The organism is Dyella sp. EPa41, from assembly GCF_016586165.1.
Classification (GTDB): domain Bacteria; phylum Pseudomonadota; class Gammaproteobacteria; order Xanthomonadales; family Rhodanobacteraceae; genus Dyella.
In genome coordinates this window covers 1-57,671 of the sequence record NZ_BCPR01000014.1, presented here as the reverse complement: position 1 = coordinate 57,671, position 57,671 = coordinate 1, and the positions used below count along the sequence as shown (strand labels likewise).

Here is a 57,671-nt window from a genome sequence, read left to right as displayed (position 1 = left end):
CCTCGGTGATCTATGCGCGAAGCGAGGCCATCAAGCGCAACGCGCAGATCGACATAACAGCCAATACAGGCGGGTGGGGCAACGGTTGGCGAGTGCTGAGCGGGGGCAAAAGCCTGCGTAGCTACGACGCTTATACAAACCTCGATATCGCGGCAAAAAACGGCAGTGCGACGCTCTCGTTCGGTGGCGATGGGCGAATGGTGACCAGCGCGGATTCGTTCCAGGTGAAGCCGACCGAAGCCAATACGAAACAACAGCCGCTCTGCGTCGCGGTCGGTACAAGCGGGCGGGTTACGACCGCTGGAGGGCCGTGCTAATGAACCGTCAACGCGGCATGCTGTTGATCGAGGTGCTCGTATCCATCTTCATCGCGGCCATTGCGCTGTTGGGCACGGTCACCATGATGGCCAAGTCCACGCGCACCGAGATGGAGTCCTACCAGCGCGTGCAGGCGCTCACGCTGGTGCAGGACATGGTCTCGCGAATCAACGCCAACCGGCAGGTGGCCGACTGCTATTCCAATGGCACGACCGGCCTCACCGCGGGCAACGTGGCCACCGCCTTGCCGGTATGTGCATCAGGCACGACGGCGCAATCGGCTACGGCAAACAACGATCTCACCGCCTGGCAGAACAGCTTGCGTGGCGCCGCCGAAGTCAGCAGCGGCTCCAAGGTTGGCGCAATGATCGGCGCGGTGGGCTGTGTGGAGCGCGTCGGCACGATCGTGCAGGTCTATCGCGTCACTGTCGCATGGCAAGGGCTGGTGGCGACCGCGGCGCCCTCGGGCCTGTCGTGCGGGAAGGATCAGTTCGGTACCGACACTTTTCGGCGCGCCGTCAGCGTCGAGATCCAGATAGCGAATCTTTCCACATGACCGCCCTTCAGTGCTCTGTCGTTTCACGGCGCCGCCAGGCGGGCCTCTCGCTCATCGAACTGATGGTCGGCATGGCCATTGGCCTGGTACTGCTTGCGGCGCTGGGTTCGCTCTATGTGTCGAGCAGCAAGGCGCGTGCTGAATTCAACAAGACGTCGGAACAGGTCGAGAACGGTCGCTATGCGCTCGATTCCATCGTGCGCGATGTCGAGATGGCCGGCTTCTGGGGACAGGCGAACCTGGGCAGTTCGCTCAACTACATCGTTCCCGATCCGTGCGCTACCGCCAAGGCCTCCATGGGCTTTGACACCACGGCTGGCCTGACGGTGCCGGTGGGCGTGGCGGGCCTGCCCACGACGGCGGCGGCGCCGGCCTGTCTTCCCAATATCGTGGCCAATTCCGAAGTGCTCACCGTGCGCTATGCGTCGAGCATCTCGGCAAGCGCCGTGTCCGGCAACGACTACTTCATCCAGCTGTCGCGCTGCCGCCTCGATGCGGTGCCGCTGGTGTACGACAACGCGGACACGAGCTTCACCCTGCAGACGCGCACGTGCAGCGGCACGTACACGGAGATCCGCAAGTACGTCAAGCGTATCTATTACCTCGCATCATGCGACGACTGCACCAAGAACGACGGCATACCGACGCTCAAGGTGGCCGAATTCAATGGTGGCACGACCGCCGTGACGTCTCTGGTCACCGGCATCCAGGACGTGCACTACAGCTACGGCGTGGATACCGACAAGAACGGTGGCCCGGACTGTTATGTCGACGATCCCTCGGTCGACAACTCCGCCGGCGGTACCAACCAATGTCCCAATGGCGGCGCCTACAGCTGGGCATCGTCGGCGGCCAACTGGGCCAATGTCACCGCGGTAAGGGTAAGCGTGCTGTCGCGCAACCTGGCCAACAGCGTGGGTTGGACCGACAAGCGCACTTATGACCTTGGCCGCGCCGCTGCGAGTGGCCCTTACAACGACAGCTACAAACGCCACGTCTACAACAGCACGGCGCGCTTGTGGAACACCGGCGGCCAGCGGGAGATCCAGTGATGAGCAGCCTTCGATTCATGCAGCGTCAGCGCGGCTTCACGCTGGTCACGACCTTGGTGTTCCTGGCCATCTTTCTCATCTTCGCGATCTCCATGGTGGGTTCCAGCCTGGTGAACACCAAGGTCGCCAGCAACCAGCAGTTCCGCCTGGAAGCCAAGACCGTCGCCCAGCAAGGCATCGAACAGGTGCTCAGCCAGCCGTTCACCTCGGTGCCCATCACCGCGGTCACCTCCTGGCCCGTGGACGTGAACGGGGACGGCACCAACGACTTCACCGCACAAGTGGATCCGCCGGTCTGCACCGGTACCAAGCCGGTACTGAACCAGGACCTCGATCCCACCAATCCCAACGATGTCGGCTGCATGTTCAGTGGCTCGGGCCAGAACACCGGCATCCTGCTGCCGAACGCCGGCGCGGTACCCGCGCCGCCCTGCCAGGCAACGCAGTGGGATGTGAAATCCAGCGTTACCGATCCCAACAACACCGCTGCTTCGGTCACCGTACACCAGGGTGTGGCAGTGCGCGCGCTCAACGGCGCCAGTTGCCCCTGACATTTCATTACGCATCCACGGACACGCCGCCATGACCCTTAAGCGTTCACCGCTGAGCCGCCTGCTCTCCGCGCTGGCCTGCAGCACGCTAATGCTCACGCTGCCAGGGCTGGCGCTGGGTGACGACATCGACCTGTACACCGGTGCGCCCGCAAACGGCGGCAAGCCCAATGTGCTGCTGGCCATCGACAATGCCGCGGCGTGGGACGCCACCGTGTCGATCCCGGCCGCTGCCAACTGCCCCAGCTGGATCACGGGCACCAAAGACGCCGACTTCATCCGCTGCGGCCTGTACAAGGCGGTGACTGGCCTGGGCACGAACCCGCTGCTCGCGGGCAAGATCAACATGGGCCTCATGATGTTCGCCCTGAGCCCGTTGAATGGCGGCCAGTTCTACTACCCGGCGAACACCCCGCCGTCACCGCCGGGCGCGCTTCCGCTGATGGACAGTGCCGGCGTCGCCGGATTCCAGAGCGCCATCCAGAACAACCTGAGCGTCGCCAACAAGTCGAACAGCAACAAGGTCGACGAGGAGATGCAGGAGGTCTGGGCATACTTCGCCGGCAAGAAGGGCCTGTCCGGCACCAATTACACGTCGCCGTTGCAGCCGTGCCAAAAGAGCTTCGTGATCTATATCGCGAACGCCGTCAACAACAACGATCCCAAGACGCCGAACGGCACGCCGCCTTCGTACACGGCGCTCCAGAATGCGGGCGCCACCAGCGCGCAGCTGACCACCATCACCATTCCCCCGCCGTACAAGAATGCCAACAAGGGCAACGCCGATCAGGGCAACTGGGCCGACGAGTGGACCCGGTACATGTACCAGACCGACCTGTCCAACGGCACCAACGTCAACAAGCAGAACATCGTCACCTACACCATCGCGATGTCCGATGGCAGCAATCCTGACTACGTGCAGTTCGTGGGCAGCATGGCATCCAACGGTGGCGGCAAGGCCTTCGTGATCGACGTTACCAACCCCGGTGCGCTCGACCAGCTCGTGGCCGACCTCACGCAGATCTTCAACGAAGTGCAGGCGGTCAACAGCGTGTTCGCCTCGGTGAGCTTGCCGGTCAGCGTGAACGGCCAGGGCAGCTACCTCAACCAGATCTACGTCGGCATGTTCCGCCCCGACGCCAACGGCCTGCCGCGCTGGATGGGCAACCTCAAGCAGTACCAGCTGGGTTTCGTGGACAGCACCAATACCAGCGTCCAGATGGAGGACGCTGCGGGCCAGCCGGCCATCAGCAGCGCGGGCACCGGATTCGTTTCGCCCAATGCGACCAGTTTCTGGACGTCGGATACATCCGCTTCCGGCGACGGCCCGTACCAGTTCGCCAACAACGCCATGACGACCAATGCGGTGCCGAACTGGCCGGCCGCGGGCTTCTGGAGTGCCCCAGCGAGCGCCAATGCGCCGGCGCCTGCTTCGGGCGTGGGTGGTGCCTACGATGCACCTGACGGCGAGGTCGTGGAAAAGGGCGGCGTGGGTGAGTCGATGCGCATCGACTACCTGGTCGACCAATCCAAGCGCACGGTCTACACCTGCAGCACGGTCAGCAACTGCGTCACCACCTTTCCCATGGAGTCGTTCGCCACCTCCAACACCTCGTTGAGCGGTACGGCACTGGGCAGCAGCACCACCACGCCCACCGCCGCCAACCTGATCAATTGGGTGCGTGGCACCGACAACGCAGGCAACGAGACCGAGCCGGGACCGGGCGGTCTGGTGACCGTGCGCCCGTCCATCCACGGCGATGTGCTGCACTCGCGCCCGGCGGTGGTCAACTACGGCGGCAGCACCGGTGTGGTGGTGTATTACGGGTCGAATGACGGCATGTTCCACGCCATCAACGGCAACAAGCCCTCCAGCGATCCCACTGCGCCGGAAGGCATCGGCAGCGTACGGCCCGGCGGCGAGCTGTGGTCGTTCGTGGCCCCGGAGTTCTTCGGCAAGTTCCAGCGCCTATACAACAACAACCCGAAGATCAAGCTCTACGGCACCACCGATCCCACGGCCACGCCCAAGGACTACTTCTTCGACGGTACCGCGACGGTCTATCAGGATCTGCGTGTCGCCAATAACCCCAAGGTCTATATCTTCCTGTCCGCGCGCCGCGGCGGCCGCTTCGTCTACGCCTTCGACGTGACGGACCCGACCAAGCCCAAGTTCGTATGGAAGATCACCAACACGGATATCCCGGAGCTGGGCCAGACCTGGTCGCAACCCAAGGTGGCCATGGTCAAGGGAAGCACCGATCCCGTGATCATCATGGGCGGCGGTTATGACCCCGCCGAAGACAGCGATCCCGCGCCCGCCTCGGACACCCAGGGCCGGGCGATCGTGGTGTTGGATGCGCTCAACGGCAGCGTCGTGTGGATGACCGCGCCGACGTGCCCGACAGGATCGACCACCTGCAAAACCACGGCTGGCCTGACGCGCTCCATTCCGGCCGACATCACCCTGCTCGACCGCAATTCGGACGGCTATGTCGATCGCCTGTACGCGGCGGACGTGGGCGGCAACATCTGGCGCGTCGACCTGGAGCCCAACGGTGCATCCACGCCGTCGGGCTGGGCGGTCAGCCAGATCGCGAGCCTGGGCGGCACCGGCAACAACGCGCGCAAATTCTTCTATCCGCCGGACGTGACGCCGACCAGTACCTTCGATGCGGTGACCGCCGCGAGCGGCGATCGCGAGCATCCGCTGTATTCGTCCTCGACCACCGCAGGCACGGCCTACAACGTGGTGAACCGTTTCTACATGCTCAGGGACACCAACACCGGCAACACGGTGGCGAACAACTGGACGCCGATCACCGAGGCGAGCCTTACCGATGAAACGGGCGCATCGGCGGGTACGACGACCCCCTATTCGCTCACCAGCACGACCTCGGGCTTCTATGTCACGCTGAACCATACCGGCGAGAAGGCAGTGAACGCACCGCTGACGGTGGCCGGCTACACCTACTTCGGCACCAATACCCCCGATGTGATTGGCGCCGATTCCACCAAGTGCTATCCAAACCTCGGCATTGCGCGTGGCTACGCCATCAACTTCCTCACGGGCGTGGGCCTCAATTCCGATGGCTTCGTGGTGTTCTCCGGTGGCGGCTTCCCGCCCTCACCCGTGTTTGGCCTGATTTCGATCGGCTCGGGTACCTCGTCGGTCATCACGCCGGTGCTGATCGGCGGCGGCAACCAGACGTCGCCCAGCGGCGGCAACAACACCTCGGTTCTCGGTGCCCAGAAAATCTCGCCGCCCCAGCTGGGCAAGCGCAAGCGCACCTACTGGTTCATCGAAGGCGTGAAGTAATCGCCCTATCCTTGGACAGGGACGTCCAAGGGGAGGGGTGGCATGTTTCGACCTCGACGCATCGAGCATCTGCCGATCGACACCGATACGGACGGCGTGAAGCTGTACACGATCACGCCGGGCAACGAGGCGGTGAGCGCAAGTGTCTACCTGCCGCGCCTGGAGTTGATGAAACAGGCAAGGCCGGTGTCGTGGAGCGACATGCCGGCGTTTGCCATCTTCCACGACGGCGCCAGCGCCCGGTACCTCACCCTCGGCTGGTGGGGCAACGACAATGAAATGTTCATCGCCGTGGCGACGCAGGCGGCCTTGGGCTGGGTCGAAGACCTGGGCCGCTACTCGTTCTGCCTGTGGGACATGGAAGTGATGTGGCATGAGCGCCAGGCGTTCGTGAAGCACATGTACGGCATGCGGGCGGATCTTGCCGCCTATCGCGGCGACTTCCTCGCGCAAGCCTGGCCGCCGGAGGCGCCTGAGACGATCGGGCAATAGAACGAGCCGCCCGGGCATTCAGTCCGGGTGCGTGCCGGCGCAACATGCGCGCCAGGTTCCGGCAACGGCCGGAGCACCCCGTCCCTTGAGGAGGCACGTCATGTTGAACTGGACCGAATACCGCAAAGAGCTCGTTGGCCGCATCGGTGAGCTGGGCAAACTCAGCCCCGACACGCTCGCGGGTTACCAGACCTTGTCCAACGCCGGCAAGAAGACCGACGTACTCGATGCGAAGACGCGCGAGTTGATCGCCCTGGCCGTTTCGGTCACCACGCGATGCGATGGCTGTATCACCGTGCACAGTGCCGAGGCGTTGAAGCAGGGTGCGAGCCGCGAAGAAATCGCCGAGGCCCTCGGTGTGGCAGTAGCGTTGAACGCTGGCGCTGCGATGGTGTACTCGGCTCGCGTGCTGGACGCGGTGAAGGCACACGACGCCGTCACCGCATGAACACCGCCAGCGGCTCGTTGAAAAGCGTGTCGTATGGCGAGGTATCGCCGCCGCCCGGCGAGGCGGTGGCGATATCGCCGGTGGATTTCGACGCCACGCTTGCGTGCCTCAAGCATGCCTTCAAGGCGCTGGACCTGTGGCTCATCCATGAGATCGATCCGCAGATGCTGCTGGCTCGTGATGGGTATCCCATCGGCAAGGCGCGACAATGGCTGTTCTTTCATCCGCGCTATGCGGCACGCCTGTTGGAAGCCAATCCTGCGGCGCTGATCGAGATTCCGCTGAAGATCGCCGTGCTGCAGATGCCGGATGGCCGCGTGCTCGTGCGGCACATGGACATCGAGGCGCAGCTTTTGCGCTATCCCGGGATGGCGGCGCTCGCGTCCGAGCTGGCCGATGTGATGCGCCGCGTCCTGGCTCGCCTGGCGTAGGCGCGATCGAAAAAAGCGCTTGAGCTAAGCTGCGTCTTTCCACCGAAGCGATGGCCATGGACACGCTCAGCGAATTGCTCGACGCCTATCCGGCACGCGGCAACCTCGACGTGCATTGCCAATGGTCGGGCCATTGGGCCTATCCGCATCGCGCGGAAGCGCCGGGTTCGGTGCGCTTCCACGTGATCCTGCAAGGGCAGGTGCATCTGAAGATGGACGATGCGCCGGTGCTCGCGCTGTCAGCGGGCGACATCGCGGTATTGCCCGCGGGTAGTCGGCATCTGCTTTCTTCGCGCGGCGATGACGGGAGGGCGCCTGCGCCACGCGCGACGATACAGCCGCACGGCCTGCTCGAATGGCGAACCGACGGCAGTTCGTCGCCCGAGGTGGACATGCTCTGTGGTCGCATCGACTTCGGTGCCGGCGCCACCACCTTGTTGTCGGCGCTGCCGCGGCAGATGCACCTGCCTGGTGAGGCCGGTGTGCCCATGGCGGCATTGGCGCCGCTGGTGGCGCTGATGCGCAGCGAAGTGCAGGGCGGCGCACCGGGCGCGCGCAGCGTGGTGGGCCAACTGTCCTCGATGCTGTTCGTGCTGGCCGTTCGCCATTGGTGGCAGCAGGCGGGCGCGCCTGACGGTGTGCTTGGATTGTTGCGCGAACCCCGTCTGCGCCCCGCGGCCATCGCGATGCTGTCGCACCAGCACGAGCCCTTGACGATCGACGAGCTGGCAGCGGGCTGCCATATGTCGCGTGCAAGTTTTCTGCGCCTGTTCGAGCGCACCAGCGGTACGCCACCCGCGCAACTCCTGGCCAAGCTGCGCATGGATACCGCCGCCGTGCGACTGGAACGCGGCGGCGAAAGCGTGGGCGCCATTGGCGAAGCCGTGGGTTTTCAATCGGAATCGGCGTTCATCCGTGCCTTCGAGCGGCACAAGGGCATGAGTCCGGCCGCTTACCGCCGTTTGATGAAGCGCGACGCGTCCGTCTCCTAGCGTCCGGAAGCCTGCCTGCTGGCGGCGGCACGCTGCAGCAGCAGATCGCGTTCGCGCGTGTTGCGGGTGAGCGAGGCGGCACGCTCGAATTCTTCGCGGGCTTCGTCATGGCGGCCCAGCTTGCCCAGCAAATCGCCGCGCGCGCTGGGCAGCAGGTGATAGTGGCGCAGCAACGGCTCGTCGCGAAGCGCATCGACCAGCGCCAGCCCAGCGGCAGGCCCGAAAGCCATGGCGTGCGCGACGGCGCGATTGAGCGAGACCACCGGCGAGGGCATGCGCTGCGCGAGGGTGTCGTAGAGCGAGGCGATGCGGGCCCAGTCCGTTTCCTGCACGGTGCGTGCGCGTGCATGGCAAGCCGCAATCGCAGCCTGCAATGCATAAGGGCCGTTCCTGCCGCCCAACGCCTCCACGCGTTGCAGCGCCGTGAGGCCGCGGCGGATCAGCAGTGGGTCCCAGCGCCCGCGATTCTGTTCGCTGAGCAGGATGGGCTCGCCGTTCGGGCCCACACGCGCAGCCATGCGCGAGGCCTGGATTTCCATCAGCGCCACCAGCCCGTGCACTTCCGGCTCCCCGGGAGCGAGCCCGGCCAGCACGCGGCCCAGGCGCAGCGCCTCGCCGCACAGGTCCGGGCGCATCCAGGCGTCGCCGGTGGTGGCGGTGTAGCCCTCGTTGAAGATCAGGTAGACCACTTCGAGCACGGATGCGAGTCGTTCGGACAAAGCCTCGCCGCGCGGCACCTCGAACGGCACGTTCGCCTCGCTGAGCGTGCGCTTGGCGCGCACGATGCGCTGGGCCACCGTCGGCTCAGGCACCATGAAGGCGCGTGCGATCTCCGGCGTGGTCAGCCCGCCGAGCAGGCGCAGCGTCAGCGCCACGCGCGCCTCGGTGGACAGCACCGGATGGCAGGCCGTGAATACCAGGCCCAGCAAGTCGTCGCCGATCGGATCGTCCAGCATGGCGTCCGGGTCCCCCACGGTCTGTTCGAGCTGGTCCTCGATTTCGCGGGTGAGTTCGTCTTCCTTGCGGCGATGCAGGGCATGGCGGCGCATCTGGTCGATCGCGCGGTGCTTGGCCGTGGTCATCAGCCATGCGCCGGGATTGCGCGGGACGCCCGTGGCCGGCCACTGCTCCAGTGCCGTCACCAGGGCATCCTGCGCCAGCTCCTCGGCGAGGCCGACGTCGCGCACGATGCGGGCCAGGCCGGCGATCAGCCGGGGCGATTCCATGCGCCACAGCGCGTCGATGGTGCGGTGGATGTCGGTGGCCGTCATGGTCACCGATCACAGCACCGCGCCTCCCGCGACGCAACCCTGCGGTTGCGCATGGTTATGCCGGTGGCGACATCACCATCCAGTTCACGCCGAAGCGGTCGCGCAGCATGCCGAAGCTGGAGGCGAAGAACGTCGCCGACAACGGCATGGTCGCCTCGCCGCCATCTTGCAGCAATGCATCGAAGCGGCGCTTGGCCTCGTCCTCGTCCTTCACGTTCAGTACGAGCGAGAAGCCGCGGAAATCCGGCTGTCCTCCGCATTCGCCATCGGAAAAGTTGACCAGCGATTCGCCGATCTTCATCGACGCATGCATGACCTTCTCGCCGTTGGGTTCGTTTGGCCCGCAACCTTCGGTGGGCTGCGGGCTTTCCTTGAAGCGGACCAGGTTCTGCACCTGTCCGCCCACGGCCTTGCCGTAGAAGGCGAGGGCTTCCTCGCAGCGGCCGTCGAAGAACAGATAGGGTTGCACCTGCATGTCACTCTCCCGGTGGTCAGTGCTTGTCGGCCATTTGCGCGCGCTGGCGCGCTTCCTGTTCGCGCAGCTCGGGCGTGAATTCGGCGCCGAAGTCCTCGGCTTCGAACACCCGGCGGATCTCCACTTCCGACGCGCCGTCCTCGAACGGGTTGGGTGCGCGCTTGAGCCATTCCACGGCTTCCTCCAGCGAGGCGCACTCCAGCAGCCAGAAGCCGGCGATCAGCTCTTTGGTTTCGGTGAACGGGCCGTCGATGACGGTACGCTTGTCGCCCTCGTAACGGATGCGCGCGCCGTTCCTGCTCGGGTGAAGTCCTTCGCCGGCCAGCATCACGCCGGCCTTCACCAGTTCCTCGTTGAAGTTGCCCATCTCGGTCAGCAGCTTCTCGCTCGGCATCTCGCCGGCTTCGGACGCGCGGGTGGCGCGCACCATGGCTATGAATCGCATTGTCGTTGCTCCTGGTTGGTCAGCCGGGCCACTGAAGCGCGGCTCTCATCCAGACGACGAACGATACCCGTCGAAATCGACAGGGGAAGTGAAGCCAGGTTTCAGGGAGGCGCCGCAACGCCATCCGCAGCAGCGCACCCGGTGCGTGATCGCAGGGTTTCATCCCTTGCTGCTGCTGCGCAGGGTTTTCGTGCACGGGGTGCGCTCCTGCAGCGGCGGAAGGGTGCCTCAGCGCACCGCCAGCGCCAGCACGATACCGATCCACAGCGCCATGCCGAGCCAATTGTTGTTGCGGAAGGCCCACAGGCAGGCGTCGCGCTCGCGGCCCTGGATACGCCACATCTGCCAGCCGAACAGGCCGGCGGCGACCAGCAGGCTCAGCCAATACGGCCAACCCAGCGTGGCGCGCTGCCCCACGAACAGCATGGCCAGCAGGAACGTGGCCATCAGGATGCCCAGGATGGGCAGGTCCGCATCGCCAAACAGGATGGCCGTGGACTTGGCACCGGCCTTGAGGTCGTCGTCGCGATCCACCATCGCGTACTGCGTGTCATAGACCACCGACCAGATGATGTTGGCGATGAACAGCAGCCAGCCCACCGCCGGCACGGTGTTGGACACGGCGGCGAAGGCCATCGGGATCGACCAGCCGAACGCCGCGCCCAGCACCACCTGCGGCAGGTGCGTGTAGCGCTTGGTGAACGGGTACAGGGCGGCCAGCGCCGCGCCGGCAAACGAAAGTTCGATGGTGAGCTTGTTGGTGAACAGCACCAGGATGAAGGAGAACACCAGCAGGCTGGAGAACACGATCAGCGCTTCGCGCGGCGTCACGCGCCCGGCTGCGATGGGGCGACCGGCGGTGCGCGCGACCTGCGGATCCAGCTTCCGGTCGGCAAAATCGTTGATGGCACAACCTGCCGCGCGCATGGAGAACACGCCCAGCGTGAAGATCACCAGCAGCTTCACCGGCGGAAAGTCCGCCGCGGCCAGCCACAGCGCCCACCACGTGGGCCACAGCAGCAGCAGTGCGCCGATCGGGCGATCCATGCGCGTGAGCACCAGGTAGTCGCGCGCCTTGCTGCGATAGGGCGCCGGCAACTGCTGCAGCAGCCAGTCCAGCACGCGCGTGGCGCGAGTGGAGCTGTCCGCGGGCTGCGCGGTACCGCGCGCCGTGCGTGGTGCCGCGCCTGGGCGAGGGCGGGGAGCGCCGGTGGTCGGCAGGTTGCGCCGCTGGCGCTTGCGTGAAGTCGGAGCCATCCCCGAAGTGTAGCGTGCCCTGCCAGCCCGGGTGGCGTGACGCAGCACCGGTTTGCATGGCGCGCGCCGTCGCAACACGGTCACAAAGCTGACTACACTGCGGATCTCCGGACCGGACCACCGCCATGCCCAACGCCTTGAGCCACATCGCCCTGATCGTCGCCCATCCCACGCGGACGGCGCACCTCCTCACCGGCGTGTTCGAGGACGCGCGCATCCTGCGCGAGGAGGACCCGGGCGATTCGCACCAGGAAGTGATCGTTGCACTGGCCGGGCTGGAGTTCGCGTTGATTCGCGGGCAGGGGCCCGCATCGCGCCACGGTGATCACATCGCGTTCGCGGTGAGCAAGGAAGAGCAGCTGGCGTGCGCGCGTCGCATGGACGCGCTGGCGCTGGACTACCAGATGGCGCGAGGAGATACGGCGCTGTATTTCAGCGATTACGACAACCACGTGTTCGAGCTGGAGGTTGTTGAGGGCTGAGGCTTCCCGGTCGTGCACAGGGTGCGCCCCTGTGGGAGCGCACCCCGTGCGCGACAGATCCCGCCTCACTCCCTCAACAACAACCGATACGCCGGATTGGCACTCTCGTCGCGAAACGGATAGCCCAGCGTCTGCAGGAACGCCTGGAACAACGCCCGCTCATTTTCCGGCACCTGGATGCCGACCAGAATGCGCCCATAGTCCGCGCCCTGGTTGCGGTAATGGAACAGGCTGATGTTCCAGTCCGGATGCATATGGCCGAGGAAACGCGTCAATGCGCCGGGTCGTTCGGGAAACTCGAAGCGATACAGCAATTCATCGCGCGCCAGCGGCGAGCTTCCGCCGACCATGTGGCGAAGGTGCAGCTTGGCCAGCTCGTCGTCGGTGAGATCGAGCACGCCGAAGCCGTGCGTGCGGAACGCATCGATCAAGGTATGCCGCTCATCGCGATGCGTGGTCTGCACGCCAACGAAGATATGCGCCTCGGCGGTGCTGCCGATGCGATAGTTGAACTCGGTGATGTTGCGCTGGTCCAGCGCCGCGCAGAAGCGGCGGAAACTGCCGCGCTCCTCCGGGATGGTCACCGCGAACACCGCTTCGCGCTGCTCGCCCACCTCGGCGCGCTCCGCGACAAAGCGCAGGCGATCGAAGTTGAGATTGGCGCCGGAGACGATGGCGACCATCGGGTGTTCCGACGCTCCATGCGTGGCCACGTAGTGCTTGAGGCCAGCCAACGCGAGCGCGCCCGCCGGTTCCGGCACGCTGCGCGTCTCCTGGAACACGTCGCGGATCGCGGCACAGATGGCGTCGGTATCCACGCGGACCATCGCGTCCACGTGCTGCCGGCACAGTTCGAAGGTGAGGTCGCCCACGCGCTTCACCGCGGTGCCGTCGGCGAACAGACCGACTTCCGGCAGCGTCACCGGCGCACCGCGTTCCAGCGACTGCGCCATCGCATCGGAATCGCAGGTCTGCACGCCGATCACCTTCACCTCGGGGCGCAGCGCCTTGATGTAGCCGGCAACACCCGCCAGCAGTCCGCCGCCACCGACCGGAACGAACACCGCATGCAGCGGGCCGGCGTGCTGGCGAAGGATCTCCATGCCCACCGTGGCCTGCCCGGCGATCACGGCGGGGTCGTCGAACGGATGCACGAAGGTGTAACCGTGCCCGGCCTGCAGCTGCGCGGCGGCGGCCTGCGCATCGCTGTACGAGTCGCCCGCCAGCACCACCTCCACCCGCGTGCCGCCGAAACGGCGCACGGCATCCACCTTCACCTGCGGCGCCGTCACCGGCATCACGATCACGGCGTGGATGCCGAGGCGCGCGGCGGCCAGCGCCACGCCCTGCGCATGATTGCCGGCGGAGGCGGCGATCACGCCGCGCGCGCGCTGTGCCGGCTCCAATGAGGCCATGCGGTTGTAGGCGCCACGCAGCTTGAACGAGAACACCGGCTGCTGGTCTTCGCGCTTGAGCAATACGCGCTGGCCCAGCCGCGCCGAAAGCAGCGGCGCCTCGTCGAGACTCGTCTCGCGCGCCACGTCATAGACGCGGGCACCCACGGTCTGCCGCAGCAGTTCGTGCTCGCTGAGGCGGGCGGTGGTCGACACGGGCTTGGCGAGTGCATTCACGGCGCGGCAACGGTCGGATGGCTGACGTCGATCACGTCGACCAGCTTGCGCGTCTGCTTGATGATCTGCTCCACCGTGTCGTCCGCGCCATCCATCACCAGGGTGAGCTGGGATACGGCGGGGTCGCGCGTGGCGGCGACGGTGAGCGAATCGATGTTGCAATGACGCGCGGCAAACAGGCCGGCGACGCGCATCAGCGCGCCGGATTCGTTTTGCAACAGGATGGACAAGGTGTGTTTCATGGCCGCGCCTACGTTGGGTTATCCGTCATCCCGGCCCTTGCCCCCTCTTGCGGAGTGCGCCGGGACGACGGGTGTTAGAACATGTCGCTCTTCGAATCCCTCGACACCGCCGGCGGCACCCGCGAAGGGATGAAGTCGCCGGTGATCATCTGCGCATAGGTCGCGCCCGGGCCCACCATCGGATAGACGCCCGCATCGGGATCGATCATCACTTCGAGGAAGGCCGGGCCATCGAAGGCAAGAAACTCGCCAATGGTCTGCGCCAGGTCTTCCTTGCGCTCCAGCCGGCGCGCCCATTCGAAGCCATCGGCCTGCGCGGCCTTGATGAAGTCCTTCTTGTGCAGGCTCTTGTCGGAGGAGGCGAAGCGGCCGCGGAAGAACAGCTTCTGCCACTGCCTCACCATGCCGTCGCCGATGTTGTTGAGCACCACCACCTTCACCGGCAGGCCGTAGGTGGTGACGGTTTCCAGCTCGCCGAGGTTCATGCGGATGCTGGCGTCACCATCGATGTCGATCACCACCGCATCGCGCCGCGCGAATTGCGCGCCGATGGCGGCGGGCAGGCCGAAGCCCATGGTGCCCATCGAACCGGACGTGAGCCAATGGCGCGGCTCGCGGAAATCGAAGTACTGCGCTGCCCACATCTGGTGCTGGCCGACGCCGGTGCTGATCACCGCGCGACCCTGCATCTGGCGGTTGATCGCCTCGATCACCGCCTGCGGCTGGATCAGTTCGCTTTCATGGTCGTAATTCAGTGCGTGGGTGGCCTTCAGCGCGGCGACGTGCGCATGCCAGTCCGCGTAGCGGCCATCGCTGGCGAAATGGAAGCCGTGGCGCACACCGTACTGCTGCAGGCGCGACAGCGTGCGATCGAGGTCGCCCTGGTGATGCCAGTCCACCGACTTCACCTTGCCGATCTCGGCCGGGTCGATGTCGATCTGCGCGACGAAGCGCGCGTTCGGCGCAAACTTGTCCGGCACGCTGGCGACGCGGTCGTCGAAGCGCGCGCCCAGCGCGAGCAGGAAGTCGCAGTCTTCCACGGCGTAGTTCGCATACGCCGTGCCGTGCATGCCCAGCATGTGCAGCGCCAGCGGATCGGTGGTGTCCATCACGCCCAGCGCCATCAGCGTGGTGGTGACGGGCAGGCCGAACTGCTGCACGAAGGCGCGCAGCGTCGCGGAGGCCTCGCCGGCGATGAGGCCGCCCCCGGCGTAGATGAGCGGGCGCTTCGCTTTCGCCAGCGCCGCGAAAAAGGCTTCGCACTGCGCGTCATCCACGCGTGCGCTGTGGATCGCATGCTGGCGCGCGCGATAGCCGGGAATGGGCAGCGTGCCTTCACCCGCAAAGGTCAGCGGCGTGTTCTGCACGTCCTTGGGAATATCCACCACCACCGGGCCGGGGCGCCCGCTGCGCGCGATCTCGAACGCGGTGCGCAGCGTGGCTTCCAGTCGCGAGGGATCGGTGAGCAGGAACACGTGCTTCGCGCACGGGCTCATGATGTTGCTGACGGGCGCTTCCTGGAAAGCATCGCTGCCCAGCGCACCGGTCGGCACCTGGCCGCAGATCACCACCATCGGCACGGAATCGGACATGGCGTCGCGCACCGGCGTCACCATGTTGGTGGCGCCCGGGCCGGAGGTGACGATGGCCACGCCCACCTTGCCAGACGCGCGTGCATAACCGGCCGCCATGAAGCCCGCACCCTGCTCGTTGGCAGGCACGATCAGCGGCATGGGCTCGCCGCCCAGCGGCGAAAGATGCGTGGTGTTGTAACGGAATACCGCGTCGTAAACCGGCAGGATCGCGCCACCCGAATAGCCGAACAGCACGCTGACGCCTTCGTCGGCGAGTACCTGTACCACCACTTCCGCGCCGCTCATGGTCTGGCCGGCGAGCGGATGGGCGGTGGCCGGGGTGGGCATCTCCATTTGCAATGGCAGGTTCACGGTCGTCGGGTTTCCTTGGGAATATCGTCTTCGGTGAAGAAGCTCCCCCGCCCGCGCAAGCCCGACAGGGGTGGCTTGCGCGGGCGGGGGTAGGAAGGGGTGAAGGCCAGCGGGAGGGCTCCCCTTCCGATCTCCCCGCGCAGGGCGCGGGGAGACGCCAAACCTCAACCCACTTTCTTGAGCGGCTCGGTGGCCGGCTTCGGCGCATTCGCCTGCAGCCACGGCATGCGCGCACGCAGCTTCGCGCCCACCTGTTCCACCGGATGCTCCAGGTCCGCCTGCTTGAACTTCTTGTAGTTCGGCAGGCCGGCGTTGTACTCGGCGATCCAGTTCTTCGCGAACGTGCCGTCCTGGATGTCCTTCAGCACCTCCTTCATGCGCGCCTTGGTGCCGGCGTCGATCACGCGCGGGCCGCTCACGTAGTCGCCGTACTGCGCGGTCTCGGAGACGAACTCCAGCATGCGGGTGATGCCGCCTTCGTAGAACAGGTCCACGATCAGCTTCAGTTCGTGCAGCACTTCGTAGTACGCGATCTCCGGCTGGTAGCCGGCTTCCACCAGCGTCTCGAAGCCGGCCTGCACCAGCGAGCTGGCGCCGCCGCAGAGCACGGCCTGTTCGCCGAACAGATCCGTCTCGGTCTCTTCCTTGAAGTCTGTCTTGATCAGCAGCGCGCGACCGCCGCCGATGCCGTCGGCATAGGCCTTGGCTTTCGCCTCGGCCTGGCCGCTGACGTCCTGGTGGATGGCCCAGATGCTCGGCACGCCGCGGCCGATCTCGTACTCCCGGCGCACCAGCGCGCCCGGGCCCTTCGGCGCGACCAGGATCACGTCGATGTCCTTGCGCGGATCGATCTGCTTGAAGTGCACGTTGAAGCCATGCGCGAACAGCAGGGCGGCACCCGGCTTGATGTTCGGCTCGATGCTTTCGGTGTACAGCTTCGGCTGCACCATGTCCGGCGTGAGCACGGCGACGAGGTCGGCGTCCTTCACCGCATCGCCCGGCTCGGCGACGCTGAAGCCTTCGGCGCGGGCCTTCTCCCACGAGGGGCCGTTCTTGCGCAGGCCAACCACCACGTCGAGACCGGAGTCACGCAGGTTGAGGGCGTGGGCGCGGCCCTGGCTGCCGTAGCCGAGGACGGCGATGCGGGCCTTGGCCAGCGTGTCGTTGGTGTTGTTGCTCATGCGGTGACTCCTGCGGTCGTGTCTTCGTTGACTTGTTGGGAAACGGAAGAGGCGGATGTACTGCGTGCGGCGATGGGTTGCGTGGTGGCGCCTTCGGACGCCGAGCCCACCAGCGAGACGTACTTGGCCAGCGCGCCGCGCGTGACCTTGGGCGCGGGCGGCTGCCAGCTGGCGCGGCGCGCGGCAAGGTCGGCGGTGGTGCTGATCTCGCGCGTGTCGGCGTCGATGCGGATGCGGTCGCCATCGCGCAGCAGCGCGATGGGGCCCCCGCGCGCGGCTTCCGGTGCGATGTGGCCGACCATGTAACCGTGCGTGGCGCCGGAGAAGCGGCCATCGGTGATCAGCGCGACGTCGTCGCCCAGGCCGCGGCCGATCAAGGCCGCGGTGACGCCCAGCATTTCGCGCATGCCGGGGCCGCCGGCGGGACCTTCGTTGCGGATGACGATCACGTCGCCCTTCTCGATGGTGCCGCCCTGCACGGCGGCGAAGGCCTGCTCCTCGCTCTCGAAAACGCGCGCGCGGCCTTCGAAATGATTGGCGCCCTTGCCGGCCAGCTTGAGGATGCAGCCTTCCGGCGCGAGGTTGCCGTAGAGGATCGAATAGCCACCGCGCGGCTTCAGCGGCTGCGTGACCGGATGCACCACATCCTGCGCTTCGGCGCGCGGCGCGGCGGCCGCTTCGTCGAACAGGCTGCGGCCGGTGACGGTCGGTGCATCGTCCAGCATGCCGGCGGCGATCAGCTCCTGCGCGACGCGCGCGCTGCCGCCGGCGCCGAACATCTCGACGGCGGTGTAGCGCCCGCCCGGCAGCAGGTCGGCGATCACCGGCGTGTGCCTGGAGGCCGGTTCGAAATCTTCCAGCGTCCAGCGCGTGCCGGCTTCGCGCGCGATGGCGAGCAGGTGCAGCACGGCGTTGGTGGAGCCGGCGGTGGCCGCGACCATGCGGGTGGCATTGCGGAACGCCGTTTCGGTGAGGAATTCGCGCGGCGTGCGGTTCTCCCGCAGGCAATCCATCACCAGCTCGCCGCAGCGACGCGCGGCGGCGGCCTTGGCCGGATGCGTGGCGGGAATATCGTTGAAGCCCATCGGTGACAGGCCCAGCGTGGTCAGCACCATGGCCATGGTGTTGGCGGTGAACTGGCCGCCGCAGGCGCCGGCGCCGGGGCAGGCGTCGCGTTCCACCGAGGTCAGCTCGGCGTCGCCGATCTTGCCCGCGCCGTGCGCGCCGACCGCTTCGAACACCTGCTGGATGGTGATGGGATGGTTGTCGTGCGTGCCGTGCGCGATGGTGCCGCCGTACAGCGCGACGCTGGGAATGTCGAGGCGCGCCATTGCCATTGCCGCGGCGGGGATGGTCTTGTCGCAACCACACAGCACCACCATCGCGTCCAGGCAGTGGCCGTCGACGGCCAGCTCGATCGAGTCGGTGATCACCTCGCGGCTGATCAGCGAGGCTCGCATGCCCGGCGTGCCCATGGCGATGCCGTCGGTCACCGCGATGGTGTTGAACTCGATCGGCGTGCCGCCGGCGGCACGGATGCCTTCGGCCACGTGTTCGGCGAGTTCGCGCAGGTTGAGGTTGCAGGGGCTCACGTTGGACCACGTGTGCACCACGGCCACCAGCGGCTTGGCGATGGCGGCATCGTCCAGGCCGGTGGCGCGCAACATGGCGCGCGCGGGGGCGCGGTCGGGGCCGGTCTTGATCAGATCGCTACGCATAGGAGTCTTCGTGCTCATCCGCAGGCCCGTCCCCAGCGCAGGAACGCCGCCGCGTTGCAGGCGTGTTCGTCGATGGCGGCGAGCACGGCTTCGAGCACGTCCTTGGTACCGGCGCTGCCGCCGATGTCGCGCGTGCGCGGACCGTGTTCGACCACGTCGGCCACGGCGGCTTCCACCGTGCTGGCTTCCTGTTCCAGGCCCAGCGAATGGCGCAGCAGCATCGCGGCGGAAAGGATGGCGCCCACCGGATTGGCCACGCCCTGGCCGGCGATGTCCGGCGCGGAACCGTGGATCGGCTCATACAGGCCGGCCTTGCCTTCTCCGAGCGAAGCGGACGGCAGCAGGCCCAGCGAACCGGCCAATGCCGCGGCTTCGTCGGTGAGGATGTCGCCGAACAGGTTCTCGGTAACCACCACGTCGTACTTGCCCGGCTGGGTGAGCAACAGCATCGCCATGGAGTCGACCAGCTGGTGTTCCAGCTTCACGTCGGGGAATTCGGCGGCGATGCGAGTCACCGTGCTGCGCCACAGGCGCGAGGTTTCCAGCACGTTGGCCTTGTCCACCGAGGTGACGTGCTTGCGGCGCTCGCGCGCGAGCTGGAAGGCGCGGCGCGTCACGCGTTCCACTTCGGCCACGGTGTACTTGCACTCGTCGGTGGCGGTATCGATGGTGCGCGTCTTGGCGCCGAAATACGCGCCGCCGGTGAGTTCGCGCACGAACAGCACGTCGACGTTCTTGAGCTTCTCGTTCTTCAGCGGCGACAGCGAGGCCAGCGCCGGATGCACCTGCAAGGGGCGCAGATTGGCGTACACGCCCAGCGCGGCACGCAGCGCCAGCAGGCCCTGCTCGGGACGCACCGGCGCATTGGGGTCGGACCACTTCGGTCCGCCCACCGCGCCGAGCAGCACGGCATCGGCGGCCTTGCAGGCGTCCAGCGACGCGGCCGGCAGCGGTTCGCCGGTGGCATCGATGGCGCAGCCGCCGATCAGCTGTTCCTCGAAATGGAAGTGATGGTCGAAATGCGCGGCGACCGCGTCGAGCACGGCGACCGCGGCGGCCGTGACTTCGGGGCCGACGCCATCGCCGGGCAGGGTGACGATTTGCGCTCTCATGCGTTAACTCCGGCTGATGCTGATCGAAGCGTGTCTTGTGGAGGAGTGCGGCCGTGGATGGCCGCTTCTTCACCTTCGCGTTCACGAATGAACGCATCGATGAGGTCACTGTGTTGCTGCAGGTAACCCAGCTGGTCGACGCCGTTGAGCAGGCAGTGGCGTGCGAACGGTTCGAGCTGGAAGCGGATGTGGCCGCCATCGGGCAGCGCGATGACCTGCTCGCGCACGTCGATGGTCAGTTCGATGCCGGGGTTGGCGAGCAGCCAGCGATGCTCGGCTTCGTCGAGGACGATGGCGAGCAGGCCGTTCTTCAGCGCGTTGTTGCGGAAGATGTCCGCAATCTCGCTGCACAGCACGGCGTGGATGCCGTAGTCCAGCAATGCCCACGGCGCATGCTCGCGCGAGGAACCGCAACCGAAGTTGCGGCCGGCGACGAGGATGGCGCAGCCCTTCGCCTTCGGCTGGTTCAGGGGAAACGCCGGGTTGTCGCTGCCGTCGGCCTGGTAGCGCCAGTCGTTGAAGCACAGCTTGCCCAGGCCCGCGCGCTCGGTGGTGGTGAGGAAGCGCGCCGGGATGATGCGGTCGGTGTCGATGTTTTCGTCCGGCAGGACGGCGGTGCGGGAGTGGAGACGGGTGACGGGGCGCATTAGAAAACCTCCGAGGGGCAAAGTCCCTGCTCCCCTCCGGGGAGAAGGTGCCCCGAAGGGGCGGATGAGGGGCGGGTGCTCGCGACGGCGCTGAACGAAGCGCGCTCTTGGGAAGCGGTGAGGCAAGATCGGCCCCTCACCCCAACCCTCTCCCCGGAGGGGAGAGGGAGCAAACGGCGTGCGCTCATGCCGCCACCTCCGCCACGTACTCACGCGGATCGGCAATACGCCCCGCGACAGCGGACGCAGCGGCCGTCGCCGGGCTCGCCAGCACCGTGCGTGCGCCCTTGCCCTGGCGGCCTTCGAAATTGCGGTTGGACGTGCTGACCACCAGCTGCCCCGGCTGCGCCAGGTCACCGTTCATGGCGATGCACATCGAGCAGCCCGGCACGCGCCACTCGGCGCCGGCGGCGGTGAACACGTGGTGCAGGCCCTCGTTTTCGGCGTCGCGGCGCACCGCTTCGGAGCCCGGCACCACCAGCATGCGCACGCCGTCGGCGACGCGGCGGCCGCGCAGCACCTGCGCCGCTTCGCGCAGGTCGGACAGGCGCGAGTTGGTGCAGCTGCCGACGAACACCACGTCCACCGGCGTGCCCTGCATCGGTTTGCCGGCTTCGGCCTTCATGTAGTCGAGCGCGCGCTTCTCCACCGCGTTGCGCGCGGCGGGCACGGGCTTGTCCATGGCGATCGCCATGCCAGGATGCGTGCCGTAGGTGACGGTGGGTCGTACCTTGCTGGCGTCAATATGCACTTCGCGGTCGTAGGCGGCGCCGGCATCGGTGCGCAGCGAACGCCAGCGCGTCACGGCCGCGTCCCACGCGGCGCCCTGCGGCGCGCGCGGACGGCCCTTCAGCCAGGCGAAGGTGGTCTCGTCCGGCGCGATCAGGCCGGCGCGTGCGCCTGCCTCGATCGACATGTTGCACACCGTCATACGCTCTTCCATCGACAGCGCCTCGATGGCGTCGCCGCGATACTCGATGACGTAGCCGGTGCCGCCGTCCACGCCGATCTCGCCGATGATGTGCAGGATCAGGTCCTTGGCGCCCACGCCAGCCGGCAGCTTGCCGTCGACGTGGATGGCCAGCGTCTTCGGCTTGCGCTGCAGCAGGCACTGGGTCGCCATCACGTGGCCGACTTCGGTGGTGCCGATGCCGAACGCCAGCGCACCGAAGGCGCCGTGCGTGGAGGTGTGGCTGTCGCCGCACACGATGGTCATGCCCGGCTGCGTCGCGCCCAGCTCGGGGCCGATCACGTGCACGATGCCGCGGTCGGCGCTGTCCCAGCCATGCAGCTCGACGCCGAACTCGCGGCAGTTGGTTTCCAGCTGCGCGACCTGCGCCTTCGCTTCGGCGTTCGCATACGGACGCTCGCCGGTCGCGTCGGCGGGCAGGGTGGGCGTGGAGTGGTCCAGCGTGGCCAGTGTTTGATCCGGACGACGCAGCTTGAGGCCGCGCCCGCGCAGTTCGCTGAAGGCCTGCGGCGAAGTCACTTCATGCACCAGGTGCAGGTCGATGTAGAGGATCGCCGGCGTGTCGGTGCTTTCCGGGGCGACGACGTGCGCGTCCCACACTTTCTCGAAGAGGGTCCTGGCGGTCATGCCACTGCCCCCATCGAAGCCGGCTGTTGGTGGGGGGCGCGGCCATGGATGGACGCCTTTGGATCTTCGTGGTCAGGGATGACCACATCGGAAACGGGCGTCAACCAACCCCACTTATCCGTGGTCGTGCCGTCGAACAGGCCGAAGAAGGCTTTCTGCAGCGCGCGCGTCACGTCGCCGGGACGCCCCGCGCCGACCTGCTTGCGATCCACGGAACGCACCGGCGTGATCTCGGCCGCGGTGCCGGTCATGAAGATCTCGTCGGCGGTGTACAGCGCCTCGCGCGGCAGGTCACGTTCTTCCACCACGATGCCCAGCTCGCCGGCCAGCGTGATCACCGACTCGCGCGTGATGCCGGCGAGGATGCCTGCGCTGGTGGGCGGGGTGAGCAGCTTGCCGTTCTTCACCAGGAACAGGTTCTCGCCGGCGCCTTCGCTCAGCAGGCCGTTGTGGCCCAGTGCGATGCCCTCGGCATAACCGCCGCGACGCGCTTCGAGTGCGATCAGCTGGCTGGAGAGGTAATTGCCGCCGGCCTTGGCCCAGCTCGGAATGGTGTTCGGCGCGGGACGATGCCACGACGACACGCACACGTCGGCGCCATGCTCGATCGCCTCGCCCAGGTAGGCACCCCATTCCAGCGCCATGATCGCCACGTCCACCGGCGAATCGCCCTTGGGCAGCACGCCCAGGCCACCCGCGCCGCGGAACACGATGGGGCGCACGTAGGCGGACTTCATGCGGTTCGCGCGAATCACTTCGTGACAGGCGGCGTTGATCTCTTCTTCGCTGAAACCGATCTCGATCTCATACACCTTGGCCGATTCGAACAGGCGGCGCGTGTGGTCGGTGAGGCGGAAGTAGGCCGGCCCCTGCGGCGTGGCGTAGACGCGCTCGCCCTCGAAGACCGAGGAGCCGTAGTGCAGGGCGTGGGTGCTGACGTGGACGGTGGCCTCGGTCCAGGGTTTGATCTGGCCGTTGTGCCAGAGGAATGGCGTGGTCATGGCGTGCTCTCCTTTTGCGCGCGTCCCTTCGCGCGAAGGTCAAGAAGCGACCATCCCTGGCCGCGCTCTTCAATGGAAGCCTCGTGACGAGGAGGGGCTTGTCGTTCGATGCGATTGACGATGGCGAGTGCCGCATGCGCCGTCGCTTCGATGATGTCGGTGCTGACGCCGTCGCCGCGCCAGTCGCGGTCGGCGTGGCGTGCGGTGAGCTGGGCGTGGCCTTGCGCGTCGCCGCCTTCGCTCACGGCGCGCACCTGGAACTGGGTGACGTCGAGCGTGGTGCCGGTGGCGCGCTCGATGGCGCGCAGCACGGCGTCGACCGGGCCGTCGCCGATGGCGGCTTCGCCCACCTCGTGGCCGTTGTCGTGGGTGAGCCTGACCGACGCCGACGCGCTGCCGCCCAGGTGCGAGTTGGTGTTGAGCTGCGCGATGCGCCACGGGCCGGTTGCTTCGGGGTCCATGCCCAGCGCGATCGCTTCCAGGTCTTCGTCGTGCACTTCGCGCTTCTTGTCGGCCAGCGCCTTGAAGCGCATGAAGACGCCATCCATCGCGGCTTCGTCGACGTCGTGGCCCATGCTCTGCAGGCGCTGGCGCAACGCATGGCGGCCCGAGTGCTTGCCCAGCACCAGCTTGGTATCACCCATGCCCACGTCCTGCGGACGCATGATTTCGTAGGTGCCGCGATGCTTGAGCATGCCGTGCTGGTGGATGCCGGACTCGTGCGCGAACGCGTTGTCGCCGACCACGGCCTTGTTGCGCGCCACGGCCTGGCCGGTCAGCTGGGTCAACAGGCGCGAGGTGGGGTAGAGCTTGCGCGCGTCGATGCCGGTATCGACGCCGAAGTAGGCGCCGCGCACGCGCAACGCCATCACCACTTCCTCCATCGATGCATTGCCGGCGCGTTCGCCGATGCCGTTGATGGTGCATTCCACCTGGCGCGCGCCGGCGCCGACGCCCGCCAGGCTGTTGGCCACGGCCATGCCGAGGTCGTCGTGGCAATGCGTGGAAAAGACCACCTGCTCCGCGCCGCGCACATGCTTGCGCAGGTAGGCGATGCGTTCGGCCATCTCCACCGGCGTGGTGTAGCCCACCGTATCGGGCACGTTGACGGTGGTGGCGCCGGCGGCAACCGCGGCGCTGAACACGTCGACCAGGTATTCCGGCTCGGTGCGCATCGCGTCCTCGGCCGAGAACTCCACCTCGTGGCACAGCTGCCTGGCCCGCTCGATGGCGGCGCAGGCCGTGTCGATCACCTGCTGCTTGCTCATGTTGAGCTTGTGCTCGCGATGCAGCGGGCTGGTGGACAGGAACAGGTGGATGCGCGCATGGCGCGCGGCTTCCAGTGCGCGGCCGCAGGTGTCGATGTCGCCGTCGTGGCAGCGCGCCAGGCCGGCCACGGTGGGGCCGCGCAGCACGCGGGCAATCTCCGCCACCGAGGCGAAATCGTCGGGCGACGCGCTGGGGAAACCCGCCTCGAGGATGTCCACGCCAAGCGCTTCGAGCGCATGCGCCATGCGGAGCTTGGCTCGGCGGTCCATCGAAAAGCCGGGCGCCTGCTCGCCATCGCGCAGGGTGGTGTCGAAGATGCGCACGCGCTCGGCGGCGACAAAGCCCACGTCGCTGCTCTCGTTGCTGGTTGTCTCAGGGGTCATCGTCTGGTTCCGCCGGCACGCGCCGTTGGGCAACAAAAAACCCCGCATCCGTTACCGGGTGCGGGGTTTGTTGGTGGTATCTAGGTTAGTTCTGCTTTACCTGGACACACGCCCTCAGCCCGCACCTCCGTTGGTAATAAGGAGTACGAGTACAAGGGCAAGAAGGAGGTTGTTGCGAAGGCGCAGCGCGCCGTCGATGGTCGGGGGACCAATCGGTTCGGCAATGCGATCGTGGCTGTTGCGCTGCGACATGCAACCGACCCTAATGGGCCGTCCAACGGGTTGTCAACAGTTTCTTTTGAAAATTTCGTGATCGCGTGCCGCGGTCGACATTCGGACGTCCAGATGGCTGAACGCCCCGCGCGCGTGTCGCACGCGCGCGAGGCGCATCGCGATCAACGACGTGCGGCGAGTTGGCCTAGATAGAGCGAAAGCGCATGCTGCAGCTGGTTTTGCGCGGCTTTTCGCAGTGTCGCCGGTTGTTCGCCGTCCAGCGCGACGGCTGCCTTCATCAACTGCTGCACCACCATCGCGGCGGGGCGAAGATCGCCCGCGGGGAGGCCGGGCGCGTGGATCGCAAGGATCTGGCTGAGGTAATCGCGCATGCGCTGGCGAATGGTGCGACCCAGCATGGAGGGCAGGGAGCCGGCGACCTCCACCAGGGCGACGAAGGCCGGGTGCCGTTTCCGGTAGTCGGCGAAGGCCCGCAGCAGATGGTCCGCCAGTTCCTCCGTCGTCCAGTCCGGCGTCTGGGCGAGCAGGCGCTCCATGTGCTCGTTCAGCCCGTTCGCGTGCCCGGTGATCAGCGCTTCGGCCACCGATTCCTTGGTCGGGAAGAACTGGTAGAGCGAGCCGATGGAGGCGCCGGCCCGCGCCGCGATCTCGGTCATCGTGGTGGCGTCGTAGCCTTTTTCGACGAAGCAGTCCGAGGCGGCGGCCAGCAGGGCCGCCACGCGCTCGTGGCCACGGCGGCGACTGGGCGCGCGGCCCGCCTGGCTTGTATTTTGTGAGGCCATCCTCATAAACTCCAATGTGAGGCTACCCTCACATATTAGCCTTTCTGGCAGGACCCGTGGCGCGGCGTGAACACGGCCTATTCTACTCGGATACCTGCCCGTTACCCTGCATATCGCCGGAGTTACCCTTGGAAACCCTCGACCCCCGCACCACCGCGCTCGTCCTCATCGACCTGCAAAAAGGCATCGCCGCATTCGCCGGCGGCCCGCACACCAGCGCCGACGTCAATGCCCGCGCCGGTCGCCTTGCCGCCCGCTTCCGCGAGCTCAAGGCGCCGGTGGTGCTGGTGCGCGTGGGTTGGTCGGCCGACGGCGGCGACATGCTGCATCCGCTGGCCGACGAGGCCCCGCGCAACATGACCCTGCCCGCCAACTGGTGGGAGTACGCCGACGAGCTTCAGGCGGGCCAAGGCGACATCCACATCAACAAGCGCCAGTGGGGCGCGTTCTACGGTACCGAACTGGAACTGCAGCTGCGCCGCCGCGGCATCACGCAGATCGTGCTGGGTGGCGTATCCACCAACATCGGCGTGGAATCCACCGCGCGCCATGCCTTCGAGCTGGGCTTCAACCAGGTATTGGTGGAAGACGCCATGAGCTCGTCCCATGCCGACCATCACCGCTTCGCGGTGGCGAACATTTTCCCGCGCCTGGGACGCGTGCGTTCCACCGAGCAGGTGCTGGCCATGCTGGCCTGAAGCCCCGCCGCTTGGTTACCCTCGCCCGACCCATCCGGTCGAGGGAACAGGCATGAAGGTGAAGGTCGCTTTGGCGTTTGCGGGGTTGTCGTGCGCGATGGCATCGTCCGCGGCGACCGCCGATGGCGCATTTTCCGCGCGCCACGTGCAGGTGGACGGCCGCGATGTCGCCTATCAGGTGTTCGTGCCCAGGCACTGGTCGGCGGATCGCGAGTGGCCGGTGGTGCTGTTCCTGCACGGCAGCGGCGAGCGAGGCAGCGACAACCGGTTGCAGCTCAAGCAGGGCCTGCCGCCATGGTTGAAGACGCATGGCGACGATTTCCCGGCCGTGGTGGTCGCGCCGCAGGCACCCGACGACACCATCTGGGATGGCGCGCAGGAACAGGCGGCGCTCGCGGCCATGGAAGACAGCATCAAGGCCTATCACGGCGATCGCTCCCGCCTGTATGTCACCGGCCTCTCGATGGGCGGTTACGGCGCATGGCAGTTCGCGGTGGATCATCCTGGCCTGTTCGCCGCCGCCGCGGTGATCTGCGGGGCGATCCGCGCGCCTGAGGACATGCCCGAACTCGTCGTGCATGGGACGCCGCGGGACGCCAACCCGTACCAGTGGGTGGCCGAGCACGTGAAGCCGATGCCGGTGTGGATCTTCCATGGCGAAGTGGATGACCAGGTGCCGCCCAGCGAGGCGCGCAACATGTACGCCGCGCTGCTGAAGGCGGGTGACGAGGTTCGCTATACGCAGTTTCCGGGCGTGAACCATGGTTCCTGGGTGCCGGCCTACGCCACCGCCGAGTTGTGGCCGTGGATGTTCTCCCATCGCGTTGCCCATTGACGCGACGACACCGGCAAAACCACGGCGCGGCCACAATCATGGCCGCCACCTAAATCGCTTTTGTTGCGGTGCGTTCACCGCCGTGTAGAGGGCGTTATGGCGGCGTTACGCGGCCCTTGTCGGTCGCGGCCGTCATCGTGCGCCGGGTGAATTATTGCGCCGCAGCGAAAGATGTCGTCGCGGCGTCTTTACAAGGTTTCATGAAAACGTTTACGTTGGCGCCGCCGTGACCCCTGGTCACCCTCAAAGCCGGCACCGTGACGACCAAGAAAGCGACCATCAAAGATGTAGCGCGTGAGGCCAAGGTGTCGGTGGCTTCCGTGTCGCGCGCATTGAACGGGCAGGGCGGCGTCACCGCCGAAACACTCGAACGCATCCGCGTCGCGGCCAAGCACCTGCATTACGTGCCCGACAACGCGGCACGCAGCCTTATCACCGGGCGCACCCACACCATCGGCGCGCTGCTCCCAGACTTGTATGGCGAGTTCTTCTCCGAGCTGATCCGCGGTATCGACTTGGCGGCGCATGCCCAGGGATTGCACCTGCTGGTGTCCAGCTCGCATGGCGGCATGGAGGATGCCGCCGCCGTCGTGCGCACCATGCGCGGGCGCGTGGACGGCATGATCATCCTTTCGCAGTACGTCGATGCCGACTTCCTGGAGCAGAACCTTCCGATCGACTTGCCCGCCGTGCTGCTGGATAGTCCGGTGGACAGTGCGCGCTTTCCGGTCATCCGCATCGACAACGTCGCTGGCGCGCACGCGATGGTGCAGCACTTGCTGGGCCACGGACATGCGTCAGTCGCCTTCATCGCCGGTCCCGCTGGCAACTTCGACGCGCAGCAGCGCGAAAAGGGCTATCGCCAGGCCATGGCCGAGCACAAGGGGCCGCTCAACATCGTGGCCGGCGACTTTACCGAGGAATCCGGCTATCGCGCCGGCCGCGAGCTGCTCGCGCAGGCCAAGCGGCCCCGCGCCGTGTTTGCCGCCAACGACATGATGGCGGTGGGCTGCCTGTACGCCTTCAAGGAAGCAGGTCTCACCGTGCCGGACGACATCGCGCTGGCCGGCTTCGACGACATCCTCATCGCGCGTTACGTCACGCCGCCCCTCAGCACGGTGGGCGTGAGCATTGCGGACCTGGGCAAGAGCGCGCTGCTCATGCTCACCGGACTCATGGATGGCAAGGGCCACGTCGCGGGCCCCCATGTACGCACGCTCGCCTGCGAAGTGGTCGTACGCGATTCGTGCGGGGCACATCAAACCAACGTTGTAACAAGACATTCCCCGGCGTTCATCTGAGCGCCGGCCTTAGTGGGAGGGGAGGACCATATGCATAACTACAGCCCAAGACGTAAACGTTTACTCACCGCTGCCATCGCGCTTGCCGTGGCATCCGCCATGCCTATCCTGTCATCGGCGCAGACCTCCGATGCCACCCTGCGCGGCAAGGGGCCGGCAGACACCGACGTGGTCGCCAAGAACGTCGCCACCGGTTCGGTCCGCCGCACGCATACCGACAAGGACGGCAGCTACGCGCTGGTCGGACTGTCCCCGGGCACGTACCAGGTCGACGCCGGCCCGGGCACCGAACGCACCGTCACCCTGCAGGTAGCCAGCGTCGCCACGCTGAACTTCGGCGCGGCGGCGGGTGGCACCAATCCAAATGCCACCACCCTCGCCGCCGTCAGCGTCACGGCCACCACGCTGCAGGAAGTGAAAACCTCGGAAGTGGGTACGCAGGTGTCGTTGCGTCAGATCGAAACCACGCCGGCTGCCTCACGCAACTTCCTTGAGTTCGCCGACACCGTGCCGGGCATGGTCTTCACGCGGGATGCCAACGGTAATACCAGCCTGCGTTCCGGCGCCCAGGCCACCAGCAACATCAACGTTTACATAGATGGCGTGGGCCAGAAGAACTACGTGCTGCCGGGCGGCATCACTGGCCAGAACGGTAGCCAGGGCAACCCGTTCCCGCAGCTGGCCATTGCCGAGTACAAGGTCATCACCTCCAACTACAAGGCAGAGTACGACCAGGTTTCCAGCGCGGCGGTGACGGCTGAAACCAAGTCGGGCACCAACGAATTCCACGGCAATGTCTTTGGCAGCTACACCAACACGACCATGCGCGCCGAAACGCCTTCCGAAGCTGCTGCCAACAAGAAGACGCCGTCCCACGAAAAGGACTACGGATTTGATTTCGGCGGCCCGATCCTCAAGGATCAGGCGCATTTCTACATCGCCTACGAAGGCAAGGAATTCGATAGCCCGATTACCGTCGTGCCGCAGGGGAACTCGGCGTTCTGGCCATTGCTGCCGGCGAGCGTGCAGAGCCAGTTCGGCCCGGCCAACCTGCCATTCAAGGAAAACGACTGGTTTGGCAAGGTGGACTGGGAGCCCACCGATCGTGACCGCATCGAGGTGAGTGCCAAGTACCGTGACGAGACCCAGATCAGTGGCGTCGGCGGTGCCAATACGGCCACGGCGGGCCTCAATACCAGCAACTACGACAAGCGCTTCGACATCCGCTGGGATCACAGCACCGACAGCTGGTTCAACCGCCTGCAGGCCACGTACGAAGATGCCTTCTACAACCCCTCGCCGGTCATCACGGGCGTGGGCGCCAACTACACGCCATACAACGACCAGAACTCGGTGCTGATCCAGACGGGCAACTCGCCGCTGGCCTTCCAGAACAAGGGACAGAAGGGTCCGTCGATTTCCGATGACCTCACCTTCAACGACCTGTCGTGGCACGGCGATCACGTCATCAAGATGGGCGTGAAGTTCAAGTCGGTGAAGCTGACCGCGCAGGATGCGGGCGACTCCAACGCGCTGTACACCTATGCCGTCGGCCCAACCGGCACCGAAAACATTCCATACAAGGTGCAGTTCGGTTCACCGGTGCCAGGGCAGAGCCCGGTGGCCACCAGTCGCGACCAGCAGTTCGGCACGTATATCCAGGATGACTGGCAGATCGACGATCACTGGACGCTCAACATGGGCGTCCGCTGGGATTACGAGAAGACCCCCTCGTACCTCGATTACGTGACGCCGGCTGACGTGGTCGCGGCCTTCAACATGCAGGACCCTAATGCGCCCGCCGGCCAGACATATGCGCAGACGCTTGCCAAGGGCGGCGTCAACATCAACGACTACATCAGCACAGGCAGCAACCGCAGCGCGCACAAGGGCCAGGTGCAGCCGCGCTTCGGTTTCTCCGATGATCTGTTTGGCGACGAGGCACACGTGATCTTCGGCGGCTGGGGCCGTGCCTACGATCGCAACCTGTACGAGTCGCTGCAGGTGGAAGAGACCAAGTCGGTGCTGTCGCAGCCTACGCTGTACTTCAACACACCGCTGGCGCCATGCACATCCAGTGCGACCTGCCTTGCATGGGACCCGAAGTACCTGAGCATTCCGAACCTGCAGGCACTGGTGGCAGGCACGTCGGCGGGCAAGGAGGTTGACATGATCAACAACAACCTCCGCACGCCGTACTCCGACCAGCTCAGCCTCGGCATGCGCAACAAGATCGGCGACTGGAATACCAGTGTCACGCTGGTGAGCATCAAGAGCCACGACGGCGTCGTGTATACGTTGGGCAACCGCTACCCGGACGGCAGCTTCTGGAAGAACGGCAGCCAGCCGTGGGGCAATGGCATTCCCGGCTTCGGCAGCTTGATCATCGGCAACAACGGCCTGACCACCAAGACCGACCAGATCCTTTTGTCGGCGGAAAAGCCCTATACGTCGGACTCGCATTGGGGTGCCACGATTGCGTATACCTATACCCACGCGCTGAAGAACAACGACAACAACGACCCTACCGACCAGTACGCCTTTGACTTCGAGAAGATCGCCAACTATCCGTATGTCACGGCACCGGGCATCTCCAAACATCGACTGGTGGCAACCGGCTCGCTCGATGGTCCATGGGGCTTTGTGCTTGGCGGCAAGCTGACCCTGGCGACGCCCGTTCCCGACGTGAACCTGGCGTGCTATGGCTTGCCGTCGTCGGGCATGGACAGCGGCGCGATCAACGGTGGTGGCTGCCAGGCCATTGCTTCAAGGCCACCGGGCACGGGCAAGTTCATCGTTGGCGGCAAGGTGTTCGGCTACCGCGACATCGACTTCCAGGCGACCAAGAACTTCAAGGTCTATGGCAACCTCAATGCCTATGTGCGCATCGACCTGATCAATGCATTCAACTGGCACAACTACAGCGACTACATCGAAACTTGGGGTGCCAACGGCGTGCTCACCAGGACACCGGTGATCTACAACCCGACGGGCAACATCACGGGTTATCCGCGGACCCTGAAGGTCTCTGCAGGCATCAACTTCTGATATCGCACCTCCCGGGCATCACTAGGATGGCCTTTCCCGGGCCCGCGCAAGCGGGCCTCTCTTTGAAGAGCTGAAAATGATGATCAAGCGAACGCTCCGAGCCGCACTTGCCGGCGCTTTCGTCCTTGCTTCCTCCTTCGCATATGCCGGACACGCGAAGGCAAGCAGCACCACGCAGACCTATGAAGCGCTGCCTGCAACGCAGCGCGCGATGGTCGAGGACCTGGAGAAGCGCACGTTCCAGTGGTTCTGGGACAGCGCCGATGCCAAGACCGGCCTGGTACCCGATCACTGGCCCGGCGACTCCTTCGCCAGCATCGCGTCGGTGGGTTTTGCGCTCACCGCTTATGGCGTGGGCGTGGAGCGCGGCTACATCACGCGCAAGCAGGCGGTCGAGCGCACGCTGGCCACGCTGCATTTCTTCCATGACGCCAGGCAGGGTGACGACGAAGACGACGTCTCCGGCTATCACGGCTTCTTCTACCACTTCCTCGACATGCAGACCGGCAAACGCCATGCACGCGGCGTCGAGCTGTCCAGCGTGGACACCACGCTGCTGCTCGGCGGCGTGTTGTTCGCGCAGTCGTACTTCGACCGCAACAACAAGGACGAAAAAGAGATCCGCCAGCTCGCCGACGCCATCTACCGCCGCGTCGACTGGACCTGGATGCAGCCGCGCTCGCCGCTGATCAGCATGGGCTGGACGCCGGGCGGCAAGTTCATCCCGGCCGACTGGAAGGGCTACAACGAGGGCATGCTGGTCTACGTGCTGGCGCTGGGCTCGCCCACGCACCCGGTGGCCGATGATGCCTGGGCGGCCTGGACGAAGAGCTACCCGCAGAACTGGGGTGAATACCAGGGCCGCACGTTCCTCAATTTCGCGCCGCTGTTCGGCCACCAGTACAGCCACGCGTGGATCGACTTCCGCGGCATCCGCGACGCGTGGAGCCGCGAGCACGACACCGACTACGCGCAGAACAGCCGCCAGGCCACCTACGCGCAGCGTGCCTACGCCATCGCCAATCCGAATCATTGGACCGGCTATGGTGAAAACATCTGGGGCCTGACCGCGTGCAACGGCCCGGGTGATGCGGTGGTGAAGCGCAACGACGGCAGCACGCGCGCGTTCTACGGCTACACGGCGCGTGGCGCAGGCCTCGACTACGTCTCGGACGACGGCACCATCGCACCGACCGCCGCGGGCGGCTCCATCGCGTTCGCGCCCGAGATCGTCGTGCCCGCGCTGATGGAGATGAAGGCGCGCTACGGCGAGGCGATCTACACCAGGTACGGCTTCGTCGATGCATTCAATCCCAGCTACGATACCGGCATCGCGCCCAAGGAAGGCCGCGCCGTGCCTGGCATGGGCTGGGCCGACGACAAGCAGATCGGCATCGACCAGGGCCCCATCGTGCTGATGATCGAGAACTGGCGCAGTGGCTTCGTGTGGAACGTGATGCGCAAGAATCCGTATGTCCGCAAGGGTCTGGAACGTGCCGGGTTCACCGGCGGATGGCTGGAACAGAAACCACGCTGAGACATGTCTTCAACCACCCAACGCCGATCGAGCGGGATCCTGCATCGCCTGTGCGCGATGCTGCTCGGTGGCGTCGTGACGATCGCGGCCGGCTGCACCTCGCCCCATGAGGACGGCACGACGCTGACGTTCTGGACCATCGGCCGCGAAGGCGAGGCGGTGGTGAAGCTGTTGCCCGAATTCGAGCGCCTGCATCCGGGCGTGCAGGTGAAGGTGCAGCAGCTGCCGATGACGGCGGCGCACCAGAAGTTGCTCACGGCCTTTGCCGGCAGCTCCACGCCGGATCTCACCCAGCTGGGCAACACCTGGTTGCCCGAGTTCGCCGCGCTGAACGCACTGGAGCCGCTGCAGCCGCGGGTGGACCGCTCCACCGTGGTGAAGCAGGACGACTACTTCGCCAACATCTGGGCCACCAGTGTGATCGACGGCAGGCTGGTGGGCGTGCCGTGGTACGTGGACACGCGGCTCATCTTCTATCGGACCGACCTGCTGAAGGCGGCCGGTTTCGATACGCCGCCGCGTGACTGGGCCCAATGGCGCAAGGTGCTGGCCGCGCTCAGCAGGCCGCAGGACGGTGTCTACGGCATCCTGCTGCCCACGAACGAGTACGAGCAGCTGATGTCGCTCGCGCTGCAGCAGCCCGAGCCGATGCTGCGCGACGGCGGGCGCTACGGCAACTTCCGCAGCGAAGGTTTCAAGCGTGCGCTGGCGTTCTACGTGGATACCTTTCGCCTGCGCCAGGCGCCGCCGATCACCAATGTCGAGGCCGGCAACCCGTGGGACGAGTTCGGGCGCGGCGTGTACGCGTTCTACTTCTCGGGCCCCTGGAACATCGGCGAGTTCCGCAAGCGCCTGCCGGCGACCGAGCAGGATGACTGGGCCACGGCGCCGTTGCCCGGCCCTGATGGCGCCGGCGTCGGGGCGGCGGGTGGTTCCAGCCTGGTGATCTTTCGCCATTCCAGGCACAAGGACGAAGCGTGGGCGCTGATCGAATACCTCTCGCGCCCGGATGTGCAGCAACGCTTCTACGAGCTGCTCGGCGACATGCCTGCGCGGCGCAGCGCCTGGGATGGCGATGGCCTGCGCCATGATCCGAAGGTGCTGGCGTTCCGCGAGCAACTGGAACATGTGAAGCCGACGCCACCGGTGCCGGAGTGGGAGCAGATCGCCAACGAAATGCAGCTGGTCGCCGCACAGGCGGTGGCGGGCGCGCTGAGCATCGACGAGGCGGCCGCGGAGATGGATCGCCGTGCCGATCGCATTCTCGAGAAGCGGCGCTGGATCCTCGACCACGAACGTCACGGCACCGGGGCCGCGCCATGAATCCGCAACGCGCCGCCTGGTGGTTCCTGGCGCCCGCGCTGCTGGTGCTGGGCGTATTTTTCCTGCTGCCGGTGATCGCGGCCCTTGGGTTGAGCCTCACCGACTACGACCTCTACGCGCTGGCCGACATCCGTCATCTTCGCTTCGTCGCCCTGGGCAACTATTGGGACCTGCTGCACCAGCCGGCGTTCTGGTCGGCGCTGGGCCACACGTTCTACTTCGTGCTGGCCGGCGTGCCGCTCTCGATCATGGTGTCGCTCGGCGCGGCGCTGCTGCTCAACTCGCCATTGGCGCGCTGCAAGCCGTTCTTCCGCACGGCGCTGTTCGCGCCGGTGGTGACCACGGTGGCCGCGGTGGCGCTGGTGTGGCGGTACATCTTCAACACCAAATACGGCATGGCGAACTATGTGCTGGGCGCGGTCGGCATCCATCCGGTGGACTGGCTGGGCGATCCGCACTGGGCCATGCCCACCATCATCCTGTTCGCGGTGTGGAAGAACTTCGGCTACAACATGATCATCTTTCTCGCCGGCCTGCAGGCGATCCCGGGCGATCTCTACGAAGCGGCGCGCATCGATGGCGCCTCGCCGCTGCAGCAGTTCCGCCATATCACGCTGCCGATGCTCGCGCCGACGCTGTTGATGGTGAGCATCCTCACCGTTTCCGGCTATTTCCAGCTGTTCGCCGAGCCCTACGTGATGACCGAGGGCGGCCCGTTGCAGAGCACCACCAGCGTGCTGTACCTGATGTACAACGAAGGCTTCAAATGGTGGAACTTCGGCACCGCGTCGGCGGTGGCGTTCCTGCTGTTCGTCATCATGTTCGCCGTCACCGCGCTGATGCTGCGCGTGGCGCGCCGCGGGGCGGCGGCATGAGCCCGCGCATCGCCAAGGCCCTCATCAACGGGCTGCTGATCGGTGGCGCCGTGGTCGCGCTGTTTCCGCTGCTGTGGATGCTGTCGGTGTCGTTCATGCGTCCCGGCGAGGCGGGCGCGCTGCCGCCGCCGCTGCTGCCGGCGCATGCCGGTTGGCAGAACTATGAGGAACTGTTCGTTCGGGCCGGCATGGGGCGCTATCTGCTGAACAGCCTGGCGATCTCCGTGGCGATCACCGTGCTTTCGCTCGCCTGCAACGTGATGGCGGGCTACGCCTTCGCCAAATTGCGCTTCCATGGCCGGGAGCGCCTGTTCCAGGGCCTGCTCGGCATGCTGGTGATTCCCGCGCAGGTGGCGATGCTGCCGCTGTTCCTGATGCTGAAGTACATCGGCCTGGTGAACAGCTATGCGGCGGTGATCGTGCCGGCGATGGCCACGGCCTTCGGCATCTTCCTGGTCCGCCAGTACGCGCGAGGCATCCCGGACGAACTGATGGAAGCGGCGCGCATCGACGGCGCGGGCGAGCTTCGCATCTTCACGCAGATCGTGCTGCCGCTGCTCAAGCCCATCATGGTGACGCTGGCGATCTACACCTTCCTCACCGCGTGGAACGACTTCATGTGGCCGCTGATCGCGCTCACCGGCCAGGAGCACTACACCCTGCCGATCGGCCTCGCTTCGCTGGCGCGCGAGCACGCGCAGGACAGCGAGCTGATGATGGCGGGCTCGGTGGTGACGGTGGTTCCGGTGCTGGCGTTGTTCCTCGCCATGCAGCGCTACTACATCGAAGGCCTGCTGCTCGGCAGCGTGAAAGGCTGACCTTCCTCAGACGATACGGGTGCCGCCGCTCGGTTCGAACACATGCAGACGATCGTGAGCCAACGCGAAGTGCATGACGGCGCCGGCTTCGGGCAGGGCGCCGGGCGCCACGCGCGATACCAGCGACTGCGATCCGTGGCGCAGGTTGAGGAAGATCTCGTTGCCCACCGGTTCGGGCACGTCGAGCACCGCGCTCAAGGCGGCATGGTCGGCGCCGGTCAGCCGGAGATCCTCGGGACGCACGCCGAGCACGACCTCGCGATCGATCCACGGCAGCAACTCATGGCTTTGCGCCGCCAGTTCGCCGAGCGGCACCGTGCCCTCGGGCATATCCAGCGACCAGCCGCGCCGGTGGCGAAGCGTGCCGTGCAACAGGTTCATCGCCGGCGAACCGAGGAAGCCGGCCACGAACAGGTTGGCGGGCTTCTCGTACAGGCGCATCGGTGTGTCGATCTGCTGGATCTGCCCGCCGTTGAGCACCACGATGCGCTGCCCCAGCGTCATGGCTTCGACCTGGTCGTGCGTCACATAGATGGTGGTGGTGCCGAGCTGCCGATGCAGTCGCGCGATCTCCACGCGCATCGACAGTCGCAGCTTCGCGTCGAGATTGGACAGCGGCTCGTCGAGCAGGAATACCTTCGGCTCGCGCACCAGCGCGCGCCCAAGCGCCACGCGCTGGCGCTGTCCACCGGAAAGCGCGGCGGGCAGGGCATCGAGACGATGCTCCAGCTCCAGCAGCCTTGCCGCGTCGCGCACGCGCGCATCGATCTCGGCTTTGGGCTTGCCGCGCAGGCGCAGGCCGAACGCCATGTTCTGCGCCACCGTCATGTGCGGATACAGCGCGTAGTTCTGGAACACCATCGCGATGTCGCGATCCTTGGGCGACACGTCGTTGACCACGCGTCCGCCGATGCTCAGCGTGCCCGAGGACATCGACTCCAGGCCCGCGATCATGCGCAGCAGCGTGGTCTTGCCGCAGCCGGAAGGACCCACCAGTACCAGCAGTTCGCCGTCGGCGATCTCGAACGTCGCCTCGTCGACACCGACATGTCCGTTGGGATAGACCTTGCGCAACCGATCCAGCGTCACCGTTGCCATCGACCTTGCGTCACTCCCCTGTCCGGACCGCGGGCGGCCACTGCATGTTTAGGCGAAAAGACCCGTGCACATTCGGGCCGCGCTCCGTTATTCTCGCCATGTAAACGTTTTCATCAAGCCGCACTGCGGCATAAGGAATTGCCTCCATCATGACGCACAGCTATCGCTTCCCGGCCGATTTCCATTGGGGCGCCGCGACCTCGGCTTATCAGATCGAGGGATCACCCCTGGCCGATGGTGCGGGCCCGAGCATCTGGGAGCGTTTCGCGCATACGCCGGGCATGATGGCCAACGGTGACACGGGCGATGTCGCATGCGACCACTACCGTCGCTACAAGGACGACGTGCAGCTGATGCGCGCGCTCGGCCTGCAGGGCTATCGCTTCAGCATCGCGTGGGCACGCGTGCTGCCGGAAGGCGCCGGTCGCATCAACCAGAAGGGTTTGGACTTCTATTCGCGGCTGGTCGACGAGTTGCTGCAGAACGGCATCGAGCCGAATGTCACGCTGTTCCATTGGGATCTCCCGGCCGCGCTGGATGATCGCGGCGGCTGGTTGAACCGCGACATCGCGAACTGGTTCGCCGAGTACGCCAGCGTGGTGTACAAGGCGCTGGACGATCGCGTGAAGCGCTGGTCCACGCTCAATGAGCCATGGGTGGTGACCGACGGCGGCTACCTGCATGGTGCGCTGGCCCCCGGCCATCGCAGCCTGTACGAAGCACCGATCGCCGCGCACAACCTGATGCGCGCCAGCGGCGCGGGTATCCAGGCGTATCGCGCCATCGGCAAGCACGAGATCGGCGTGGTGTTCAACATCGAGCCGAAGTATCCCGCGTCCGGCAGCCCGGACGACCTGGCCGCGACGCGCCGCGCGCAGGCCTACATGAACGAGCAGTTCGCCGATCCGGCGCTGCTGGGCAGCTACCCGCCGGAACTGAAGGACGTATTCGGGCCGGCATGGCCGGATTTCCCCGAGGATGACTTCAAGCTCACGCGGCAGCCCGTGGACTTCGTGGGCATCAACTACTACACGCGGGCGGTGGTGAGGAACGATCCCAACCACTATCCGCTGCGCGCGGCGCCGGTACGCCAGCCCAACAAGACGTACACGGAAACCGGTTGGGAGGTGTACGAGCAAGGCCTCACCGACACGCTCACCTGGTTCAAGCAGCGCTACGGCGACATCCCGCTGTACATCACCGAGAACGGCTCGGCGTTCTACGATCCGCCGGTGGCCGAAGGCGATGTACTGGATGACCCGTTGCGCACCAACTACCTGCGCAAGCACCTCAAGGCGATCCATCGGGCGATCGAAGCCGGCGTGAACCTCAAGGGCTACTACGCGTGGTCGCTGATGGACAACCTGGAGTGGTCGCTGGGCTTCTCCAAGCGCTTTGGTCTCTATCACGTGGATTTCGCCACGCAGAAGCGCACGCCCAAGGCCACGGCGAAGTTCTATGCCAAGGTCATCGAGACGAACGGGGCGGTGCTGGACGAGTGAGGTCTTGCGCCTGTTTTGACCGTTGTGGGAGCGCACCTTGTGCGCGACCGCGGAGTCACGACGTTACCGCTCCGGTGGTTTGTCGCGCACAGGGTGCGCTCCCACACAGATAGGCAGGCGGGGCTCAGCCCGTGACCGCCCGCCCACGCTCCACCCGCCGCACCAGCCAATCCTTCAGCGCCGCATCGCTGGCCGCCAATGGCTCGGCATGCGCGGGCCGCCGCAACATTGCCTCGAGGGCAGGCGGCACCGCCACCGTTCGCCCGACCAACGGCTCCACCACGCTGTCGAACTTCGCCGGATGCGCCGTAGCCACCACGGCCCAGGGCAGGCCCGTGGAACCCATGGCATCGAGCACGTGCACCGCGGTGGCGGTGTGCGGGCAGAACAGTTCGTCGTGGTCGCGCGCGTGGCGCACGATGGTATCGCGGATGGTGTCGTCGTCCACGCTGCTGGCGTGCAACTGCACGCGCAGTTCGTAATCGCGGGGAAAGGTCCAGCGCAGGCGCTCGAAGTTGCTCGGCGCGCCCACGTCCATCGCGTTCGCCAACGTGGCAATCGCCGGGCGCGGCGAATAGGCGTCGCCGTCGAAATAGTCGGGCAGCGTCGCGTTGGTGTTGCACGCGAGGTGGATCTCGCCGACCGGCAGGCCCATCTCGCGCACCCATACGCAGGCCAGGGCATTGCCGAGGTTGCCGGTCGGCACGATGAAGTTGAGCGGCGAGCGATGCCGATGCCATCCATCCAACGAGGCGTGCGCGTAGTAGCTCATCTGCGGCAGCAGGCGGCCAAGGCTGATGCTGTTGGCCGAGGACATCGGCACGCGCGATTGCAGTTCCGCGTCACCCAGCGAAGCTTTCACCATGCGCTGGCAGTCGTCGAAGCTGCCGGCGACGCGCAGTGCATGCACGTTGTCACCGAAGCAGCCCAACTGGTGCGCCTGCCGCGGCGACACGCGGCCGTCGGGGTAGAGGATCACCACGCGCACGCCGGGTTGGCGATGGAACGCCGCCGCCACCGCCGCGCCGGTGTCGCCGGACGTCGCGACCAGGATGGTCAACGGTGCATCGCCGTCGCGCCGCAAGCGGCGGAAGCACGCGGCGAGGAAGCGCGCCCCCACATCCTTGAAGGCCGCGCTCGGACCGTGGAACAGCTCCAGCACCGAGGCGCCGTCCGCATAGGCGAGCGGGCGCAAGGGCACCGGAAAGTCGAACGCCTCGCGGCAGATCGCCGGAAGCTCGGATGCCAGCGGCGTGGCGCGGAAGAACGGCGAGAGCAGCGTTACCGCCGTGTCCGCCAGCGAGCCGCGCGGATCGAAGGCGGCGACATCGAGCGGCGGCAACGCCTCGGGCACGTACAGTCCCCCGTCCGGCGCCAGCCCGGCGGCGATGACGTCGCCGATATGCGCCGCGTGTCGTGCGCTGCGCGTACTTCGGTAATGCAACGGCTCGCTCATGCCGCTGCCTCGTCCAGCAGTGCCGCGGCCGGGCCGTTGACGGGGGAAACCAGGCGATCGCTCGCGAGGCCTTCCTGGGCAAACGCGGCGACCATCGCTTCGGCGGCGCGCTCGGCATCCTCGCGGTTCTCGTACCAGCCGAACATGCTGGGGCCGGCGCCCGAAATGCTGGCGCCGAGCGCGTGGTGATCCAGCGCCGCCTGCTTCACGCGCGCGAAACCCGGCACCAGCGGCGCACGGCGCGGTTCCACCAGCACATCCTTCAGGCCTTCGCGCACCAGCGTGGCGTCGCCGCGTTGGCAACCGGTCAGCACCAGGGCCAGGTTCGCCTGCTGCGCGACCACGTCGGCCAGCGCGAAGCCGCCGGCGAGCACCGCGCGCGACTCGCGCGTCTCCAGCACCACGTGCGGATGCACCAGGGCGCAGTGCCAGGCGTCGGGCACCGGCAGGCGCAGCAGGCGCTCGCGCGTGGACAGCACCAACCCGCCGAGCAGCATGGGGCCGAGATTGTCGCCATGCCGGCTGCCGCTCGCGACGACTTCGCCATCCAGCGCAAAGCCGTATAGCGCTTCGCGCGGCAACGGCCGTTCAAGCAGCGCGTTGGCGGCGACCAGCGCCGCGACGCACGAAGCGGCCGATCCGCCCATGCCGGAACCCAGCGCGATGCCCTTGTGCAGCTCCACCTCGAAACCGTGCCGCAGGCCGAGCGCGCGTCGCAACGAAAGCAGCGCGGCGCCCGCCGTGTTGCGGGCGGGGTCGAGCGGCAGGTCGGTGACCAGGCCGTGCACGCCCACGATGCGAACCGTGGGCTCGTCGATGCGGCGCACGATGGCCCGATCGCCGGCGCCGGCCACGCTGTGCCCCAGGATGTCGAAGCCCACGCCGACGTTGCCGACGCTCGCGTAGGCCATGGCCTGGGCGCTCAATGCACGTTGCGATGCGGACATGGGATCAGCCAGTTGCGCATTCATCAGCGCACCTCCAGGGATTCAGCAATGCGCAGAAGATCGGCGAAAATGCCCGCCGCTGTCACCTCCGGACCGGCACCGGGGCCCTGCACCAGCATCGGATTATCGCGGTATCGGTGTGTGGTGAACTGAACGATGTTGTCGGTCAGGCGTGAATGCGCGAACGGATGCGAGGCCGGCAGCATGGCCAGGCGCACGCTGGCATGGCCTTTCGCATCCAGGCTGGCCACGTGGCGCAGCACGCTGCCCTGGGTCTGCGCACGCGCGACTTCGCGGGCCATCGCCCGATCGAGCAGGTGCAGGTTTTCCAACGCCTGCTCCGGCGCCATGGCCGCCAGGTCCGGCGGCACCAGGCTCTGCACCTGCACGTCTTCCAGCGACAATGCCCAGCCGGCCTCGCGGGCGAGGATCACCAGCTTGCGCGCCACGTCGAGCCCCGAGAGATCGTCGCGCGGGTCCGGTTCGGTATAACCCAGCGCGTGCGCCTCGCGCACCAGCGCCGAGAACGGGCGGCTGCCGTCGTGGCGATGGCACAGCCAGGCCAGCGTGCCCGAGAACATGCCTTCCACCGCGAGCAGTTCGTCGCCGGTATCGAGCAGGTCGCGCAGCGTCTGCACCACCGGCAGTCCCGCGCATACCGTGGCCTCGTAGCGAAAGCGCGCACCGCTGGTGCAGGCCGCGCGGATCGCCTGCAGGCGCGGAAAGGAACCGCTGCCCGCGAGCTTGTTCGGCGTCACCACGTGGATGCCCCGCGCCAGCCATTCGGCGTAGCGCGAAGCCACCGCTTCGCTGGCGCTGCAGTCGATCAGCAGGGCATGGCGGCCCTCGTCGCCACGCACGTGGGCGGCGAACTCGTCCAGGTTGCTGGGCCGCCAGGTCTGCGCGCCGCCGTAGCGTCCGTTGAGTTCAGGGTCGTCGGCGTCCAGCCACATGCGTCGGCTGGCGGCCACGCCGCAGAGCTTGAGCTCCAGGCCGGCCCGCGCGAGCCGCGGCTGCGCCGAGCGCAACTGGTTGAGCAGGGCGCTGCCGACACGGCCGGGGCCGACCAGGCCCACGGCGAGCACGCGCTGGCGTGCGGTGACCATCGGCAGCGCTGCGGCATGCGGCGGAAGCGATGGCTGTTCGAGCGATGGCGATACGGCAAGGTTCACGGTGGCCTCCATTCGGGGCCCGTGCTCGCTGGCGGTATCGGAGTGGTGCATTCCGGCCCGCCTCATCGAGGGCGGGGCCGTTTGCGTTAGGGAACTTACTCGCGCACGGATACCCACCCCGACCCGGTGGTAATAGTGGTCGTGGTGGTGGTCGTGGCGGCAACGGTTGTCGTGTCCGTGTGTAGCCTCTCGCGCCCGGTCAGGACCGGGTTTAGGTACATGCGGGCTGGCGGGAAGGACAGCAACATAGTTTGAACATAGGTCGACGGCTGCACTTCAGTCAATAGGTTCTTTTGTAACCTTGGGTTACTGGCCCAGGCGGGTAGGACACCATTCCCCCAATGCCCGTGCCTGGCATGATGTTCTCTACGGCAGGGAAACCCGCACCTGGCGGGTTTGGGATACCGCAAGAGCAATGCATGTGCGCGGGCCGAAGCCGTGCCGGCGCCCAACATATGGCCTGCATCCATTTGGCGGCACCGTTTGCAACCGCACCGTTGGAAAGCCATAGCGGCATCCTTTGGCCGGAAACCAGCACTTCCCGGCTACCTTGCATTGAAATCCATCAGAGCACCCGTGTCGACACGCGCTGGAGCGCGTGGCCCACGCCGCGGGCAGTAGCGACCTGGCCGAGGCCGGGCGAGGATCTGCATGCTGAACTCCGTTATATTTTTGGACTGTTAGGACGTGTTTCTAAAGGAAGCAAAGATGGGCCCTTTCGGCATCCTTTCGCACGTTCGACAACCCAGGCATGGGCCGTTCTTCATTCTGTATGTGGCGATGTTCCTCATCGTCTTTGCGCAAGCCTGGACCGGCGGCAAGGTCATCGCCCCCAGCCGCCAGGACTTTTTCCTCGACGCGCATGTGCAATCCGACAGTCATCGCAAGGAAAACTACAAGTTCAGCGACTACCCGCTGACCTATGTCACCGAAGGCAAGGTTTTCCTCGAGGGAGATCGCTCGGGCTGGATCACCATCTGGACGCCATTCAACGAGCTTGGGCGGCCAACAGGCCACATGTCGGGCTTGAGTCCCGCGTACCTCCCCAATTGGATCATCTCCAAGTTCACCGATGATGCATTTGTCTATGTTACGTGGATCGCCGTATTGGCGGCTTTCTTCACAGGAGCTTTTGCCTTTCTCCTGGCGCGGGAGCTCACTCTTTCGCCTGCGGCCGCGCTTGTCGCGTCGTTGTCACTGGGTCTGTCGCCCAGCCTGATCTACTGGGCCACATTCCCTATGTTTGCCGCGGCCTATGGTTGGGTATTGGCTGCGCTGTATGGGCTGGTAGGGTATGTGCGACGCGGCGACATGCTGTCATGGGTGGTCATCGCATTCTCGGTGTACAGCCTGACCATGTCGGCGTATCCAGTGATGGTGTTGTACTACGCGTATCTGGTGGCCGGCTTTCTTGTCTATACGTATCTGCGACTTCCGGTTTTTCCCGGGGGCAAGGGGCACCTCACGCAGATGACGATTGGGCTGGCGTCCGCAGCTCTGCTTGGCCTCATGGCTGCGCTTCCCGCATTAATCGATACCTGGGTCACGACCAAGCAGTCCGCACGGATGCATCCCAGTGTCGAGTTCCTGCGGGCAACCATTCCCCCGATGTCCAGTACTTGGGATTGGCAGCGTTTCCTGGCCTTCTGGACCTTCCCTCAGGTATTCGGTGATCCGATCTCGCCCGAGTTCCCTTCGCTCTTCAACGGACGTAGCGTAGCGCCCTACATTACGTTTCTGCTATGTGCCGCGCCATGGCGCCGTACGTGGGGATGGTGGCTCGCGGTGGCGATACTGGTCGCTGCTGATACAGTTCCTTGGATTTTTGCATTTGCCGTGCAGCACTTGGGCCTGGGAATCTCGCGTTCCGTTCCCAGCGTGCAGGCCGTCATTCCTCTTGGCCTGATCGCCGCCATCAGCATGGATGCGTTGAGCCGCCCTGCAGAGCGGGTGTCATTGCAGGTTGAAGCTGGAGAAGATTGCGCCAACGCCAGGCGTCTATTGCTCGCGACATTGCTCTACGCGCTCCTTCTCGCCAATGCCGTTGCCGCATCGATTCATATGCAAGGTCACTTTGATGGCCGGGCAACGCTCCTGCTAGCGTTCTACCTGCCAGTGCTTTGGATGGCATTGCAAAGACGCTGGATCAGTCTCTTCCTCGCCGTTGTGATCGTGCACTTGTTCGTCTTCGATCGGCATCAGCTTCTCGTTCAGTCTCGCAGTTCCATTGCCCAATCCTCTCCGGCGACCACGGAGTTACAGGCGTTGCTCGCCGATGGATCGCGTTACGCGGTGCTGAAGTCCGCGGAAGACTTCGTACCGGCGAACTTGAACGTTCAAATGTCACTGCGTTCCATACATTCCTACGACAGTCTGTCCCCCGTGCGCTACCAGGACCTCATCCGGCGACTTGGAGGCGAAAGCGAGAACTACGGGCGGACCAATAGAGTCATCGACGCCGCCAGTATTGGCTCCGCTGATTTCATGTTGGCAAACATTGGCGCGCTGGTGACGAGACAACCATTGAGTTCGCCGATGGTCGTACTCCAGGGCAACTTCAGCGGATTGCTCGTCTACAAAGTCCTGGTTCGCTGGGGGGCGTATGTCCGTATTCCCATGGACCATATCGTCGAAGGCGACATGGGCATGAAACTCACGGATTCGCCCGTCGTCGAAAAGGACACTGCCAAGGTACTGAGTGATCGCGGCGACAAGATTGAGTTGCAACTCACCGTAGGCTCGGACAAAGACTCATTGTTGGTCGTGAGCCAGGCCTACAACGCCAATTGGCTGACGAAGGTTCGCGTGCAGGGCCGTTGGGTGAGTGCGCGACCGGTGGTCGTCAATGGCGCCTACGAAGGCATTGTCCTGCCGCCAGGGGCGGAGGCCGTGAGGCTGACGTTCCGCCCCTGGATACGCTGGGCGTGGCTGGGCCACGCCGGTTTTGCCGTGATCGGCATGGTCCTGGTAGTCGCTTCGACCAGGAGGGTTTGGCGGTGTCGCGCCATGAGCCAAAGACAGGTCGTGCGCTGACAATCAGGGCCGGTAGGCGGGTGCAGGCAACCTCTGTTCCAAGCCAGGGCCAGAAAGGCTACAGCCATGTCCACGTGGTTGCCGCCCACGCATGAAGATGAAATGAACCTAGCGTTCCGCGACCATTACGTACTGCCCGCAGGAAATGGCGCGTAATCCCGGTATCTTCTCGACCACTGGCTCGGCCAGGCGGCCTGTTTTGGCCATCCAGTCGGGGCAGAAAAACGGAACCAGGCCAAGGAAAGACCACCGCACGGAACGCGCGCCGCCCTCGCGGCACCAGCTGGCGGCAGAGCGCGGCGTGAACGACTGCTCTTCGTGCTCGATGTGGTAGCGCGAAGTACGCTCGATGAGCTTGAGTACGGGGTTGAGCCCGTTGGGTTCCAGGATAACGGCGCATTTGGCGAGGCGCAGCGCAATGGCGACCGCCTGGGCAGGGTCGCTCAGGTGATGAAGCACTCCCCGAAGCACGGCGACATCGAACGTCTCATCGAGGCTTGATGGCACGTCATAAATGCTATGTGTCTCAAAGCTGCAGTTTTCCAGGCCCAGCGCGCGCGCGCGTTCCCGACCTTTCTCGATGGCGACGGCCGCGGGATCGAGGCCGGTAACATGCCGCGCCCCCTGGCTCGCAATCTCCACGGTGTAACTGCCGTCACCGCAGCCAATGTCGACCACGCGCTGGTTACGAAAATCGACCGACGACAAGACGGCGCTGCTGATGCGCGCATTGGCCAGTCGGCTGGAAAGGCGTGACTGGCTTGTATACAGGTAGCCCCCGCTTGTCGCAGCGTCCATGTCAAACACATCGACGTTTCGTTTTGTCTCAGTCATTGCAGTACCCAACGTGTATCTGGAGGTGCTTTTCAGCGGGGAGCGTCAACCATGATGTTTCAATCAATTTTAACGATCATCGGTGCCTTCTGCGGTGGGCTGCCTTTATCGCACCCCTGGAGGACGGTAGATCAAGTAAGCGGGGTCGTCGGTGTATCCAGTGACAGCGACGTAATGATCCTGGATATAACTGTTGATGAGCGGATGCGTGTTCCTGAAGCGAAGCTCGTCCCGGCCATCCAGTGAAATGTCGTAAATCAGTACAAAGGCCGGCTTCGCCAGTTCGATCTGCCTGATATCGTCGCGTTGCACCTGATCGCCGCGGCGCCAGGGCGCATAGATCTCCCACGTGGGGGATCTTGAATGGAGCAGCGCATAGGCGCCCGGAAGGAAGGGGGTGACATAGATGTTTTGCCCTGTTGGCGCGAAGTCCCGCTTGAGCGACCGCAGCAGTGCAACTTCCCTGGCGGTGCCGCCGTCGACACGAAGCCGGGTGCCGTCGACTACGACCGTCGTGCAGTTGTGGTTGACCTTGCACTGCCAGCCCGGGTGCAGCGGGGCCGCGGTGAAGAGACTGGTCGCGCACAGTGCCATCAGCGCGAGAGCGCGCGGTAGTGCGGGAAGTGACGCACACAGCACCATGATGCCGATCAGGGTTGGGAAGATGCCTTGTGCAAGATGGCCAAGATCGGCCCGTGAATAGGCGTAGTGCGCGTAGGGAAGAACGTAGAAGGCGCTTGCCACAAACAGTGAACGCACAGGCAGTCCCTTCCGGCGTGCTATCAGCACGTAGATTACCGACAGGCACCCGAAGACCGGGATGAAAAGGAAGATCCATCCCTCCGCCAGCTCTCTCAGGCTGTCTGGGGAAAAGGAATTCCAGAAACCAGCATGCCATGGTGACGGTACGGGTAGTGGCAGGTTCGTCGCCCTGATCTCCGCATAGAACTTGATGCCGCGAAAAAAAGCCTGCATGAAGCCCGGCGCCAGGCCCATCGTGGCGAACATCGGCGTATAGCCGACCACCACTCCCCCGGCGAGGACCATGATTCCTCGCCAAAGGCGGCCCCCATTGTCTCGGTGCAGCGCCTGCGACAGGAGAATTCCACCGGTGGCCAGCATTCCATACATCCCATGGTTCTTGCCGAAGTAGGCGGCCAGGCCAAGCGCCAACCCCATCAGGAAGTAATTCCTGAGCGAGGGCCTCGCGATCCATAGCGCCGATACGCAAACAAGGACCATTGAAATGGATACATCGAACAACTTGTGGCGAGGTACCATCCATGCTGCAAGCGTCAGGGCACATGCGAGCAGATAGAAAGTGCCGCCGCGCCTTGGCCTGATCGCGGCGAGTGCGATCAGGGCTGTGGATAGCGCGATGGCCTGGAACAGCGCCAAGGTATAGCGGATGGCCAAGATGCCTTCCGTTCCCGTGAGCCGCAGGAGCAAGGCGCTCCAGTAGTAGCGCCCCGGGTCATACGACTGAAAGTCTCGAAGCGGGACCTCTCCGGCCAGCACGCGCAGCACGCCATACCAAAGATAACCCTCGTCCCACAGGCTCAGTCCCTGGTGACTTTCCCAGGCGAAGAACACGGCCGCGGTGAGCAGGCCAAGCGACGCTGCACCGACGACAGCCAGGCGGCGATGCGTGCGTTCATCCATGCCCGGTCCGTTGCCTAGCAGCCATTTGGTGGGCCACACGTTCATTCGCCTCCACTCCTCACGGTTTCGGACGAGAAGACGAGTCTGGACATCACGAAGAACGACAACATCGCGATGGCAGGCGTAAGAATGACTTGGCTGGTAATCGGTCCAAGGTGAAGAAGCACGAGGGCGCGAATCGACAGGTAATTGACGACGTACAAGACAAGATACGCACCGACGAAACGCGGCAGCCGCGAAGGTGCAATGTCCGAAAAGACTAGATGGCCCGTGGTGAAGAAATTGAACCCGATGCTGGCGATGCCTGCGCCGATCAACGCGGTCCAGATGGGCAGGCCAATCCACACGAGAAAGCTGTATGCGCCGAGCCCAAAAAGCGTGTTGAGCAGGCCAACAAAGATAAACCGAGTGAAGCGCTTGTCGCCGGTCATGCGATCAAGCTCCTGCATCAGCTGGCCGGAAGCCGGACGCGATGGTGTTTCCGACGTTGAAGGAAAGCTTTCTTTGGCCCAATCCCATCGCGTTCTCGAAACTTATCAACTGGCGTTTGATAGTTGAAGGGAATGGCAGCAGGCGAGTCCAGTAGGCGAGCGCGTAGCGATTCACCAATGGCCTGGATTGGACCTCATCATAGCCTGCGCGGGTGAGCAACTCGCCGATGCTCATGTTGGAAAACAATTGCATATGCTCAACGTCAATGATCGGCGAGCGACGTCCAAGCACCCGGTTGATGGCGCTTCTGTAATTGTGCGTTACCGTCACGAACGCACCGCCAGGGCGAAGCAACCGTGAGACCGACCTTGCAATCTCCATTGGGTCGCGCACATGCTCAAGTGTCATGAAGCAGCACACGAGATCGAAGGATTCCGGCTCGAAGTCTTCTTCGCGGAAAATGCCCTCCCTGATCCAGGGGCGTCGATGTGGCGGGGCAGCTGCAAAGGCAGCGGAAGAGGGTTCAATACCAACGAGCCGCCTGAAACCGGCCGCCGCCAGTCCGTCCAGGAGGACACCCGTGCCGGTACCGATTTCCAGGGCAGAATCCCGGTTTAACCGGGCAAGTACCGGGCGCAGCTCCCTCATGTAGGCATCAGCTGCGTCGTTCGCTTCCTCGCTGCTGTCGTAATCAGCCACGTGATAGGCGTGCGCCAGCGCTTGCTGCGATGGCGGGCGATCAACGTAGACCAGATCGCAGGTTGTGCACTGGATCATGCGGTAATTGAAGAATTCCGGTTCTTTTCGAGACGCGAAGCTGAACTGGTTGAGACGCGAAGCATCGATCCGTTCCTCGAGAAATGCGCGGGCATGTTCCGGACCACTCCCGCAGACAGGGCAGGTTCGTTCCGGTCGATCCGATAGCGAGGTGCTACCTTGGTAGGAATCCCGTTGCATCAAAGGCGTCCAGGCTTTTGCCAGTCGAAGGAAGATGACCGCGTCTGCGGGAGCATCGGCATGCGGCGAATCAGAACATCCTGCTTCACTGTGGATCAGCTCTCGTCACCTGGGTTGTGACGACACCGTGCCTGATCAGTGCAGACCGGATAAGTCGTGGTCTTCCCTTGACTTCGATCATGATCTTTCCAATGTACTCGCCAACCAGTCCGATGCCGAACAGGTTCAGAGAGCCGAACATCAACACGCCGATCAGGATGCTTGTGGTCCCCCGTGGGGCGGTGTTTGGCCAGGCGACATGAAGCAATACGACAATGATCGCGGCGATGATTGACAGCCCGAGCAAGGCCAGGCCGGCTGCGGTGAGCAGCGTCAGCGGGACGTTGCTGAAGGAAAAGATGCCTTTCTTCGCCCAGTCGATGTTCTTGATGAGTGTGTTGGTTGTGCTGCCGAACATCCGCTCTGGGCGCACGTAGTCCACGCCGGCCTGCTTGAATCCAACGTAGGCGCGCAATCCGCGCATGAACAAGTCACGCTCCGGGCACGAAAGCAGCCACTGAACGACCTTCCGATCGATCAGGGAGAAATCACCGGCGTCGAGTGGGATCTTGACGTAGCTGAAGGCCGCAAAGACCCGGTAGAAGGCCTTGTACAGCAGCCCCCAGTGCCACGGCATCTCGCGCTGGACGCGGCGCCCATAGACCACGTCAAAGCCATCTTCCCATTTTTCGTAGAAGGCTTCGATCAGGTCTGGCGGGTCCTGCAGGTCGCCGTCCAATAGCACCACGGCGTCCTTGGAAGCCAGCTCCATGCCGCTGCGAAATGCCATCTGCGAGCCGAAGTTGCGCGAATGCGAGATGCCGATGACCTTGGGATCCCGAGCGGAGATATCCCTGATCACCGCGGCACTGTCGTCAGGGCTGCAGTCATTGACGAAGATGATTTCGTGATCGATACGCAGCCGTTCGAACGTGGCCTTGAGGCGCTCGTACATCACAGGAATGGCGGGTTCGTCCTTGTAGCAGGCGATGATTGCCGAAATGCTCCGTCGCCTTTTGCTGGTGGCATGCTTGGACAAGCCCTTGAGGTCATCTTCGGATAGGGTTTCCACCCAGGTGCTCGTGGCGCGCAGTCCATCGGCGAGACCTATCTCTGCCTTCCAATCCAACATCCGATCGGCCTTGGACGGGTTGGCATACCAGTCGGCGAGATCCCATGCACGGGCATGCATGCTGCCAAAAACGGGCTGCTCTTCAATCTTGAAAACGCGGCGCGTCAGCTCGGCCAGCTCGGCGATGGTCGTACGCTTGCCGGAGCCGATGTTGAGGCTCTCGCCATACAGGTCCGGATTCATTTTCACTGCGGCGTAGATGAATGCGCGACAGACGTCGTCCACATGCACGAAATCGCGCGAAGTACGCGCATCGACGAACGGTGGCAAGCTGCCGGACAGCGCCTTGTGGAGCAGATTAGGGATCAGTCGCGAGCCATCCTCCAGCGGTCCATAGACCGAATACAGCCGGAGGTTGACGCAAGGAAAGCGGTGATGTTTGCCCATGTAGCGGAGATATTCCGCGGTCGCGACCTTGGACACGGCGTAGTGGCTGTTCGGCTGGCATACTGCATCTTCGACAGGTGCGGCGCTATTGCTGCCGTATTCCGAGGAAGTGCCGGCATGCACGAAGGCGGACACGCCGCGCTCGTTCAACAGCATGGTCAAGCCAACGATCGACTGGAAGTTCGTCTCGTAGATGAGGGTCGGGTCGCGCTCGAAGGAGTAGGCGCCGTAAGCGACGCAATCGAATACGGTTTGCGGTGCGATCTGGTCTACAAGGTGCTTCAATGCCGCCGAATCGTTGACGTTTGCGACGGCGATGTTGGCGTCCGGAATGCCGTCCAGCCGCCAGTTGCGGACCGTCTGCACCACGGCATGCACGTCCTGACGCTGTTCGAAGATCGTCCGGAACAGGTTTGCTCCCACAAACCCCGCGGCACCAGTCACCAGGATGGGACCCTTCAACGCGCGGATGTGCTGAATCAGTTCGGTCATGTCGGATTACGTGCCTTGAATGGTATCCAGAAGGCTTTGCGGATCAAGTCCGGACTGCGCGCGAAGATAGGCCTGCGATCCGTACCTGTCGTAGTGGTGGGCCTTGGCATGAAGGTGCAGCATGCGTGCCGAGACGCCACGCTGCATCAGGTATAGGCTGAGTTCGGATGCAAAGCCACCGTGTGCAACATGTTCCTCGGCGACGCAGATCACCTGATGAGTCCTGATGGCTTGCTCCAGTGCCTCGGGAAGCCCATGGCGCGAGAGCGGAAGTTCCGCCACCGCCCACAAGTTGGGGCGTCGGCTGTCCGAAAGGTCCTGCAAGGCGGAAATATACGTCGTGGCCAGGGGGCCGACGGCTATCACCGGTATTCCTTCGCCCTGCACCAGCTGCCGCCAAGGCGAATAGTCCGGGATGGCGTAGCCCGCGGGTTGCTCGCCTCGACCGAGTCGCAGGTAGACCGCTCTGGTTTCCTTGCTCGCGGATTCGATGGCCGCGGGGACGTCTTCGTCGAATACCGGCGCATAAACGCAGAGGTTGGGCAATGTCAGGAGGACGCCATAGTCCTCGATGGCGTGATGGGTCGGTCCCATCACGCCATAGGCATAACCCCCGCCATTGCCGATCAGGCGAACGGGCAGGTTGTGGAAGGTCACGTCGTTGCGGATTTGCTCAAATGGCCGCGCATAACAGAACGGTGCGATGCTATAGACCCAGGCATCGAACCCCTGGCGCGCCATGGCGGCGGCAACGGAAACCATGTTCTGTTCGGCGACGCCGGCATTGATGAAGCGTTCGCCGAGAGCCACCTGCAGCGGCTCAAGTGCCATAAAGCCCAGGTCGCCGGTAAGAAAGACCATCCTGGGGTTGTCCGCCTGGGAGACCAAGGTGTCGCACAGTTGCTTTCTCATGTGAGGCCGAGTTCCTCAAGCGCCAAGGTGTAATGGGGTTCCTTGAGTGGCAGGTAATGCCACTCCATTCGGTTCTCCATGAATGAAACACCTTTGCCCTTGGTGGTTTCCAATACGACGATCCTCAGGCGCCGAGAGGGTAATGCCAGCACGTTGCGCATGGCGTCGAGGTCATGGCCGGAAACAGCCTGTACGTCGACATCAAAGCCCTTCAGCCGCTCTTGCAACGGGCACATTGATGCCACGTCTTCGGTGCCGCCAAAGCCTTGGAGCCGATTGTGGTCTATCAGGATCGTCAAATTCGTAAGCCGACGGTGGGCCGCGAATATAAGTGCCTCCCAGGTCGAGCCTTCCTGCCATTCACCATCCGACGTCAGGCAGAACGTCTGGCCGTTCTCTCCCTTCAAGCGCTTTGCGAGAGCGGTGCCTGCTGCCAATGACAGCCCATGCCCCAGGCTGCCAGTGGCGAACATGATTTCTGCAATGCCTCGAGCAGGTGGATGCCCTGCCAGAAGGCTGTCGTCCCGGTGGAACATGCGCAGGTCTTCGTCACCCAACTTCCCCACGCTCCACAGCGCGACATAGAGCGCGCCGGCGGAATGGCCCTTGGACAGGATGAAGGCATCCTGGGCGCCCAGGTATTCGTTGAACAGCAGGGACAACACATCGATGGCGGACAGGTTGCCGCCAATATGGCCCACCCCGCTTTCGTGGTGCATCTGAAGCAATCGCCGCCGAATAGCCAGCATTTGCTTGTTGTCCAGCAAGGGCTTCATAACTGTTCTCTGCAAAACTGGATGAGTTGCGCTCCCGTTTCCCTGCGCAAGGACGGGTCGCACCAGATAGCCCCTCCCTGGCGTCCCTCATACACCGAAAACAACAAGACCAAGTGTAGGTTTTCCCGAGAGGCCTTACAGGGAGAGGAATCCCAAAACATGGAACTACCTGGTTTGGGTGGATGCTTTCGTAGCCAGATCAATGGCATACACTGCAGTGCCGTCGCCGTTGTCCTTGAGCTGGCGGATGTTCTTCAGGCCCACCGATCGCGCGACGTCCTGTTTGCCGGCGGCACCCTTGAACACCACTTCGCCGCGGGTCTTCAGCGGGGCAAAGCGCCACGATGGGGCGGGTAGCGTGTTCGTGCCGATGGTCTGTTCGCGCTGCAGCCATTTGGCGAGGATTTCGCGCGCACCATCGGGTGCGGCCAGCACGATGTTCTTGCCGTCCAGGCCGGGGAAGTTGCCACCGCCGCTGGCGCGGTAGTTGTTGGTTGCAACCACGAACGGCTGCTGCGGCGTCACTGCCTTGCCCTTGTAGGTGAGCCTGGTGATGCGCTCGCCCGCGGGTTTGGACACGTCGATCACGTAGGCCAGGTCGCCCTGGATCTGGTCGAAGTTGTAGCCGGGCATGCGCGTGTTGATCAGCTCCTGCTCGGCCTCCTTCGACGGGTCGATCTGGTTGAAGCGCTCGGCCGACTTTTCCAGCCACGCCTTGAGGCCGGCGCCGTCAACCTGCACCACCGAAAGCGTGTTGGGATAGAAGTACAAGTCGGCCGCACTGCGCAAGGTGAGCGGACCGGGCTCGACGTCGGTGTAGTCGTCCGGGCCACCGAAGCCGGTACGGAACGCGGCCGCTGACGACAGCACCGGCAGCTTGGCCAGTTCCGGGTGCAGCTTCGGCAGTTCGCTCTGCACGTAGTCGCGCATCGCGGCGTTGATGGGCGCGAGCGCCGTCATGTTGCCTTCGTCGGCGAAGTAGCTGCTCATGTGCACCGTGGTCGTGCCGATGGGCGTGTTCACATACTGCACGGCCGCTTCGTGCGCCTGCCGCACCAGCGGCGCAATGGCGGGATCGGCCGGCACGCATGCGTTCTTCTTCGGACAGATCGGGCGCACTTCGCTATGCGTCTGGCCGGCATCGATCACCCAGCGGCCGTCCTTGCGCTGCAGCGCGAGGTCGATGACGCCAAGATCCTTGCCGAAGAAGCCACCCATCACGGCCGGCTTGCCGCGCACGAAACCGCGCTCGGCGTCGACGTCCTTCATGCCTTTGTAGTGCGGGCCGGGAAACTCGGTGTGCGAGTGGCCCATCAGCACCACGTCGATGCCCGGGACGCCGGCGACATACCAGCCGCCGTTCTCCATGTCCGGCGTGTACGGCGCGGTGTTGAGGCCGCCATGGAGCACGGCGACGACCAGGTCGGGATGCTGCGCCTGCAGTTCCGGCAGGTATTTCCGCGTGGCCTCGACCACTCCGGTGACGGTGACCTTGCCGGCAAGGTTCTGCTTGTCCCATTCGAGGATGGGCGGCGGCGTGAGGCCGATGATGCCGACCTTCAGCGGCACCTTGCGCTGGCTGCCATCCGGTGCGGTGACGGTGATGTCCTTCTGCACCACCGTCCACGGCTTGAAGATCGGCGCGCCGTCGCGGGCACTGAACACGTTCGAGAGCACCAGCGGGAAGTGCGGACCGACGCAGCGTTCGCCGCGGCCGCCATCCACGTTCATCGGCGTGCCGGTGACCTGCGAGAGGAAGCCCAGGCCGTAGTTGAACTCGTGGTTGCCGGCAGTGCCGCCGTCGTAACCCATGGCGTCCATGGCGCGATAGATGCCCAGCTCCTCGTTGCAGCCCACCGGCTTCACCTGGGCCTGGTAGTCGGCCAGCACGCTGCCCTGGATGGTGTCGCCGCTGTCGAACAGGAAGCTGTTCGCGTACTGCTCGCGGGCGCGGCGGATCAAGGTGGCGGTGCGCTCGTAACCCACCGTGGTGTCCTCGCGCTGCTTGTAATAGTCGTAGCTCAGCACGTTGGAATGGACGTCGGTGGTCTCCAGGATCGCCACCTGGGCGTGGCTGCCGTCCGGCAGGCTGGCCGCGGGCTTGGGCGACTGGCCGGCGCAACCGGCCAGGGCGGCGGCGCAAAGCAGGGCGATGGGGCGCAAGCGGAGGGGCATGAGGGGACCTGTTCCTGTCGGGGACTGCGCACGCTACCAGATAGGCCGGGCCGTGGGCGGCGAAACCGGCGCTGAACCGCGTCGTGGCGCCATCCTGCCGTTGCCCACCGTTGTGCATGTGACCGTTTGGAGACCGTAGAATTGCGGCCGAATGACAGCCAGGCCGAACAGGGGGCCGAACCATATGCCGCAATCATCGCTACGCTTTTTGCGAAGGAGTGGGCCCTGGCTCTTTGCCGCCTGCTTTTTCGTGTTCTGCGTCAGCATGACGGCCCTGCGTGAGCCCGCCTTGCTGCAGCAGGCGTTCGTGATCGCCCTGATGGTGTGCGCGTTCGGCATCCTGCTGTTCGCCTTCGCGCGCCCCGCCACCGCGCTGGTGGTGAGCGGCGGTCTTTTCCTCGCGCTCAATTTCCTGTCCATACTCAAGCTGCGTTACCTGGACTCGCCGCTGATGCCGGCGGACTTCATCTACTACGCCCGCAGCAGCCTGCTGGAGACGCTGGGGCACTACCCGCACCTGTGGATGCTGACGTTGGCCGTGGGCGTGCTGACACCGCTCGCATTATGGGCCGTGTGGCGCTTCGATCGCCGCATGCTTTCGCACATGAGCCGGCGCCGTGCGTGGTCGATGCGCCTGGGTGGCGTGGCATTGTGGGCGGTAGCGTTCTGGGTGTGCCTGTTGCCGAACGGCCCGTTCGCCGAGGTGCATGCGAGAAACGTATGGGAAAAACTCTCCGACGACGCGCAGATCACCAACTTCTTCGTCAACTTCAGTGATTCGGACGTCCAGATGCCCGACATGGCAGACGACGCCATCGCCGAACAGGACTGGGGCGCCACCGCATCGGGTTTCCCGGCCGCCACGCCGCGCACGCCGGAGAACTATCCGGACATCGTGCAGGTGCTGGAAGAAAGCACCTTCAATCCGTCCAACTTCAGCCAGTGCAACATCCCGGAGTGCCGCGTGGGCATGTTCAAGGCCGATGCGCGCACGCGCGCCACCGGCCCGCTGCGCGTGCACACCTTCGGCGGCGGCACCTGGGTCAGCGAGTTCGCCACGCTTACCGGCATGCCGCAGGACATCTTCGGGCCGGGCGGCATGTATGCGCCCTACGTGCTCGCGCCGCACGTGCAGGATTCGCTGCCGCGCCAGCTGCAGCGCCTGGGTTACCTCACGGTGGCGATCTATCCAACCAATGGCGCTTTCCTCAACGGGCGCAACGCGTACACGGCCTACGGCTTCGACCAGTTCTACGACGCCGGCCAGCTTGGCCTGGAGGAGTGGGAAGAAACCGACGCGCAGATGTTCACCGCGGCCAAGCGAGTCTACGACAAGGTGAAGAAGCCGGGGCAGCCGGTCTTCATCATGATCCTCACGTTGGCGCAGCACGGGCCGCACGACACCGACCCGATCTCGTCGTTGCCGGCGCCGTTCAACAAAGGCCTGTTGAAGGGCCTGCCGACACGCGAATCGGTGAACTTCAACACCTACCTGTCGAACCTGCACAATTCCGACGTGGCGATGCGCGGGCTGGAGCATGACTTCCTGGATCGCGCGCAGCCGACGGTGATCGTGCACTTCGGCGACCACCAGCCGTCCTTCAGCGGCCTGATCCGCGAGATGCCGCGCACCTGGCCCGATGGCCTCGCGCAGTACAAGGACTACCTGACGTACTACATGATCAAGAGCAACTTCCGGGGTGCAGCGTTGCCGCGCTATCCCTTGCTCGACATCGCGATGCTGCCGAGCATGGTGCTGCAGGCGGCGGACTTGCCGACCGATCCGTATTTTTCAGCGGCGATCGCGTTGCGGACGCGGTGCAATGGCCTGTACACGGATTGCGCGCAGCCGGGGTTGGTGAAGTCGTATCACGCGTGGGTGTTTGATCGGTTGCATGTTTATCAGTGAGGGGTGCGGTGCTGGCGGGTGGGCTGTGCTAGCGCGGTGCCTTCGTGCCTTTCCACATGCCTGATTTGCGGTCGCCGCAGCGCTGCATGCTATCTCCTGCTTTTGTGTAGGAGCGCACCCTGTGCGCGACAGCCTTTCGCGCCGGTCTGCACGTTTGTTGCTCTTGTGAAAGCGGGCTATTGCCTTCGGTAGCTCCGCTACCGCCAGCGTGCCGCTTACGCAGCGGGCGTTTCGACGTCCTGCCGGCCGCCGAGTCACTTTTCTTTTGCTTGCCCAAAAGAAAAGTAACCCAAAGAAAATAGGCCTTGAGAGCCAAGGCTCATAGCGATATGGGGGATAGGAGCGTCGGACGACCGAGGTCAGTCGGGCCGTGCTCGTTACTACCTCGAACGTAGCCGCTACACCGCCACGCGCCGTAGCGAAGAGGACTCAAGGCAACGTTGTTGAGCCCTGAGGGGATCTATTCGCGCCGCACCGCCGTTTTTCTCC

48 protein-coding genes (1 of these 48 running past the window's edge) are annotated in these 57,671 nt (G+C 65.0%); 21 read left to right on the top strand and 27 right to left on the bottom strand.

All coding sequences use genetic code 11. The features are described from left to right. The 9 genes from JMF82_RS06900 to JMF82_RS06860 all read left to right on the top strand — a co-directional run. Positions 1 to 317 carry the 3' portion of a GspH/FimT family pseudopilin gene (locus JMF82_RS06900; protein ID WP_307837955.1) on the top strand. The gene continues 187 nt to the left of window position 1, outside the view, so the window shows 317 of its 504 coding nt (coding positions 188–504); its start codon lies beyond the left edge, outside the window; it ends in the stop codon at positions 315 to 317. Continuing rightward, positions 317 to 874, top strand: a complete 558-nt coding sequence (gene pilV, locus JMF82_RS06895) for a type IV pilus modification protein PilV (protein ID WP_201313789.1) — start codon at positions 317 to 319, stop codon at positions 872 to 874. The genes JMF82_RS06900 and pilV overlap by 1 nt, the downstream gene beginning before the upstream one ends. Beyond that, on the top strand, positions 871 to 1,926 hold the full coding sequence (locus tag JMF82_RS06890; protein ID WP_201313788.1) for a PilW family protein: 1,056 nt from the start codon (positions 871 to 873) through the stop codon (positions 1,924 to 1,926). The genes pilV and JMF82_RS06890 overlap by 4 nt, the downstream gene beginning before the upstream one ends. Beyond that, a complete protein-coding gene (locus JMF82_RS06885; protein ID WP_201313787.1) occupies positions 1,926 to 2,477 on the top strand; it encodes a pilus assembly PilX N-terminal domain-containing protein in 552 nt (183 codons plus the stop codon). The genes JMF82_RS06890 and JMF82_RS06885 overlap by 1 nt, the downstream gene beginning before the upstream one ends. 31 nt (positions 2,478 to 2,508) lie before the next feature. Then, entirely contained in the window at positions 2,509 to 5,796 is a 3,288-nt protein-coding gene (locus JMF82_RS06880; RefSeq protein WP_201313786.1) for a PilC/PilY family type IV pilus protein, read from the top strand. A 42-nt stretch (positions 5,797 to 5,838) separates the two neighbouring features. Further along, positions 5,839 to 6,288, top strand: a complete 450-nt coding sequence (locus tag JMF82_RS06875; protein WP_201313785.1) for a hypothetical protein — start codon at positions 5,839 to 5,841, stop codon at positions 6,286 to 6,288. A gap of 100 nt (positions 6,289 to 6,388) precedes the next feature. Beyond that, on the top strand, positions 6,389 to 6,736 hold the full coding sequence (locus JMF82_RS06870) for a carboxymuconolactone decarboxylase family protein (RefSeq protein WP_201313784.1): 348 nt from the start codon (positions 6,389 to 6,391) through the stop codon (positions 6,734 to 6,736). Continuing rightward, a complete protein-coding gene (locus tag JMF82_RS06865) occupies positions 6,733 to 7,167 on the top strand; it encodes a DUF302 domain-containing protein (RefSeq protein ID WP_201313783.1) in 435 nt (144 codons plus the stop codon). The genes JMF82_RS06870 and JMF82_RS06865 overlap by 4 nt, the downstream gene beginning before the upstream one ends. Before the next feature lie 56 nt (positions 7,168 to 7,223). Next, entirely contained in the window at positions 7,224 to 8,159 is a 936-nt protein-coding gene (locus JMF82_RS06860; RefSeq protein ID WP_201313782.1) for an AraC family transcriptional regulator, read from the top strand. Here the strand turns inward: JMF82_RS06860 and JMF82_RS06855 are convergent. The 4 genes from JMF82_RS06855 to ubiA all read right to left on the bottom strand — a co-directional run bounded on the left by JMF82_RS06855 (position 8,156) and on the right by ubiA (position 11,607). After that, positions 8,156 to 9,430 carry an RNA polymerase sigma factor gene (locus tag JMF82_RS06855; protein WP_201313781.1) on the bottom strand — a complete coding sequence of 425 codons (1,275 nt, stop codon included), beginning with the start codon at positions 9,428 to 9,430 and terminating at the stop codon, positions 8,156 to 8,158. The genes JMF82_RS06860 and JMF82_RS06855 overlap by 4 nt on opposite strands. Positions 9,431 to 9,485: 55 nt before the next feature. After that, entirely contained in the window at positions 9,486 to 9,905 is a 420-nt protein-coding gene (locus JMF82_RS06850) for a VOC family protein (RefSeq protein WP_201313780.1), read from the bottom strand. A gap of 16 nt (positions 9,906 to 9,921) precedes the next feature. After that, positions 9,922 to 10,350 carry a YciI family protein gene (locus JMF82_RS06845; protein ID WP_201313779.1) on the bottom strand — a complete coding sequence of 143 codons (429 nt, stop codon included), beginning with the start codon at positions 10,348 to 10,350 and terminating at the stop codon, positions 9,922 to 9,924. 228 nt (positions 10,351 to 10,578) lie between these two features. Continuing rightward, positions 10,579 to 11,607 (bottom strand): 4-hydroxybenzoate octaprenyltransferase, encoded by a 1,029-nt coding sequence (gene ubiA, locus JMF82_RS06840; RefSeq protein ID WP_236585338.1) that lies wholly within the window; start codon positions 11,605 to 11,607, stop codon positions 10,579 to 10,581. 125 nt (positions 11,608 to 11,732) lie between these two features. Here ubiA and JMF82_RS06835 point away from each other — a divergent pair, with 125 nt between their 5' ends. Then, positions 11,733 to 12,089, top strand: coding sequence for a hypothetical protein (locus tag JMF82_RS06835; protein WP_201313778.1), 357 nt, complete (start codon positions 11,733 to 11,735; stop codon positions 12,087 to 12,089). Positions 12,090 to 12,154: 65 nt separating this feature from the next. Here the strand turns inward: JMF82_RS06835 and ilvA are convergent, their stop codons facing one another. The 11 genes from ilvA to JMF82_RS06780 all read right to left on the bottom strand — a co-directional run bounded on the left by ilvA (position 12,155) and on the right by JMF82_RS06780 (position 25,832). Beyond that, complete coding sequence (gene ilvA / locus JMF82_RS06830) at positions 12,155 to 13,720, bottom strand: threonine ammonia-lyase, biosynthetic (RefSeq protein ID WP_201313777.1); 1,566 nt, start codon at positions 13,718 to 13,720, stop codon at positions 12,155 to 12,157. Further along, the gene (gene ilvN / locus JMF82_RS06825; protein ID WP_201313776.1) at positions 13,717 to 13,962 is read right to left on the bottom strand and encodes an acetolactate synthase small subunit; all 246 of its coding nucleotides are present in this window, start codon (positions 13,960 to 13,962) and stop codon (positions 13,717 to 13,719) included. The genes ilvA and ilvN overlap by 4 nt, the downstream gene beginning before the upstream one ends. Before the next feature lie 74 nt (positions 13,963 to 14,036). After that, positions 14,037 to 15,890: a biosynthetic-type acetolactate synthase large subunit gene (gene ilvB / locus JMF82_RS06820; RefSeq protein ID WP_201313813.1), complete on the bottom strand. Its 1,854-nt coding sequence runs from the start codon at positions 15,888 to 15,890 to the stop codon at positions 14,037 to 14,039. 182 nt (positions 15,891 to 16,072) lie between these two features. After that, complete coding sequence (gene ilvC / locus JMF82_RS06815) at positions 16,073 to 17,089, bottom strand: ketol-acid reductoisomerase (protein WP_201313775.1); 1,017 nt, start codon at positions 17,087 to 17,089, stop codon at positions 16,073 to 16,075. After that, positions 17,086 to 18,807 (bottom strand): dihydroxy-acid dehydratase, encoded by a 1,722-nt coding sequence (gene ilvD, locus JMF82_RS06810; protein ID WP_201313774.1) that lies wholly within the window; start codon positions 18,805 to 18,807, stop codon positions 17,086 to 17,088. The genes ilvC and ilvD overlap by 4 nt, the downstream gene beginning before the upstream one ends. Before the next feature lie 14 nt (positions 18,808 to 18,821). Further along, positions 18,822 to 19,919 (bottom strand): 3-isopropylmalate dehydrogenase, encoded by a 1,098-nt coding sequence (gene leuB / locus JMF82_RS06805; RefSeq protein ID WP_201313773.1) that lies wholly within the window; start codon positions 19,917 to 19,919, stop codon positions 18,822 to 18,824. Beyond that, the gene (leuD, locus tag JMF82_RS06800; protein ID WP_236585337.1) at positions 19,916 to 20,566 is read right to left on the bottom strand and encodes a 3-isopropylmalate dehydratase small subunit; all 651 of its coding nucleotides are present in this window, start codon (positions 20,564 to 20,566) and stop codon (positions 19,916 to 19,918) included. The genes leuB and leuD overlap by 4 nt, the downstream gene beginning before the upstream one ends. A 184-nt stretch (positions 20,567 to 20,750) precedes the next feature. Beyond that, positions 20,751 to 22,163 (bottom strand): 3-isopropylmalate dehydratase large subunit, encoded by a 1,413-nt coding sequence (gene leuC, locus JMF82_RS06795; protein WP_201313772.1) that lies wholly within the window; start codon positions 22,161 to 22,163, stop codon positions 20,751 to 20,753. Further along, complete coding sequence (locus tag JMF82_RS06790) at positions 22,160 to 23,164, bottom strand: branched-chain amino acid transaminase (protein ID WP_201313771.1); 1,005 nt, start codon at positions 23,162 to 23,164, stop codon at positions 22,160 to 22,162. The genes leuC and JMF82_RS06790 overlap by 4 nt, the downstream gene beginning before the upstream one ends. Next, the gene (locus tag JMF82_RS06785) at positions 23,161 to 24,816 is read right to left on the bottom strand and encodes a 2-isopropylmalate synthase (RefSeq protein WP_201313770.1); all 1,656 of its coding nucleotides are present in this window, start codon (positions 24,814 to 24,816) and stop codon (positions 23,161 to 23,163) included. Before JMF82_RS06785 ends, JMF82_RS06790 begins: the two co-directional genes overlap by 4 nt. Before the next feature lie 395 nt (positions 24,817 to 25,211). Further along, positions 25,212 to 25,832, bottom strand: coding sequence for a TetR/AcrR family transcriptional regulator (locus tag JMF82_RS06780; protein WP_201313769.1), 621 nt, complete (start codon positions 25,830 to 25,832; stop codon positions 25,212 to 25,214). A 128-nt stretch (positions 25,833 to 25,960) separates the two neighbouring features. Between JMF82_RS06780 and JMF82_RS06775 the strand changes: the two genes are divergently transcribed. The 8 genes from JMF82_RS06775 (at position 25,961) to JMF82_RS06740 (ending at position 36,267) form a co-directional block, all read left to right on the top strand. Next, on the top strand, positions 25,961 to 26,530 hold the full coding sequence (locus tag JMF82_RS06775) for a hydrolase (protein ID WP_201313768.1): 570 nt from the start codon (positions 25,961 to 25,963) through the stop codon (positions 26,528 to 26,530). Between the two features lie 52 nt (positions 26,531 to 26,582). Then, positions 26,583 to 27,365, top strand: a complete 783-nt coding sequence (locus tag JMF82_RS06770; protein ID WP_236585336.1) for a prolyl oligopeptidase family serine peptidase — start codon at positions 26,583 to 26,585, stop codon at positions 27,363 to 27,365. 257 nt (positions 27,366 to 27,622) lie between these two features. Then, on the top strand, positions 27,623 to 28,666 hold the full coding sequence (locus JMF82_RS06765; protein ID WP_201313767.1) for a LacI family DNA-binding transcriptional regulator: 1,044 nt from the start codon (positions 27,623 to 27,625) through the stop codon (positions 28,664 to 28,666). Positions 28,667 to 28,765: 99 nt separating this feature from the next. Then, positions 28,766 to 31,714: a TonB-dependent receptor gene (locus JMF82_RS06760; RefSeq protein ID WP_236585335.1), complete on the top strand. Its 2,949-nt coding sequence runs from the start codon at positions 28,766 to 28,768 to the stop codon at positions 31,712 to 31,714. Positions 31,715 to 31,793: 79 nt separating this feature from the next. Continuing rightward, complete coding sequence (locus tag JMF82_RS06755; protein WP_201313811.1) at positions 31,794 to 33,251, top strand: glucoamylase family protein; 1,458 nt, start codon at positions 31,794 to 31,796, stop codon at positions 33,249 to 33,251. A 3-nt stretch (positions 33,252 to 33,254) separates the two neighbouring features. Further along, the gene (locus JMF82_RS06750) at positions 33,255 to 34,574 is read left to right on the top strand and encodes a sugar ABC transporter substrate-binding protein (RefSeq protein ID WP_236585334.1); all 1,320 of its coding nucleotides are present in this window, start codon (positions 33,255 to 33,257) and stop codon (positions 34,572 to 34,574) included. After that, the gene (locus tag JMF82_RS06745) at positions 34,571 to 35,449 is read left to right on the top strand and encodes a sugar ABC transporter permease (RefSeq protein WP_201313765.1); all 879 of its coding nucleotides are present in this window, start codon (positions 34,571 to 34,573) and stop codon (positions 35,447 to 35,449) included. The genes JMF82_RS06750 and JMF82_RS06745 overlap by 4 nt, the downstream gene beginning before the upstream one ends. Continuing rightward, a complete protein-coding gene (locus JMF82_RS06740; RefSeq protein ID WP_201313764.1) occupies positions 35,446 to 36,267 on the top strand; it encodes a carbohydrate ABC transporter permease in 822 nt (273 codons plus the stop codon). Before JMF82_RS06745 ends, JMF82_RS06740 begins: the two co-directional genes overlap by 4 nt. A 6-nt stretch (positions 36,268 to 36,273) precedes the next feature. On the opposite strand, the gene ugpC is transcribed toward JMF82_RS06740, so the two are convergent. Then, positions 36,274 to 37,365: a sn-glycerol-3-phosphate ABC transporter ATP-binding protein UgpC gene (gene ugpC / locus JMF82_RS06735; protein WP_201313763.1), complete on the bottom strand. Its 1,092-nt coding sequence runs from the start codon at positions 37,363 to 37,365 to the stop codon at positions 36,274 to 36,276. A gap of 149 nt (positions 37,366 to 37,514) precedes the next feature. Between ugpC and JMF82_RS06730 the strand changes: the two genes are divergently transcribed. Next, positions 37,515 to 38,867, top strand: a complete 1,353-nt coding sequence (locus JMF82_RS06730) for a GH1 family beta-glucosidase (RefSeq protein ID WP_201313762.1) — start codon at positions 37,515 to 37,517, stop codon at positions 38,865 to 38,867. Positions 38,868 to 38,991: 124 nt separating this feature from the next. Here the strand turns inward: JMF82_RS06730 and thrC are convergent, their stop codons facing one another. Genes thrC through JMF82_RS06715 form a run of 3 tightly spaced genes read right to left on the bottom strand, consistent with a single transcriptional unit; the run spans position 38,992 to position 42,376 of the window. After that, on the bottom strand, positions 38,992 to 40,323 hold the full coding sequence (gene thrC / locus JMF82_RS06725) for a threonine synthase (RefSeq protein WP_201313761.1): 1,332 nt from the start codon (positions 40,321 to 40,323) through the stop codon (positions 38,992 to 38,994). Beyond that, complete coding sequence (locus JMF82_RS06720; RefSeq protein ID WP_201313760.1) at positions 40,320 to 41,294, bottom strand: homoserine kinase; 975 nt, start codon at positions 41,292 to 41,294, stop codon at positions 40,320 to 40,322. Before JMF82_RS06720 ends, thrC begins: the two co-directional genes overlap by 4 nt. Beyond that, positions 41,294 to 42,376, bottom strand: coding sequence for a homoserine dehydrogenase (locus tag JMF82_RS06715; RefSeq protein WP_236585341.1), 1,083 nt, complete (start codon positions 42,374 to 42,376; stop codon positions 41,294 to 41,296). The genes JMF82_RS06720 and JMF82_RS06715 overlap by 1 nt, the downstream gene beginning before the upstream one ends. Before the next feature lie 774 nt (positions 42,377 to 43,150). On the opposite strand from JMF82_RS06715, the gene JMF82_RS06710 reads away from it, so the two are divergent. Further along, positions 43,151 to 45,475, top strand: a complete 2,325-nt coding sequence (locus JMF82_RS06710) for a hypothetical protein (protein ID WP_201313758.1) — start codon at positions 43,151 to 43,153, stop codon at positions 45,473 to 45,475. A gap of 108 nt (positions 45,476 to 45,583) precedes the next feature. Here JMF82_RS06710 and JMF82_RS06705 read toward each other — a convergent pair whose 3' ends face one another. The 8 genes from JMF82_RS06705 to JMF82_RS06670 all read right to left on the bottom strand — a co-directional run bounded on the left by JMF82_RS06705 (position 45,584) and on the right by JMF82_RS06670 (position 55,273). Continuing rightward, a complete protein-coding gene (locus JMF82_RS06705) occupies positions 45,584 to 46,309 on the bottom strand; it encodes a class I SAM-dependent methyltransferase (protein ID WP_201313757.1) in 726 nt (241 codons plus the stop codon). A 105-nt stretch (positions 46,310 to 46,414) separates the two neighbouring features. Further along, positions 46,415 to 48,016 carry a hypothetical protein gene (locus tag JMF82_RS06700; protein ID WP_201313756.1) on the bottom strand — a complete coding sequence of 534 codons (1,602 nt, stop codon included), beginning with the start codon at positions 48,014 to 48,016 and terminating at the stop codon, positions 46,415 to 46,417. Next, entirely contained in the window at positions 48,013 to 48,402 is a 390-nt protein-coding gene (locus JMF82_RS06695; protein ID WP_201313755.1) for a GtrA family protein, read from the bottom strand. Before JMF82_RS06695 ends, JMF82_RS06700 begins: the two co-directional genes overlap by 4 nt. 4 nt (positions 48,403 to 48,406) lie before the next feature. Further along, positions 48,407 to 49,360: a class I SAM-dependent methyltransferase gene (locus JMF82_RS06690; RefSeq protein ID WP_236585333.1), complete on the bottom strand. Its 954-nt coding sequence runs from the start codon at positions 49,358 to 49,360 to the stop codon at positions 48,407 to 48,409. A gap of 85 nt (positions 49,361 to 49,445) precedes the next feature. Then, complete coding sequence (locus JMF82_RS06685; protein WP_201313754.1) at positions 49,446 to 51,410, bottom strand: NAD-dependent epimerase/dehydratase family protein; 1,965 nt, start codon at positions 51,408 to 51,410, stop codon at positions 49,446 to 49,448. 6 nt (positions 51,411 to 51,416) lie between these two features. Next, positions 51,417 to 52,322, bottom strand: coding sequence for a hypothetical protein (locus JMF82_RS06680; RefSeq protein WP_201313753.1), 906 nt, complete (start codon positions 52,320 to 52,322; stop codon positions 51,417 to 51,419). After that, on the bottom strand, positions 52,319 to 53,098 hold the full coding sequence (locus JMF82_RS06675) for a transketolase (protein ID WP_201313752.1): 780 nt from the start codon (positions 53,096 to 53,098) through the stop codon (positions 52,319 to 52,321). The genes JMF82_RS06680 and JMF82_RS06675 overlap by 4 nt, the downstream gene beginning before the upstream one ends. A gap of 165 nt (positions 53,099 to 53,263) precedes the next feature. After that, positions 53,264 to 55,273, bottom strand: coding sequence for a bifunctional 2',3'-cyclic-nucleotide 2'-phosphodiesterase/3'-nucleotidase (locus JMF82_RS06670; protein WP_201313751.1), 2,010 nt, complete (start codon positions 55,271 to 55,273; stop codon positions 53,264 to 53,266). 265 nt (positions 55,274 to 55,538) lie between these two features. Between JMF82_RS06670 and JMF82_RS06665 the strand changes: the two genes are divergently transcribed. Continuing rightward, entirely contained in the window at positions 55,539 to 57,182 is a 1,644-nt protein-coding gene (locus JMF82_RS06665) for an alkaline phosphatase family protein (protein ID WP_236585332.1), read from the top strand. Positions 57,183 to 57,671 lie beyond the last annotated feature (489 nt).

Coding starts and splice junctions, on each gene's coding strand:
- pilV (WP_201313789.1), top strand. CDS start 317: ATGAACCGTCAACGCGGCATGCTGTTGATCGAGGTGCTCGTATCCATC.
- JMF82_RS06890 (WP_201313788.1), top strand. CDS start 871: ATGACCGCCCTTCAGTGCTCTGTCGTTTCACGGCGCCGCCAGGCGGGC.
- JMF82_RS06885 (WP_201313787.1), top strand. CDS start 1,926: ATGAGCAGCCTTCGATTCATGCAGCGTCAGCGCGGCTTCACGCTGGTC.
- JMF82_RS06880 (WP_201313786.1), top strand. CDS start 2,509: ATGACCCTTAAGCGTTCACCGCTGAGCCGCCTGCTCTCCGCGCTGGCC.
- JMF82_RS06875 (WP_201313785.1), top strand. CDS start 5,839: ATGTTTCGACCTCGACGCATCGAGCATCTGCCGATCGACACCGATACG.
- JMF82_RS06870 (WP_201313784.1), top strand. CDS start 6,389: ATGTTGAACTGGACCGAATACCGCAAAGAGCTCGTTGGCCGCATCGGT.
- JMF82_RS06865 (WP_201313783.1), top strand. CDS start 6,733: ATGAACACCGCCAGCGGCTCGTTGAAAAGCGTGTCGTATGGCGAGGTA.
- JMF82_RS06860 (WP_201313782.1), top strand. CDS start 7,224: ATGGACACGCTCAGCGAATTGCTCGACGCCTATCCGGCACGCGGCAAC.
- JMF82_RS06855 (WP_201313781.1), bottom strand. CDS start 9,430: ATGACGGCCACCGACATCCACCGCACCATCGACGCGCTGTGGCGCATG.
- JMF82_RS06850 (WP_201313780.1), bottom strand. CDS start 9,905: ATGCAGGTGCAACCCTATCTGTTCTTCGACGGCCGCTGCGAGGAAGCC.
- JMF82_RS06845 (WP_201313779.1), bottom strand. CDS start 10,350: ATGCGATTCATAGCCATGGTGCGCGCCACCCGCGCGTCCGAAGCCGGC.
- ubiA (WP_236585338.1), bottom strand. CDS start 11,607: ATGGCTCCGACTTCACGCAAGCGCCAGCGGCGCAACCTGCCGACCACC.
- JMF82_RS06835 (WP_201313778.1), top strand. CDS start 11,733: ATGCCCAACGCCTTGAGCCACATCGCCCTGATCGTCGCCCATCCCACG.
- ilvN (WP_201313776.1), bottom strand. CDS start 13,962: ATGAAACACACCTTGTCCATCCTGTTGCAAAACGAATCCGGCGCGCTG.
- ilvB (WP_201313813.1), bottom strand. CDS start 15,890: ATGGAGATGCCCACCCCGGCCACCGCCCATCCGCTCGCCGGCCAGACC.
- ilvC (WP_201313775.1), bottom strand. CDS start 17,089: ATGAGCAACAACACCAACGACACGCTGGCCAAGGCCCGCATCGCCGTC.
- ilvD (WP_201313774.1), bottom strand. CDS start 18,807: ATGCGTAGCGATCTGATCAAGACCGGCCCCGACCGCGCCCCCGCGCGC.
- leuB (WP_201313773.1), bottom strand. CDS start 19,919: ATGAGAGCGCAAATCGTCACCCTGCCCGGCGATGGCGTCGGCCCCGAA.
- leuD (WP_236585337.1), bottom strand. CDS start 20,566: ATGCGCCCCGTCACCCGTCTCCACTCCCGCACCGCCGTCCTGCCGGAC.
- leuC (WP_201313772.1), bottom strand. CDS start 22,163: ATGACCGCCAGGACCCTCTTCGAGAAAGTGTGGGACGCGCACGTCGTC.
- JMF82_RS06790 (WP_201313771.1), bottom strand. CDS start 23,164: ATGACCACGCCATTCCTCTGGCACAACGGCCAGATCAAACCCTGGACC.
- JMF82_RS06785 (WP_201313770.1), bottom strand. CDS start 24,816: ATGACCCCTGAGACAACCAGCAACGAGAGCAGCGACGTGGGCTTTGTC.
- JMF82_RS06780 (WP_201313769.1), bottom strand. CDS start 25,832: ATGGCCTCACAAAATACAAGCCAGGCGGGCCGCGCGCCCAGTCGCCGC.
- JMF82_RS06770 (WP_236585336.1), top strand. CDS start 26,583: ATGAAGGTGAAGGTCGCTTTGGCGTTTGCGGGGTTGTCGTGCGCGATG.
- JMF82_RS06760 (WP_236585335.1), top strand. CDS start 28,766: ATGCCTATCCTGTCATCGGCGCAGACCTCCGATGCCACCCTGCGCGGC.
- JMF82_RS06755 (WP_201313811.1), top strand. CDS start 31,794: ATGATCAAGCGAACGCTCCGAGCCGCACTTGCCGGCGCTTTCGTCCTT.
- JMF82_RS06750 (WP_236585334.1), top strand. CDS start 33,255: ATGTCTTCAACCACCCAACGCCGATCGAGCGGGATCCTGCATCGCCTG.
- JMF82_RS06745 (WP_201313765.1), top strand. CDS start 34,571: ATGAATCCGCAACGCGCCGCCTGGTGGTTCCTGGCGCCCGCGCTGCTG.
- JMF82_RS06740 (WP_201313764.1), top strand. CDS start 35,446: ATGAGCCCGCGCATCGCCAAGGCCCTCATCAACGGGCTGCTGATCGGT.
- ugpC (WP_201313763.1), bottom strand. CDS start 37,365: ATGGCAACGGTGACGCTGGATCGGTTGCGCAAGGTCTATCCCAACGGA.
- JMF82_RS06730 (WP_201313762.1), top strand. CDS start 37,515: ATGACGCACAGCTATCGCTTCCCGGCCGATTTCCATTGGGGCGCCGCG.
- thrC (WP_201313761.1), bottom strand. CDS start 40,323: ATGAGCGAGCCGTTGCATTACCGAAGTACGCGCAGCGCACGACACGCG.
- JMF82_RS06720 (WP_201313760.1), bottom strand. CDS start 41,294: ATGAATGCGCAACTGGCTGATCCCATGTCCGCATCGCAACGTGCATTG.
- JMF82_RS06715 (WP_236585341.1), bottom strand. CDS start 42,376: ATGGTCACCGCACGCCAGCGCGTGCTCGCCGTGGGCCTGGTCGGCCCC.
- JMF82_RS06710 (WP_201313758.1), top strand. CDS start 43,151: ATGGGCCCTTTCGGCATCCTTTCGCACGTTCGACAACCCAGGCATGGG.
- JMF82_RS06705 (WP_201313757.1), bottom strand. CDS start 46,309: ATGACTGAGACAAAACGAAACGTCGATGTGTTTGACATGGACGCTGCG.
- JMF82_RS06700 (WP_201313756.1), bottom strand. CDS start 48,016: ATGAACGTGTGGCCCACCAAATGGCTGCTAGGCAACGGACCGGGCATG.
- JMF82_RS06695 (WP_201313755.1), bottom strand. CDS start 48,402: ATGACCGGCGACAAGCGCTTCACTCGGTTTATCTTTGTTGGCCTGCTC.
- JMF82_RS06690 (WP_236585333.1), bottom strand. CDS start 49,360: ATGCAACGGGATTCCTACCAAGGTAGCACCTCGCTATCGGATCGACCG.
- JMF82_RS06685 (WP_201313754.1), bottom strand. CDS start 51,410: ATGACCGAACTGATTCAGCACATCCGCGCGTTGAAGGGTCCCATCCTG.
- JMF82_RS06680 (WP_201313753.1), bottom strand. CDS start 52,322: ATGAGAAAGCAACTGTGCGACACCTTGGTCTCCCAGGCGGACAACCCC.
- JMF82_RS06675 (WP_201313752.1), bottom strand. CDS start 53,098: ATGAAGCCCTTGCTGGACAACAAGCAAATGCTGGCTATTCGGCGGCGA.
- JMF82_RS06670 (WP_201313751.1), bottom strand. CDS start 55,273: ATGCCCCTCCGCTTGCGCCCCATCGCCCTGCTTTGCGCCGCCGCCCTG.
- JMF82_RS06665 (WP_236585332.1), top strand. CDS start 55,539: ATGACGGCCCTGCGTGAGCCCGCCTTGCTGCAGCAGGCGTTCGTGATC.